The 56897-nt window shown below is 38.3% G+C and carries 60 protein-coding genes, 1 tRNA gene and 3 pseudogenes (1 of these 64 only partly in view); 44 read left to right on the forward strand and 20 right to left on the reverse strand.

What is annotated here, in order from left to right:
* Positions 1 to 958 precede the first annotated feature (958 nt).
* The 4 genes from ACQKMR_RS02595 to ACQKMR_RS02610 form a co-directional block, all read right to left on the reverse strand.
* Complete coding sequence (locus ACQKMR_RS02595; RefSeq protein WP_427695891.1) at positions 959 to 1846, reverse strand: ClpXP adapter SpxH family protein; 888 nt, start codon at positions 1844 to 1846, stop codon at positions 959 to 961.
* A complete protein-coding gene (locus tag ACQKMR_RS02600) occupies positions 1843 to 2247 on the reverse strand; it encodes a globin (RefSeq protein WP_427695892.1) in 405 nt (134 codons plus the stop codon). Before ACQKMR_RS02600 ends, ACQKMR_RS02595 begins: the two co-directional genes overlap by 4 nt.
* Positions 2248 to 2481: 234 nt before the next feature.
* Positions 2482 to 3141, reverse strand: coding sequence for a lytic transglycosylase domain-containing protein (locus tag ACQKMR_RS02605; protein WP_427695893.1), 660 nt, complete (start codon positions 3139 to 3141; stop codon positions 2482 to 2484).
* 24 nt (positions 3142 to 3165) lie between these two features.
* Positions 3166 to 3744 carry a CYTH domain-containing protein gene (locus tag ACQKMR_RS02610; RefSeq protein ID WP_427695894.1) on the reverse strand — a complete coding sequence of 193 codons (579 nt, stop codon included), beginning with the start codon at positions 3742 to 3744 and terminating at the stop codon, positions 3166 to 3168.
* Positions 3745 to 4069: 325 nt separating this feature from the next.
* Here ACQKMR_RS02610 and ACQKMR_RS02615 point away from each other — a divergent pair, with 325 nt between their 5' ends.
* From ACQKMR_RS02615 to ACQKMR_RS02625, 3 genes are read left to right on the forward strand one after another with little or no spacing between them, the layout of a single operon-like run.
* Positions 4070 to 4690 carry a GTP pyrophosphokinase gene (locus ACQKMR_RS02615; protein WP_427695895.1) on the forward strand — a complete coding sequence of 207 codons (621 nt, stop codon included), beginning with the start codon at positions 4070 to 4072 and terminating at the stop codon, positions 4688 to 4690.
* A gap of 51 nt (positions 4691 to 4741) precedes the next feature.
* A complete protein-coding gene (locus ACQKMR_RS02620) occupies positions 4742 to 5536 on the forward strand; it encodes an NAD kinase (protein ID WP_053345008.1) in 795 nt (264 codons plus the stop codon).
* Between the two features lie 17 nt (positions 5537 to 5553).
* Positions 5554 to 6453 (forward strand): RluA family pseudouridine synthase, encoded by a 900-nt coding sequence (locus ACQKMR_RS02625; RefSeq protein WP_427695896.1) that lies wholly within the window; start codon positions 5554 to 5556, stop codon positions 6451 to 6453.
* A gap of 104 nt (positions 6454 to 6557) precedes the next feature.
* Here the strand turns inward: ACQKMR_RS02625 and prpE are convergent, their stop codons facing one another.
* Positions 6558 to 7301: a bis(5'-nucleosyl)-tetraphosphatase PrpE gene (gene prpE / locus ACQKMR_RS02630; protein WP_427695897.1), complete on the reverse strand. Its 744-nt coding sequence runs from the start codon at positions 7299 to 7301 to the stop codon at positions 6558 to 6560.
* Positions 7302 to 7448: 147 nt separating this feature from the next.
* Between prpE and mgtE the strand changes: the two genes are divergently transcribed.
* Both mgtE and fabI read left to right on the forward strand, forming a co-directional pair.
* Positions 7449 to 8789 (forward strand): magnesium transporter, encoded by a 1341-nt coding sequence (gene mgtE, locus ACQKMR_RS02635; protein WP_427696083.1) that lies wholly within the window; start codon positions 7449 to 7451, stop codon positions 8787 to 8789.
* Between the two features lie 148 nt (positions 8790 to 8937).
* On the forward strand, positions 8938 to 9711 hold the full coding sequence (fabI, locus tag ACQKMR_RS02640; protein ID WP_427695898.1) for an enoyl-ACP reductase FabI: 774 nt from the start codon (positions 8938 to 8940) through the stop codon (positions 9709 to 9711).
* 28 nt (positions 9712 to 9739) lie between these two features.
* Here the strand turns inward: fabI and ACQKMR_RS02645 are convergent, their stop codons facing one another.
* Genes ACQKMR_RS02645 through ACQKMR_RS02655 form a run of 3 tightly spaced genes read right to left on the reverse strand, consistent with a single transcriptional unit; the run spans position 9740 to position 13540 of the window.
* Positions 9740 to 10927, reverse strand: coding sequence for a Ger(x)C family spore germination protein (locus ACQKMR_RS02645; protein ID WP_427695899.1), 1188 nt, complete (start codon positions 10925 to 10927; stop codon positions 9740 to 9742).
* Positions 10924 to 12447: a spore germination protein gene (locus ACQKMR_RS02650; RefSeq protein ID WP_427695900.1), complete on the reverse strand. Its 1524-nt coding sequence runs from the start codon at positions 12445 to 12447 to the stop codon at positions 10924 to 10926. Before ACQKMR_RS02650 ends, ACQKMR_RS02645 begins: the two co-directional genes overlap by 4 nt.
* Complete coding sequence (locus ACQKMR_RS02655; RefSeq protein ID WP_427695901.1) at positions 12407 to 13540, reverse strand: GerAB/ArcD/ProY family transporter; 1134 nt, start codon at positions 13538 to 13540, stop codon at positions 12407 to 12409. The genes ACQKMR_RS02650 and ACQKMR_RS02655 overlap by 41 nt, the downstream gene beginning before the upstream one ends.
* Positions 13541 to 13769: 229 nt before the next feature.
* On the opposite strand from ACQKMR_RS02655, the gene ACQKMR_RS02660 reads away from it, so the two are divergent.
* The 9 genes from ACQKMR_RS02660 (at position 13770) to ACQKMR_RS02700 (ending at position 18372) form a co-directional block, all read left to right on the forward strand.
* Entirely contained in the window at positions 13770 to 14084 is a 315-nt protein-coding gene (locus ACQKMR_RS02660) for a hypothetical protein (protein WP_427695902.1), read from the forward strand.
* 11 nt (positions 14085 to 14095) lie between these two features.
* A complete protein-coding gene (locus tag ACQKMR_RS02665) occupies positions 14096 to 14677 on the forward strand; it encodes a hypothetical protein (RefSeq protein ID WP_427695903.1) in 582 nt (193 codons plus the stop codon).
* A gap of 14 nt (positions 14678 to 14691) precedes the next feature.
* Positions 14692 to 15057, forward strand: coding sequence for a DUF1360 domain-containing protein (locus tag ACQKMR_RS02670; protein WP_427695904.1), 366 nt, complete (start codon positions 14692 to 14694; stop codon positions 15055 to 15057).
* Between the two features lie 295 nt (positions 15058 to 15352).
* Positions 15353 to 15850, forward strand: coding sequence for a YhcN/YlaJ family sporulation lipoprotein (locus tag ACQKMR_RS02675; RefSeq protein ID WP_427695905.1), 498 nt, complete (start codon positions 15353 to 15355; stop codon positions 15848 to 15850).
* A gap of 18 nt (positions 15851 to 15868) precedes the next feature.
* Positions 15869 to 16339: a stage V sporulation protein AC gene (gene spoVAC, locus ACQKMR_RS02680; protein WP_427695906.1), complete on the forward strand. Its 471-nt coding sequence runs from the start codon at positions 15869 to 15871 to the stop codon at positions 16337 to 16339.
* A gap of 3 nt (positions 16340 to 16342) precedes the next feature.
* A complete protein-coding gene (spoVAD, locus tag ACQKMR_RS02685; RefSeq protein ID WP_427695907.1) occupies positions 16343 to 17368 on the forward strand; it encodes a stage V sporulation protein AD in 1026 nt (341 codons plus the stop codon).
* Between the two features lie 16 nt (positions 17369 to 17384).
* Entirely contained in the window at positions 17385 to 17741 is a 357-nt protein-coding gene (gene spoVAE / locus ACQKMR_RS02690) for a stage V sporulation protein AE (RefSeq protein WP_427695908.1), read from the forward strand.
* Positions 17742 to 17846: 105 nt separating this feature from the next.
* Complete coding sequence (locus ACQKMR_RS02695) at positions 17847 to 17999, forward strand: YjcZ family sporulation protein (RefSeq protein ID WP_201221655.1); 153 nt, start codon at positions 17847 to 17849, stop codon at positions 17997 to 17999.
* 118 nt (positions 18000 to 18117) lie between these two features.
* The gene (locus tag ACQKMR_RS02700; protein ID WP_427695909.1) at positions 18118 to 18372 is read left to right on the forward strand and encodes a stage VI sporulation protein F; all 255 of its coding nucleotides are present in this window, start codon (positions 18118 to 18120) and stop codon (positions 18370 to 18372) included.
* Between the two features lie 77 nt (positions 18373 to 18449).
* Here ACQKMR_RS02700 and ACQKMR_RS02705 read toward each other — a convergent pair whose 3' ends face one another.
* A complete protein-coding gene (locus ACQKMR_RS02705) occupies positions 18450 to 20723 on the reverse strand; it encodes an ATP-dependent helicase (protein ID WP_427695910.1) in 2274 nt (757 codons plus the stop codon).
* A gap of 142 nt (positions 20724 to 20865) precedes the next feature.
* Here ACQKMR_RS02705 and ACQKMR_RS02710 point away from each other — a divergent pair, with 142 nt between their 5' ends.
* Positions 20866 to 21162 (forward strand): hypothetical protein, encoded by a 297-nt coding sequence (locus ACQKMR_RS02710; RefSeq protein ID WP_427695911.1) that lies wholly within the window; start codon positions 20866 to 20868, stop codon positions 21160 to 21162.
* Positions 21163 to 21212: 50 nt separating this feature from the next.
* Here the strand turns inward: ACQKMR_RS02710 and ACQKMR_RS02715 are convergent, their stop codons facing one another.
* The 5 genes from ACQKMR_RS02715 to ACQKMR_RS02735 form a co-directional block, all read right to left on the reverse strand.
* A complete protein-coding gene (locus ACQKMR_RS02715; RefSeq protein WP_427695912.1) occupies positions 21213 to 21698 on the reverse strand; it encodes a spore coat protein in 486 nt (161 codons plus the stop codon).
* 234 nt (positions 21699 to 21932) lie between these two features.
* A complete protein-coding gene (locus ACQKMR_RS02720) occupies positions 21933 to 22196 on the reverse strand; it encodes a hypothetical protein (protein WP_427695913.1) in 264 nt (87 codons plus the stop codon).
* Between the two features lie 159 nt (positions 22197 to 22355).
* Complete coding sequence (locus ACQKMR_RS02725; RefSeq protein WP_427695914.1) at positions 22356 to 22784, reverse strand: GNAT family N-acetyltransferase; 429 nt, start codon at positions 22782 to 22784, stop codon at positions 22356 to 22358.
* A gap of 4 nt (positions 22785 to 22788) precedes the next feature.
* Entirely contained in the window at positions 22789 to 23304 is a 516-nt protein-coding gene (locus ACQKMR_RS02730; RefSeq protein WP_427695915.1) for a YjcG family protein, read from the reverse strand.
* A gap of 91 nt (positions 23305 to 23395) precedes the next feature.
* Complete coding sequence (locus ACQKMR_RS02735) at positions 23396 to 24118, reverse strand: alpha/beta hydrolase (protein WP_053345028.1); 723 nt, start codon at positions 24116 to 24118, stop codon at positions 23396 to 23398.
* A gap of 188 nt (positions 24119 to 24306) precedes the next feature.
* Here ACQKMR_RS02735 and ACQKMR_RS02740 point away from each other — a divergent pair, with 188 nt between their 5' ends.
* Complete coding sequence (locus ACQKMR_RS02740) at positions 24307 to 24864, forward strand: phosphatidylglycerophosphatase A family protein (protein WP_201181790.1); 558 nt, start codon at positions 24307 to 24309, stop codon at positions 24862 to 24864.
* Between the two features lie 26 nt (positions 24865 to 24890).
* Here ACQKMR_RS02740 and ACQKMR_RS02745 read toward each other — a convergent pair whose 3' ends face one another.
* Positions 24891 to 25112 carry a hypothetical protein gene (locus ACQKMR_RS02745; protein ID WP_427695916.1) on the reverse strand — a complete coding sequence of 74 codons (222 nt, stop codon included), beginning with the start codon at positions 25110 to 25112 and terminating at the stop codon, positions 24891 to 24893.
* A 206-nt stretch (positions 25113 to 25318) separates the two neighbouring features.
* Between ACQKMR_RS02745 and ACQKMR_RS02750 the strand changes: the two genes are divergently transcribed.
* The 6 genes from ACQKMR_RS02750 (at position 25319) to ACQKMR_RS02775 (ending at position 32088) form a co-directional block, all read left to right on the forward strand.
* Positions 25319 to 25390, forward strand: a tRNA-Val gene (locus tag ACQKMR_RS02750).
* A gap of 430 nt (positions 25391 to 25820) precedes the next feature.
* Positions 25821 to 26345, forward strand: coding sequence for a type 1 glutamine amidotransferase domain-containing protein (locus ACQKMR_RS02755; protein ID WP_427695917.1), 525 nt, complete (start codon positions 25821 to 25823; stop codon positions 26343 to 26345).
* A gap of 421 nt (positions 26346 to 26766) precedes the next feature.
* Positions 26767 to 28869, forward strand: coding sequence for a YhgE/Pip family protein (locus tag ACQKMR_RS02760; RefSeq protein ID WP_427695918.1), 2103 nt, complete (start codon positions 26767 to 26769; stop codon positions 28867 to 28869).
* A 636-nt stretch (positions 28870 to 29505) separates the two neighbouring features.
* Positions 29506 to 30348: an ABC transporter ATP-binding protein gene (locus ACQKMR_RS02765; RefSeq protein WP_427695919.1), complete on the forward strand. Its 843-nt coding sequence runs from the start codon at positions 29506 to 29508 to the stop codon at positions 30346 to 30348.
* Positions 30281 to 31039 carry an ABC transporter permease gene (locus ACQKMR_RS02770; protein WP_427695920.1) on the forward strand — a complete coding sequence of 253 codons (759 nt, stop codon included), beginning with the start codon at positions 30281 to 30283 and terminating at the stop codon, positions 31037 to 31039. Before ACQKMR_RS02765 ends, ACQKMR_RS02770 begins: the two co-directional genes overlap by 68 nt.
* Before the next feature lie 35 nt (positions 31040 to 31074).
* Complete coding sequence (locus ACQKMR_RS02775) at positions 31075 to 32088, forward strand: aliphatic sulfonate ABC transporter substrate-binding protein (protein WP_427695921.1); 1014 nt, start codon at positions 31075 to 31077, stop codon at positions 32086 to 32088.
* Between the two features lie 217 nt (positions 32089 to 32305).
* Here the strand turns inward: ACQKMR_RS02775 and ACQKMR_RS02780 are convergent, their stop codons facing one another.
* On the reverse strand, positions 32306 to 33244 hold the full coding sequence (locus ACQKMR_RS02780) for a DHH family phosphoesterase (RefSeq protein WP_427695922.1): 939 nt from the start codon (positions 33242 to 33244) through the stop codon (positions 32306 to 32308).
* A 518-nt stretch (positions 33245 to 33762) separates the two neighbouring features.
* Between ACQKMR_RS02780 and ACQKMR_RS02785 the strand changes: the two genes are divergently transcribed.
* From ACQKMR_RS02785 to ACQKMR_RS02805, 5 genes are all read left to right on the forward strand, one after another.
* Positions 33763 to 34950: a CaiB/BaiF CoA transferase family protein gene (locus tag ACQKMR_RS02785; protein WP_427695923.1), complete on the forward strand. Its 1188-nt coding sequence runs from the start codon at positions 33763 to 33765 to the stop codon at positions 34948 to 34950.
* Positions 34951 to 34964: 14 nt separating this feature from the next.
* Complete coding sequence (locus ACQKMR_RS02790) at positions 34965 to 36170, forward strand: acyl-CoA dehydrogenase family protein (RefSeq protein ID WP_427696084.1); 1206 nt, start codon at positions 34965 to 34967, stop codon at positions 36168 to 36170.
* 23 nt (positions 36171 to 36193) lie between these two features.
* Entirely contained in the window at positions 36194 to 36505 is a 312-nt protein-coding gene (locus ACQKMR_RS02795; RefSeq protein WP_053345038.1) for a DUF3870 domain-containing protein, read from the forward strand.
* 340 nt (positions 36506 to 36845) lie between these two features.
* Positions 36846 to 37007: a hypothetical protein gene (locus ACQKMR_RS02800; protein WP_427696093.1), complete on the forward strand. Its 162-nt coding sequence runs from the start codon at positions 36846 to 36848 to the stop codon at positions 37005 to 37007.
* A 42-nt stretch (positions 37008 to 37049) separates the two neighbouring features.
* Positions 37050 to 37211 carry a hypothetical protein gene (locus ACQKMR_RS02805; RefSeq protein WP_427696094.1) on the forward strand — a complete coding sequence of 54 codons (162 nt, stop codon included), beginning with the start codon at positions 37050 to 37052 and terminating at the stop codon, positions 37209 to 37211.
* A gap of 63 nt (positions 37212 to 37274) precedes the next feature.
* Here ACQKMR_RS02805 and ACQKMR_RS02810 read toward each other — a convergent pair.
* Positions 37275 to 37373 (reverse strand): annotated as a pseudogene (locus ACQKMR_RS02810) (CotG/ExsB N-terminal domain-containing protein); the annotation flags it as partial.
* 129 nt (positions 37374 to 37502) lie between these two features.
* Here ACQKMR_RS02810 and ACQKMR_RS02815 point away from each other — a divergent pair.
* A complete protein-coding gene (locus ACQKMR_RS02815; protein ID WP_427695924.1) occupies positions 37503 to 38594 on the forward strand; it encodes a CotH kinase family protein in 1092 nt (363 codons plus the stop codon).
* Positions 38595 to 38826: 232 nt separating this feature from the next.
* Positions 38827 to 39780 carry a TRM11 family SAM-dependent methyltransferase gene (locus ACQKMR_RS02820; RefSeq protein WP_427695925.1) on the forward strand — a complete coding sequence of 318 codons (954 nt, stop codon included), beginning with the start codon at positions 38827 to 38829 and terminating at the stop codon, positions 39778 to 39780.
* A gap of 56 nt (positions 39781 to 39836) precedes the next feature.
* On the opposite strand, the gene ACQKMR_RS02825 is transcribed toward ACQKMR_RS02820, so the two are convergent.
* A complete protein-coding gene (locus ACQKMR_RS02825) occupies positions 39837 to 40802 on the reverse strand; it encodes an MBL fold metallo-hydrolase (RefSeq protein WP_427695926.1) in 966 nt (321 codons plus the stop codon).
* A gap of 325 nt (positions 40803 to 41127) precedes the next feature.
* On the opposite strand from ACQKMR_RS02825, the gene ACQKMR_RS02830 reads away from it, so the two are divergent.
* Positions 41128 to 42093 carry a 2-hydroxyacid dehydrogenase gene (locus ACQKMR_RS02830; RefSeq protein WP_427695927.1) on the forward strand — a complete coding sequence of 322 codons (966 nt, stop codon included), beginning with the start codon at positions 41128 to 41130 and terminating at the stop codon, positions 42091 to 42093.
* A gap of 78 nt (positions 42094 to 42171) precedes the next feature.
* On the opposite strand, the gene ACQKMR_RS02835 is transcribed toward ACQKMR_RS02830, so the two are convergent.
* The gene (locus tag ACQKMR_RS02835; protein ID WP_427695928.1) at positions 42172 to 42588 is read right to left on the reverse strand and encodes a hypothetical protein; all 417 of its coding nucleotides are present in this window, start codon (positions 42586 to 42588) and stop codon (positions 42172 to 42174) included.
* Between the two features lie 512 nt (positions 42589 to 43100).
* On the opposite strand from ACQKMR_RS02835, the gene ACQKMR_RS02840 reads away from it, so the two are divergent.
* Positions 43101 to 44333, forward strand: a complete 1233-nt coding sequence (locus ACQKMR_RS02840) for a multidrug effflux MFS transporter (RefSeq protein ID WP_427695929.1) — start codon at positions 43101 to 43103, stop codon at positions 44331 to 44333.
* Between the two features lie 92 nt (positions 44334 to 44425).
* On the opposite strand, the gene ACQKMR_RS02845 is transcribed toward ACQKMR_RS02840, so the two are convergent.
* Positions 44426 to 45211 carry an SDR family oxidoreductase gene (locus ACQKMR_RS02845; protein WP_427695930.1) on the reverse strand — a complete coding sequence of 262 codons (786 nt, stop codon included), beginning with the start codon at positions 45209 to 45211 and terminating at the stop codon, positions 44426 to 44428.
* A gap of 205 nt (positions 45212 to 45416) precedes the next feature.
* Here ACQKMR_RS02845 and ACQKMR_RS02850 point away from each other — a divergent pair, with 205 nt between their 5' ends.
* The 13 genes and pseudogenes from ACQKMR_RS02850 to cysT form a co-directional block, all read left to right on the forward strand.
* Positions 45417 to 46403 carry a Gfo/Idh/MocA family protein gene (locus ACQKMR_RS02850; protein WP_427695931.1) on the forward strand — a complete coding sequence of 329 codons (987 nt, stop codon included), beginning with the start codon at positions 45417 to 45419 and terminating at the stop codon, positions 46401 to 46403.
* A gap of 110 nt (positions 46404 to 46513) precedes the next feature.
* Positions 46514 to 46822 carry an iron-sulfur cluster assembly accessory protein gene (locus ACQKMR_RS02855; protein WP_427695932.1) on the forward strand — a complete coding sequence of 103 codons (309 nt, stop codon included), beginning with the start codon at positions 46514 to 46516 and terminating at the stop codon, positions 46820 to 46822.
* A gap of 20 nt (positions 46823 to 46842) precedes the next feature.
* Entirely contained in the window at positions 46843 to 47964 is a 1122-nt protein-coding gene (locus ACQKMR_RS02860; RefSeq protein ID WP_427695933.1) for an NADH-dependent flavin oxidoreductase, read from the forward strand.
* A gap of 308 nt (positions 47965 to 48272) precedes the next feature.
* Positions 48273 to 48419: a MerR family transcriptional regulator gene (locus ACQKMR_RS02865; protein WP_427696085.1), complete on the forward strand. Its 147-nt coding sequence runs from the start codon at positions 48273 to 48275 to the stop codon at positions 48417 to 48419.
* A pseudogene (locus ACQKMR_RS02870) lies at positions 48386 to 48583 on the forward strand (MerR family transcriptional regulator); the annotation flags it as partial. The gene ACQKMR_RS02865 and the pseudogene ACQKMR_RS02870, both read left to right, overlap by 34 nt.
* Positions 48584 to 48953: 370 nt before the next feature.
* A complete protein-coding gene (locus ACQKMR_RS02875) occupies positions 48954 to 50468 on the forward strand; it encodes a carboxylesterase/lipase family protein (protein ID WP_427695934.1) in 1515 nt (504 codons plus the stop codon).
* A gap of 32 nt (positions 50469 to 50500) precedes the next feature.
* Entirely contained in the window at positions 50501 to 51787 is a 1287-nt protein-coding gene (kynU, locus tag ACQKMR_RS02880) for a kynureninase (protein ID WP_427695935.1), read from the forward strand.
* Positions 51788 to 51801: 14 nt separating this feature from the next.
* Positions 51802 to 53151: an amino acid permease gene (locus ACQKMR_RS02885; RefSeq protein ID WP_427695936.1), complete on the forward strand. Its 1350-nt coding sequence runs from the start codon at positions 51802 to 51804 to the stop codon at positions 53149 to 53151.
* 13 nt (positions 53152 to 53164) lie between these two features.
* Positions 53165 to 54010: a tryptophan 2,3-dioxygenase gene (gene kynA / locus ACQKMR_RS02890; protein WP_427695937.1), complete on the forward strand. Its 846-nt coding sequence runs from the start codon at positions 53165 to 53167 to the stop codon at positions 54008 to 54010.
* A 22-nt stretch (positions 54011 to 54032) separates the two neighbouring features.
* A pseudogene (locus ACQKMR_RS02895) lies at positions 54033 to 54656 on the forward strand (cyclase family protein).
* 17 nt (positions 54657 to 54673) lie between these two features.
* Positions 54674 to 55327, forward strand: a complete 654-nt coding sequence (nadD, locus tag ACQKMR_RS02900; RefSeq protein WP_427695938.1) for a nicotinate (nicotinamide) nucleotide adenylyltransferase — start codon at positions 54674 to 54676, stop codon at positions 55325 to 55327.
* A 320-nt stretch (positions 55328 to 55647) separates the two neighbouring features.
* Positions 55648 to 56679 carry a sulfate ABC transporter substrate-binding protein gene (locus ACQKMR_RS02905; RefSeq protein WP_427695939.1) on the forward strand — a complete coding sequence of 344 codons (1032 nt, stop codon included), beginning with the start codon at positions 55648 to 55650 and terminating at the stop codon, positions 56677 to 56679.
* 71 nt (positions 56680 to 56750) lie between these two features.
* Positions 56751 to 56897 carry the 5' end (the start) of a sulfate ABC transporter permease subunit CysT gene (gene cysT, locus ACQKMR_RS02910; RefSeq protein WP_427695940.1) on the forward strand. 693 nt of this gene lie beyond the right edge of the window, so the window shows 147 of its 840 coding nt (coding positions 1–147); its start codon is at positions 56751 to 56753; its stop codon lies off the right edge, out of view.

Raw genomic sequence — 56897 nt, forward strand, 5'->3', positions numbered from 1 at the left:
GAAGAATAATGAAAAAAACAAAAAATAAAATAGGGGAGGTGAAATACAAAGGAATGAGATTCATTATACCGAGTAGCTGGACGAACAGCGACCCTATTAAGAGAATAAGTAAAATAGTGCCTTTCAATTTGGTCACCTCCAACCTAATAGAAATAGAAAATTGAACCCTCCTTATAAAATTTTATGTTTTAGAATTGGCAGTATTCTAAGAATATGACAATAATGTGAAATGACGCACAAAGTGCTTGCGTTAGATAAGTATTATCTGATATAGTACAGATATAGAAGTTATCACATCCAAACATATACCCCTTTGTTTGATCGTCGTGAAATTTCTCCCATCCCCTTTGTTCGTATAAATAGATGAAAACCCCTGTGAATTTCACGATTTGTAGGGGTTTTTTCATTAGAAAATATGCAATCTATACTTTTAAGTGATAGATATAGTGAAAAATGCATGTATTAAAGGGGATTAACTTCGGTTAATTGATTTTGAGCTCTATGAATACGTTTGCAAAAAATATTAGGTTTTATTGATAAAAAAATGTACAAATAAATAAAAAGTATGAAGATGGTTGGTGAAAATACATTGTGAAATTAATCACAATGTATTTTCACCATCATTAATCATTAAATATATATTCATCTCGTATTTTGATAAAAGCTTTAAATCAAAAGCTTTCAAGAATTTATCGATTATAATAATAACGAACTGAACATATAGAAAAAATATTTTGTGAACAAATTGTGAAGAGATGCACAATGTAGTTGAAATATAGATGGGTTATCTGTTATATTATTTATTGTGAAGTGAATCACAAACAAACTTATACCCCTTTGTTTGATCGTGAAAAGTTTCTCCCATCCCCTTATTTCTTATATAAAAAACCATGCAAACGATTGATTTGCATGGTTTTTCCCTTTTTTATAATCAAAAAAGAAGCAGTCATTCTTATGACTACTTCTCTGTATATCTCCAAAATGTTCCGTACTTTGCTGGAATTTTTTCAGCAACTTGTTTTAACACAAGTTTCTTCATTTCTAACTCGACGTTATTTTTATTCATATTGTAAACCGTTTCGATTTCTTTAGTGGCAACTAGTTTAAAACAACTTAAAAACTCTTCTAGCGATGGAGGTTCAGCAGGGGTAGGAAGACCATTCAGCATGTCTTCCAAGATATGAACATATACCTCGTAAGAATAGACACCCGAAACTTTTATTCCTTCTTCTTCAATATTTTGATTAAAGAATACAAGCGATGGTATTTCTGTTACTTCCATTTCGCTTGTGATTTTTAAGTCACATTGAAAGCCCTTAGCTGCACTGGAAGAATTTATATCATGGAGAAATTCCTCAACATCTAATCCTACGGTTTTGGCGCAATCGGTCAGGACTTTTATATTAGAAATATCCCTTTTACCAATGAATACATACTCTTGAAGCTGTCTTAAAAAGCGAATCGCTAGTTTTCTGCCCTGTAATTCGGCTGCTTTGATGGCAATGGAAGCTGAATATGGAGAAAAGATTGGGTTTTCTAACCAAAGGCTTCCGTCACAGGACATTCCTGAGCGGCTGGCAGTCTTTTCCCAAACTTGAGCAAGGTTTTCGTAATTTTTATTTTTCCCCATATTAAGAGAATCGATTTTACCGCTTAAAACATGGCGTAAGCTGAATAATTGGCCATATTCTATCTGTAATTTTCTTATAATTGGTTCTAAGCCCCAGCACTCGGGACAAAGTGGATCAACAAAAACATAAATTTCAATTGGCTTTTTTCCTATATCATAACAATGCTGTGTCTTTATCCAATCGGAAATATTGAAAACTGGTTTATGTGCGCTCAACTGTCTTCTCCTTTCCCGTCCGTACCGGATGTATTGATCATATGTTGTGCCGTCAAATAGAGGCGGTGATAGAAAAACTCCCGTATTTCACCCTCAAGGCCTACTTCGTCCATAGCTTGATACATGCAGGAAAGCCATGCTTTCGCACGTTCTGGTGTTATTTCAAAAGGTATATGTCGAGCCCGCAACATAGGATGACCGTGTTCTTCAGTATATAAAGAGGGACCACCTAAATATTGAGTCATAAATTGTTTTTGTTTACGGACCGTTTCTGTTAAATCGTCAGGGAAAATCGGAAGCAAATCCGGGTGTTGACTAACGTTGGAGTAAAACACATCAATTAACTTGTGTAATTGCCCCTCTCCAATTAATTCATATGGTGTAGGGTTCCCTTGCATCATGCTGATTACTCCTTTTAAAAGAAAAATGGTTGATATTTATTCATATTTTAACAATGACGTACTCATAAAACAATTATATAGCTTGAGGAAAGTTTTACATCTGTATTATGACAAGGGAAAATAAATAAAAAAACCGCTTTTATTGGCGGTTTTTTAAATCTGTGTGAGATGTAAATATAGCTATATCTTTACACTAAAAAAGCTGACCCAACTTAAATTAAGGGCCAACTTTAATTAGCAGGAAAATGTGGTGAAAACTTTTTGAACATAGTTTTGTGTTTCTTTAAAAGGTGGGATGCCGTTATATTTATCGACATTACCTGGTCCGGCATTATAAGCAGCAAGGGCAACTTGGATGTCTCCGTTATAACGAGCTAGCATTTGGCTCAAATATTTACTCCCTCCCAAAATGTTTTGCTCTGGATCTGTGATATCATCCACACCTAGGCTTCTGGCAGTTGCGGGCATTAACTGCATAAGGCCTGCCGCACCAGCATAGCTAGTAGCTTTAGGATTAAAGTTCGATTCTTGTTTAATAACTGATTTAATTAGTTTTTCTGGGAGATTATATAAAGTGGCCGCCTTGCTGATGATGTCATCATAAATTGTAACAGTTTCGCTAGTTTTATGGCTAGTATTGGCTGTTGTTAACGAATTCATAGATGCTAGGTTGGTGGATTGAAGAAATGATTTTGCTTCATTTTCCACATTAGACAGCAAGGATCCCAAGGACTGCGATGTACCTTCTAAAGTATCACTCGAAACCAGTTCCGACAGCATGTCCTGGAAGTTGGATTGAGATGTATTAGTATTTATGATGTCGCCAGTTGTGAATTTCTGGATGGACAGCAGTTCAATAAAGGTTTTGAAATCTTGGATTTTCAAACGCTCCACCTCCGAATTTGGGTTTGGTCAGGATTAGTTCTGGAATTTGGCCAGATAAAACCTCTTAACTTTATTTTCGGTTTTTCTTACTGGAATTTGAAGGGTTTCTAGGAGAGAAAGGAAAATTTTTTTTCCGGTTTCAGCATCTGTTACTTCGTATTCAAGCTCAAAGTCTTCCTGGTTTACATACGAACTGTGGTCTAAAACAAGGATCCCTCCTTGGTATGGAAATTCAAAACGGTCCGTCTGTAGGGTCCCAAAGCAAGTAAACTCATTAGGATTGAGCCCGCCTTCGAGAATAAGATGCTTGATTGGTCCTTCAGGAAAAGTATTATGGTTTAGAAATAAATAAGCGGTCTCCTTAGTTATATCTTGATTCGTTTCTAATAGTCCTTCTGTTGCAGGTTGTTTTAAAGTTAGTTCGTATCGCTCATTTTTTTCCCTGATTCGAAGTGCAGAGTTTTGATTTTTTAAATTAAATTTCATTGTATCAAAATAATGATTTTGCTGAGATTTAAAGTTCGAAGTGTTGATTTGAAAATAATCAATTAATTGAGTAAACTCCTGTTCATTTAAAAGGTTTTTAAATTCAATTTCAATATGCTGGTTCATGTGTTTCCTTCCTTTCTGCCTGTTATCTTAGATTAATCATATAAGAACCATTCCTGCTGTCAAATTGAATACAATAATTTTTAGTTATTGTACTTGAATATTTAGGAATCAATTGCCGGATATGATAAAATATAAACGTTGAGCATGATGAAGTGAATTACAGTATATAGGGGAATTATACATATTTTAATTTCTGGACGATTTTAAAAGATCCATGTGTAAGACAGTTAGCTATAGAGCTGTCGGATTAGAGAGAAGAATCGAAGCGTCCTGCCCATACCAGAGTTGAACAGGCGCTTTTTCGATAGATATAGGTGGTGTGGCAATGGAGATTTGGGACGATTTCTTGGCGCCTTATAAACAGGCTGTTGAAGAATTAAAGGTTAAGTTAAAGGGATTAAGGAAACAGTTTGAAAGAGAGAATATTCACTCGCCTATCGAATTTGTAACAGGCAGAGTAAAGCCGATCGTTAGCATTTTGGATAAGGCGAGTCAGAAGGATATTCCAATTGATAAATTAGGCACTGAAATACAAGATATCGCAGGCCTTAGGATGATGTGTCAGTTCGTGGATGATATTGAACAGGTTGTAGAGCTTTTACGCGGTCGCAATGACTTCGAAATAGTCGAAGAGAGAAATTATATTTCTCATAAAAAAGCAAGTGGCTACCGTTCTTATCATGTTGTCATACGCTACCCGGTTCAGACAATTCATGGCGAGAAAAATATTCTTGCTGAAATTCAGATTAGGACCTTAGCGATGAATTTTTGGGCGACGATTGAACACTCGTTAAATTATAAATATAAAGGTATTTTTCCCGAAGATATTCAAATACGGTTGAAACGAGCTGCAGAAGCAGCATTTCTGCTGGATGCAGAAATGTCGCAAATACGTACGGAAATTCAAGAAGCACAGCGTCTTTTTTCAAGAAAAAAAGATTCTTAAAAACAATAATCGTTTAATAAGAAGAAATCTAAAATAGTAAGGTGGGATTACATGAAATTTGCGATAACGTCAAAAGGAGATGCGAAATCAAATACTTTAATGCAAAGGATGAGAACGTATCTTCAGGACTTTCATTTGGAATATGACGAAGATCAACCGGATATTGTAATATCGGTTGGTGGTGATGGGACATTGTTATATGCTTTTCATCGTTATAAGAACCGCTTAGACAAGACAGCCTTTGTTGGTGTACATACAGGTCATCTTGGGTTTTATGCAGATTGGACCCCGGATGAAATTGAAAAATTGGTGATAGCATTAGCAAAAACACCATTTCAAATTGTTGAATATCCGCTGCTTGAAACAATTGTCCGATATCAGCATGGAGGACGTGAAGCAAGATTTTTGGCATTAAATGAATCTACAGTCAAAAGTGTTGAAGGTACCCTTGTAATGGATGTGGAAATACGTGGCCAGCACTTTGAAACGTTCCGTGGGGATGGTTTGTGCATTGCGACACCGTCAGGAAGCACAGCTTATAATAAAGCACTTGGAGGAGCGATTGTCCATCCTTCGATTGATGCAATCCAGATTACCGAATTGGCATCCATTAATAACCGGGTGTTTAGGACGGTCGGATCGCCACTTTTGCTGCCGGCTCATCATACATGTATGTTCCGGCCCGTCAATGCAGTCAATTTTCAAATCACGATTGATCATTTAACCCTGCTTCAGGAAGATGTAAAATCGATTCAATGCCGTGTTGCTGATGAAAAAATTCGTTTCGCTAGATTCCGTCCATTTCCATTCTGGAAAAGAGTTCATGATTCATTTATTGCTAACTAAGGAGCTCAGATCACTTCATGTCAAATCAAAACTTTTCTTTAACTTGGTCGGTTTCTGAAGAGGATTCTGGCTCTTTACTGCGGGAATTTCTCAGCAAATACGATATTTCAAAACGAGCATTAACGGATATTAAGTTTAAAGGTGGTTTAATCAAGGTGAATGGCTTAGAAGTGACTGTGAGGGAGCGGATTAAAACTGGCGACAGCGTCACAGTCATATTTCCTCCGGAACAGGCAAGTGAAGGCCTTCTTCCAGAACCCTTCCCACTTCTTGTCAGGTACGAAGATGAATTTGTATTGGTAGTTGTCAAGCCTCCTTCTATGAACACCATTCCATCTCGTGAGCATCCCAATGGCAGTCTTGCGAATGGTTTAGCAGGGTATTATAAGAAGATGGGAATCAATGCAACGATTCATATTGTTACAAGACTTGACCGTGATACATCGGGTTTGGTTTTAATTGCCAAACATCGACATATCCATCACCTTTTATGTGAGCAACAAAAATCTGGACATGTTAAACGGCGATACCAAGCCATTGCTGAAGGACTTGTTAACGGACCAAAAGGAAAGATAGAGGCGCCAATCGGACGGAAATCGACCAGCATTATTGAAAGGGAAGTTCGGGAAGATGGTCGCTATGCCTGTACTCTTTTTGAGGTATTAGCCCAAACTGAAACCTATACATTTCTTAATTTGGAGCTCCTAACTGGGAGGACACACCAAATCCGGGTTCATATGGCTCATATTGGACACCCGCTTGCTGGGGATGATTTATATGGAGGACAAAAGGAAATAATCGCCCGTCAGGCCCTGCATTGTTTCGAATTAAAATTTCTCCATCCTTTTACCAAGAAAGTGATGTTGTTTCAAGAAAAACTACCTCATGATATGATACATTTACTTGATGGGAATTAGTGGGTAGATCATTGCGTTTGTTATGAAAGTATAACGTTGAAAATAAGCATATATTTTAAATCTGTCGTCACAAAAGAACTCACCAAAATGGCGAGTTTTTTTTGTTAATCAAAAGAAGTCCTGAACTTCTCTGCTATATAAGGCATTGTTGAAGGCACATCTTGAAGATCCATTTCCGGATAACGGACAGCAGTTAGTTTTCCACCGAAGACGCAGCCGGTATCAATGTTGTATGTATGGTTGACTTGTCTTGCCTCCGGAACCGGTGTATGTCCATACACAATCCAGGCTTTCCCTTTGTAGGACTGAGCCCAGTCCTTTCTGACCGGCGAGCCGTCTGGATGCTTGGAGCCATTGATATCTCCGTAAAGGACAAAAGTTTTTACTTTACTTCCATATTGACCGATATAATCGGCGCGAATACCAGCATGAGCAATAATTAAACGGTCTTCATCGATGAGTTGATAGAGTGGTGATCTTTCATACAATTCCATGAATTTTTTCCGGATTTTCTTCTGCTCCCGAACGTTTAAGGATTGATATTCAGCTACTGTAGTCTCTAAACCATGAGATACTTGCACTTTATTGCCTGAAAAATAACGATACAGTTTATTGCAATGATTACCTGGAGCATATAGCGCAATATTTTGGTTAATGACTAATTCATAGACCACTTCAATTACACGGAGAGAATTTGGGCCGCGATCGGTTAAATCTCCTACAAAGCCAAGGATTCTTCCTGAGGGATGGACAGGTATGCCGCTTTCCCAAGTATATCCCATTTTTTCTGTCAGTTGCCTAAATTCTGTGAAACATCCATGGATGTCCCCAATGATATCGATATTCATTTGTCACACCCTTTGTTTGTTTTGTATATGTTTATGGTATTAGTATAGTATTATTTAAAAAAATAAAATATAAACGAGGAAAATAAAAAATAAGTTTGTTGGAGGTGTTTAGTTATGGAAGAGTTGAGGGAACTGGAAAGTAAACAAATGAATAATGCGCTATTGCTTGACGCACTTAAAACAGAAAACCTAGATCAGTTCCGCACGGAGTTCCTAGAAATGCACCCATACGATCAGGCTCAATTTTATACAAGCTTATCGGATGAATTTAGGTCAGTTATGTACAAATATTTATCTCCGGAAGAAATGGCAGGTCTATTTGAAAACATTGAAATAGATGAAGATGATTACGAAAGCCTCCTCGCTGAAATGAATCCTTCTTACGTAGCTGATATGCTATCCCATATGTATGCGGATGATGCTGCCGACGTGTTAAATGAAATAAATGAGGAGCAGGCTGTCAGCTACTTGACGATCATGGATGATGAAGCAGCTAGTGAAATCCAAGAGCTTCTGAACTACGAGGAATCTACAGCAGGAAGCATAATGACGACAGAGTTCATTGCTATTGAGGCGAACGAAACGGCTCGCTCAGCGATGCAGATTTTGAAACGGGAAGCACCGCAAGCAGAAACGATTTACTATGTATTTGTTACAGACCAAGATAAGAAACTGCTTGGTGTGTTATCGCTCCGGACCTTGATTATCGCTGATGAAGAGGCTCTAATTAGTGACTTAATGGATGACCGGGTAGTATCTGTTCCTGTATCGGAGGACCAAGAAGAGGTGGCCCGTAAAATAAGGGATTATAATTTCCTTGCTTTACCGGTCGTCGATTTTCAAAACCATTTGTTAGGGATCATTACAGTTGATGATATCATCGATGTCATGGACGAAGAAGCATCCGATGATTATTCTAAATTAGCGGGTATATCAGATCTTGACCACGTCGATAAGAGTCCATTTTCAGCTGCAAAAAAACGGCTGCCATGGCTGGTCATTCTCTTGTTTTTAGGCTTGTTGACTGCGAGTCTGATTGGTCGATTTGAAGAGACACTGAGCCAAAAAGCCATTCTTGCTGTTTTTATTCCATTGATTGGTGGCATGGCTGGAAATACAGGAACACAGGCACTGGCAGTAGCGGTCAGAGGAATCGCAACTGGGGAATTAGAACAGGAAAGCAAGTGGAAACTGGTTCTTCGAGAGGCTGGAACGGGCCTTATTATCGGCCTAACATGCGGAATTGCCATCATTTTTATCGTCTTTTTTTGGCAAGATGATTTTATGCTTGGATTATTAGTCGGTATTTCGATTTTCATTACTCTAATCGTTGCCACACTTGCAGGTTCACTTGTCCCGCTCCTCATGCATAAAATGAAGATTGACCCAGCGGTTGCTTCCGGTCCTTTCATTACAACCATCAACGACCTTATCAGTATACTGATTTATTTCGGATTAGCAACATTATTCATGGGATATTTACTGTAAGCGAAAAAGGTTAACCACTCGCTAACAGGATTTCCGAATGTTTAATGCAAGCAGTGAGTAGAAAACGGTGTTTTTCTCATCATAAATTTGATATACTGTCATTAGTAGCAGGTACTAATAACTTGTATCAAAATAGGAGGTCACTACGATGACTTTTTCATTAGAGGGAAAAACGTTTGTCATAATGGGTGTTGCCAATAAAAGAAGTATTGCTTGGGGAGTGGCCCGTTCCTTACACAAAGCAGGGGCCAAGTTGATATTTACTTATGGAAAAGAACGTACAGAAAAGAGCGTCAGGGAGCTATCTTCCACTTTGGAAGGCGAATCTGCAATCATATTACAATGTGATGTAACAAAGGACGAAAGCATTGAAAAATGTTTTGCGGCGATCAAGGAAGAAGCAGGTGTCATTCATGGTGTGGCACACTGTATCGCATTCGCAAATAAAGAAGAGCTGGACGGTGATTTTGTTAATACGAGCCGTGAAGGATTCTTGCTTGCTCATAATATTAGTTCGTTCTCTTTAACCGCTGTAGCTAAAGCAGCGAAAGAAATTATGACTGAAGGCGGCAGTATTGTCACAATGAGTTACCTTGGCGGTGAACGAGTTATGCCAAACTATAATGTAATGGGAGTGGCTAAGGCGTCACTTGAAGCCAACGTACGGTACCTGTCGAGTGACCTTGGTAAGGATAATATTCGTGTGAATGCAATATCTGCTGGTCCAATACGTACATTATCTGCTAAAGGAGTCCGTGATTTTAATACAATCTTGAAGAAGATTGAAGAAGAAGCACCGCTCCGTCGTACGACAACGCCTGAAGAAGTCGGAGATACGGCTGTGTTTTTATTCAGTGACATGTCCCGCGGGATTACTGGTGAAAATATTCATGTGGATTCCGGTTATCATATAATCGGATGATAAAAGGGGACTCTTTAAGGTCCCCTTTTTAATTTTTTGAACTTTTATCATTCTGTCCCTCAAAGATTGGTGTTAATGTTTGTTTTCCGGTATCTTGAAGATTTATTTCAATCTTAATAGACTTAATTGAATCTTCATCTAAAGGGATTCTCCCTCCTGTTTCAATCCTCTTCCAAGTTTTAATATCCTCTCGATAAAGTGTTTTCGATAACCTGAACAAGTCCAGCCCTCTTTTTTGTGTATATTGATATGTGTATTTTATTTCTTTCTTGATAGAGCGCATTAATTCTTTTTCATATTCCTTGCGTGTTATATCTCTTTTCATCATGTCAACACTTGCTTTAATCTTCATTTTTACATGAAATCGAACTTTTCCGTTTTTTTCTACGATGGGTGTTATCTTAGTCTTCTTATCGTACACAACAACTGACGTATTCCTTTTCGTTCCAGGGAAAAGGGTAACCTCATCACGAACAAATTGTTTGTTAACTAATCTTGCACCTCTCATCACCTTTTTAGGTAGAATGGCTTTTATTTTATTTTCTGAAATGACAGCAATGTTTTCCATTAATAAATCCTTCTTCTTTTTTTCTTTCTGCCCTGTCCATTGCTCCGTAATTTTTAGTTGGGGAATTGAAACGTAATAAGCAGGTTCATTCAACTCAATGAGAATCTCTCTTAAATTTATCGGTGGGATAAAAGAGCTTTGATTATAGTTACCCTTTGGATCACTTAATTTTGAAAAAGCCATGGAAATGTTATCGATAGGGGAAATGAGCATGGCGTCTTTTACCGAATTCTTAGTCATGTAAAAGTAAATTCGGTAGCGTGTTTCGCGATAACGGTCCAATAAATCAACCGTATATTTGAAGTTGCCAGCTTTAATGGCTTCTTCCGAAAAAATAACAAAAGAAAGATGTCCCCAATAAATACGTCGATCTGACGTGTGATATAAGTTAAACAAGGCTTCGTCGATAGAATTTCCAGTAGCACTTCCGATATCAGCAGCATTTAGGGAACTGGGATCTCCACCTGATTCGGATTTTGCGAGCCCTTTCATATTAATGATTTGAAGGTGAATGACGACCTTTCCGTCTTTATAATCGATCCCTAATCCATTTGCAAAAACAAGTCGTTCAGGTTCATTTGAATCCCAGCAACCAGAGAGTACGGAAAAACATAATAGTATTAGAATGAATCTGTATCTGTATCTCATTTTTTTCCATCATCGCCTTTCTTCGTGGGGTCTTTAGAAGAAAAGATAGAAGGGCGTTTTATATCCATAGATGGAGGAATCCGAAAAAGGGTTTTTACAACATTGGACCAACTTAAATTAGCAGATACTTCCATATAAGGGACGCCTAATATTCGTATATTACTCACATACGCACAGAGAAATAGCGCTAAAAGCATGAATGCGAAAAGGCCTAAAAATGAGGCGGAAATAATAGCAACCAGCCTAATTAAGCTAATGGCCCCAATGATTGATTGATTGACGAGTGTAAAAGTAGCTACAGCTGAGCCTGCAATCACAACAAGCATGGCAGGACTTGTTAAACCGGAACGGATCGCAGCATCCCCAATAATTAAAGCGCCCAATACACTTAATGTTGGACCAATCGATGTAGGTAATCGCATCCCGGCTTCTTTGAATATTTCAAAGACGGTGACCATCGTAATGGCTTCAATTGCGGTAGGAAGTGGCAATCCTCTTCTGGACTCGACAACGGTAGCCAACAAGATCAACGGAAGCTGATCTTGATGAAAGGTGGTTAAAGCTACCCAAAAACCTGGTAAAAGAGCAGCGATGAAAATGCCAAAAATTCGAAGAGCCCTTTCAAAGGAAGCATAGACAGACGTGAATTCATTGTCTTCCGATGTTTTTAACACAATAAAAAGGTTGATTGGGGTGATCATCGTATAGGCAACCCCGTCAATTAAAATTAAGATCCTGCCTTTTAATAGGCATTGGACAGCAAACTCAGGCTTACCTGAATAGTCATGCCTTGGGAAGAGCGAGGAGGGCTGTTCTTCAATTAACACCATAAACTGATTTCCTCCAAATATTCCATCTATATCAATTGCTTCAATCTGTTTAGAGATTTGCTGAACCATATCTGGATCAGTGATATCATCCATATATAAAACAGCGACTTTAGTCAAAGTTCGCCTGCCCACTTCGAAATATTTTACACTTAAAGAATTTGTACGCATTCTCTTCCTAATTAAAGCCACATTGATGGATAAATCTTCAATAAAATTATCTCTCGGTCCTTTTATCGTTACTTCTGTCGTTGTTTCCTCTGGATTACGTTGCGGGCGCTTTGCTATGTTTGCAGAAACCAAATAGTCGTATCCTTCAAAGTAAATCAATAATTTCCCAGAATAGATATCTGCGAACAACTCTTCCTTGGTGTTTATATCAGTAAGTTGAGGAAGATAAAGAGAGTCCTTTATGTCATTAATAGTTAATATTCCTTTTGGATATTTACGGAAAAATAATGTTAGCCTTTCAAATACAAGATTATTTAATAATTCAGTATCGACAAGCCCTTCACATCCAATTAATGTGACTTTTATCGGGGACTCATCACGATATAAACTGCTTTGGAAAAATACATCTTCTGAACGATGAAAAATTTCTTTTAAATCGGATTCGTTTTTTATTATTAACTTCTCTGACTTTTCAGCTTTACTATTCGGTTTTGACGGTTGCTTTTTCATTTTTTTGAACATTGGATGAGGACCTCCTTTTTCTACGATTACTGAAGAAAACAAAAATACTTAAAAGTATGGAAACCGCTAAAAAGAACCAAAATGTAATCGGCATAACGAATGTTTTAATAATGAAATATAAAATAACATCGCTGAAGTTAAATGAATTAGAAATGATAAGGAAAATAGAATAGGTTATGAGCAATATGGTTTTGTTCCGCTTTTTTTTAATGGATAGCACTTCAAGTGATAAAAATAGGAAAAAGGAAACGCGAATAAAAGCTCCTGTTAACCATTGATAAATCGACAAGAAATCAAGATGTTCAATGAATCTTCCTAAGGTGACTAATCCCCATTGCTCAAAGGCAGGGTATTTTTGTCTTGAAGCTTCGATTGGACCGAATTCAGTAATGGAGCCAATAAGCGGCCCAAGGATAAGCCATGTAAGGATAAAGGTATTTATAACAAATACTTTAAGTTTTAACTTCCCATGAACTTTTTCCTGCAAACAGAGAAACACGATCAATTCAATAAGCCCAGACAAAGGATAAATAATACCTGCAAAAACAGGAGACCAGCCATGTTCAAGAATTGGTTGCAAAAGTGAATAATTTTTAAATTGAATATTTGTGATTGCCACAAAAAAACCAAACAAGATTACGGCCGTTAATACGAACGTATTGACAATAGCAATCGTTTGTATGTTTGTTGAGGCAAGGAAGTAGCATAAACCTGTAAATAGGATTATTTCAAAAATCGGTGGAGTTATGGGCAAGTAGGATAACTTTGTCCATACAACCATCTCTTTCAATGAAACCGCAGCTAATGAAGTGAAAAAGAGGCTCATTGTAATGGATAAAATCCTGCCTGTTACCTTCCCAATATTTTTTTCCACCCAGACAAATATATTTGTCTGGCCTGTGGCTTTATGGATATAGAATAAAAGAAAACACCAAATCAAAATTAGGCCAAAAGCAAGTAGAACAGAAATCCACGCATCCCTTTTGGCAGCTTGTAACAAATGAGGAAGAATCGTTACATGGTTTTTCAGTCCGATAGCAGTCATTACGATTAAAGATAGTTGCACGGTTGAAATTTTACCATTTTTAACCATATATAATATACTCCTTTAACAGCCATTATTTTTTTAGGTTACTCCATTAACCCCCAGCTTATCCAAGTTTTAATGAGTGTCCCTTTTTTAGGTGGAGGGCACAACACCAGCATAAAAAAGAGTGAATTTCATATAGTTGATACATAGAGCAGGTATTCATAGTTAGGGGAGAATCAGCAGAATCCTGTTTTCTACCTTATTGGGTCGATGAGAAAAGGAGGAGGACATCATGGACGTGAAAAAGGATCGTCTGCCTTGTACTGTTGGAAAGCAAACAGTACATAATACTCTGATGAGCCAAATAAATTTGAATAGAGAAAACTTCACCACTTCGTTTAGTACTGAAGAAATGGTGGAGTTATTGTCCCGACTTCCAGCCTTTGCACCTAAACCTGTTTGTAAGTTCATCATCAATGGTCGTACAATGTTTGGTAAGTTGGAACATAAAAAAGAATCCAGTCTTTTTATTAGGCATAAATTTGGTAAAAAGGTTGTTCAATACCATATAGAGCAGCTGCAGTCTGTGGATATTCTGAAATATTAAGGAGGATTTGCATGTCAGAGAATAAAAGCGATAAGGACTCCAAACCCCTTTTATATGTCAATCAGGCTAAGATATCGGATCAACGAGGGAATATGCAAACTGATTACCGAACGAAAAAAGGTACACATCAAGAAACCGTAGAGCATGAACCTGTGGAAACGGAGGATAAAGAAGAGAAAATAGAAAAAATCAAACGGGAATTTGGAGTATTAGATGCTATGAAAGAAATTGAATCAGAAATTAGGGCTATTAAAAAAATTACTGATGAATATGTTCCAGAGCAAGAGCAGTCTTCAGTTGAGCAAACGGAACTTCCTGTACAAGAAGAAAAGGAAAAGGAAGCAGCAAAGGTTGTAAAGAAGAAAAAGAAAAAGGTGGAGAAAAAGGAATCCTCAAGCGAAATTATAACCCGACTATCCAAACATCAAGGTTATCCAAAGCCGTTATGTGAGGCGGTTATTAAGGGAGAAACGCTCAAATTTCAGGTGCTGGGAATGAGGGGGGAATCAGTGAAAATTAAAAGAGGAAATCATATTCGCGTTGTCGGTCTCTCGGATATTATTGATGCCAAAATTATTGAAGAATCCAAGTGAAGGAGCAGAATGGAATGTTTCTCTCACAGCATGAGTTCACCTTAGTACTTCTATTAGGTTTAGCTTCATTTAGGCTGACACGCTTAATTGTTTTCGATAAAATTATTGAACCTTTGCGCCGTCCTTTTTTTAAAGAGATAGAAGAAAAGAATGAAAAGGGTGATGTGGAGATTTATTTAATTCCTAAGGAAAAGGGCTTGCTTGGCTGGTTTGGACAATTGCTAAGCTGCTTTTGGTGTGTGGGTATCTGGGTCAGTCTATTTCTGGTCTTGCTTTATCTACAACAGTTGTTTATAGGCGAAGTTCTGATTTTAATCCTCGCAGTTGCTGCAGTAGGGTCAATCTTAGAGGTTATAATCAGCAGAATTTTGGACATTTGATTGGAAACAACTTGTCTCTTCAATCATATAGTATGGTATAGAGAGCAAAGGGGGGGGTCACAATTGAATAACAAACAAAGTCCATGGACGTATGCAAAACCGATGAAAAAGGAACAAAACGTCAAAATAAAAAAAGACTGTGGCTGCAATAATAAAAATAATAAAAATAAGGGCAATTGAATGAAAAAAAACCTTTCCGAAATGGGAAGGTTTTTTTATTTCCTAATCCTACCATTCATAAAAAAACCGTTAAACAAGAAAATAATAATAGAACAATAAATTAGGATGTGATTCTATGTTCAGACGAGGTAGATATTTATATGTTATCTGGATGGTTTTTGCAGTTGTTGTGTGTTTGCTGACAGCCTGTAGCAGTAAAGGAGACGGAAAAACAGAAAACCTAGCGTTAATTAAGCGCACGAATCCTGAACCGATGGATATCATTAATGGAATGGATGAAGAGGATGAAAAAGGACTCATTTCAAAGGTCAAGGAGACAGTAGCCAACGAAGACACCATCTATGATGTAATCGTGGTGAAAAATGGAAAAAAGATTATCGTCGCTTATAAAGTCAAGCACTTGCAACGTTTTCATATGAAAAAAATTGAAAAGGATGTGACTGGAAAATTGGAAGAAAAGTTTCCAAAGTACGATTTTATCGTTTCGAGCGATTATAAAATCTTTCTAGAATCTTTAAGATTGAATGAGTTTCTTAAGGAAAAAGAGGTTCCTGAGAAAAAGGCAATAAAGAAGTTTAAGGAAATTGAAGCACTTCAAAAAGAATTAATTTAGAAAGAGAGGTTTCTCAATATGAGCAGCAAGGAGAACACAACGTCCCAGCAGGAGGCTTATAAACAGCTTCAAGGGAAGCATGAAATAAAAAGACCGATCCTGAAGAATTGTTTAAAAGCTTTTTTAGTAGGCGGTATTTTCTGTTTAGTAGGACAAGCCATTTCTTACTTTTATATTTACTTTTTCAACTTTACGGAACAGACATCCGGGAGCCCAACGACCGCGACCATGGTGTTTCTTGCACTTTTAATGACTGGCTTCGGATTTTACGACCGCATCGGGCAGTTTGGGGGAGCAGGGAGTGCCGTCCCCGTAACTGGCTTCGGTAACGCAGTTATTTCAGCAGCAATCGAACACCGGACGGAAGGATTTGTTCTTGGTGTTGGTTCCAATATGTTTAAATTGGCCGGATCGGTGATTCTATTTGGTGTATTTTCAGCTTTTGTCGTGGCGTTGATTAAAACAATTTATCAAATGATTGGGGGCTAAGCGGTGTTAAAGGGAAAACAAACATGGACGTTCGCCAATAAACCGGTCATTTTGGAAACAGGGGTAACCGGTGGGCCTTTTGAGGCAAATGGAGAAATCGCCGGAGATTTCGATATCCTGTACAGTGATTTATGGATAGAGCAGGATTCGTATGAGAAGGCTCATCGTCATTTGATGGAGAAAGCGGTGGAGCTCGCATTGGAGAAAGGTAAGATTAACAAGGAACAGGTGCAATTTTTCTTGGCGGGGGATTTAATCAATCAGATTACACCCACAAGTTTTGCGGCAAGAACAAATGGCATTCCATACTTCGGTCTGTTTGGCGCCTGCTCTACTTCAATGGAGGGGCTTGCACTATCGGCCTTCATAACCAATTATGGAGGGGCGAACTATGTGTTAACGGGGGCTTCAAGCCATAATGCAGCTGTTGAAAGGCAATTCCGCTATCCGACTGAGTATGGAGGGCAAAAACCACCCACAGCTCAGTGGACGATAACAGGGGCAGGGGTAGCGCTGGTTGCTCCAAATGGAAGCAAACAAGGGGTATTTCCCCATATTGTTTCAGCCACTATCGGTAAGGTCATTGACATGGGATTGAAAGATCCTTTCAATATGGGAGGAGCAATGGCCCCAGCGGCTGTCGATACGATTTTAGCACATTTCAACGATACGGGTCTGACCCCAGATGATTATGATTTGATCTTTACAGGTGATTTAGGACAAATAGGCAGGGAAACGGCGATAGATCTATTAAAGCAGAAAGGCTGCAAGATCAATCAGGAAAAATTCAAAGATTGCGGTTTGATGATTTTTAAAAAGGACCAGCCTGTTATGGCAGGCGGTAGTGGCGCAGGCTGTTCAGCAGTGGTTTTGTATGGCCATATACTTAATGAAATGATTCAGGGTAAATATAAAAAAATCCTGCTTGTTGCTACAGGAGCATTATTATCACCGCTATCTGTTCAGCAAAAAGATTCAATTCCATGTATTGCCCATGCGGTGGCCATTGAGTATGGGATGAATTCATGAAAAAGGAGAGATTTGGATGTTAGCAATGTTTTTTTGGGCCTTTGTCATCGGGGGCTTGATTTGTGTAGTCGGCCAGCTTCTTTTCGATGTGGCTAAGCTGACACCAGCACATACGTTAAGCTTGTTTGTTGTAATAGGAGCTGTACTTGGGGGATTTGAATTATATGAACCGCTTGTTGATTTTGCGGGGGCAGGAGCTACCATACCAATCGTTTCGTTTGGGAACTCGCTTGTAGGCGGTGCCTTGCAAGAAGCGGATAAACATGGGCTCGTTGGCGTACTTACCGGTATGTTTGAAATCACGAGTTCCGGTATCTCAGCAGCCATCATCTTTGGATTTATAGGTGCCTTAGTCTTTAGACCTAAAGGATAAAGTTTCAGTTTGAAATAGGCAGCCTGGACTAGGACATGGCCTATACCTATTTGTCCTGACCTACATATGTTATCAGTAAGCTAAGCGAGAGCGAGGTGAATGAGTATGTTTGGTTTCGGTGGCTACGGCGGCGGATACGGCGGATGTTGTGGCGGTGGCGGTTATGGATATGGCGGCGGTTTCAGCGGTGGATCTACCTTTGTTGTAATCGTTGTTTTGTTTATCCTATTAATCATTGTAGGGGCTTCTTTCTGCTAAAAGAAATGGAATAGGCAGAAGAAGCCTATTCCATTTCTTTTTATTTATATTTACATAATCCTTGCACCATTTTTCTGATACTTCCATAGGATAGGTACAGAAAAGGAGGGGCTTAGGCATGGATAATAACTTGTTTAAAAACATAGAAGGTAAAACGGGCGTAAATATGAAAGATGTATTAGAGTTGGCAAACTCATTACAAGGTGCCAATTTTAAAGATGAATCAACTGTAAGGAGCGTTATTAAACGTGTTTCGAAAATAGCTAATAAACCTGTAACTAAGGAAATGGAGGATAAAATTGTTCACTCCATCATAGCTGAAGGGAATAAACTGGATTTCGGGACGATTTCTAATATGATAAATAAAAAATAATCAAAAACAGGGGACTGCGTAAATGCAGCCCCCCGTTTTAATATCTAGTTACAGGTGATCTATGATTTTACTTTGGGTCAAAACTTTAAGAATCGTGAAGGGTGGGCAGTTCGTCCACGTCTAGTTTGCAGGACGGAAAGGTAAAGATCCTTTCTCGCCCGGGTTGCTGCTACATAGAGCAATCGTCTTTCCTCTTCAAGAGGGGCAAGTTCCCCTTTCCGGTATGATTCAAGCGCAAAGTCATGGGGAATGCTGCCATCGACAGCAGCAAGAACGTAAACTGATTGATATTCAAGCCCTTTGGAACGGTGTATGGTCGTTAGCTGTATGGCATCTTTAAAATGTTTTGACAGCTGTTTAACCTCTTGGACCATGGCTGTCATATGGTCGACATGGTCCAGGAAGGAAGCGACGGTAGGAAAACGGTTTGCAGCCACTTTTAGGTCGCGGATATCATCCGAGCCTTTTTCAAGATTGGCTTCATTTCCGCGTTTTTTTACATATTCTTGATACCCTAAATCTTTCTCTATGATTTCTAATGCTACGAGCGGTGACATACTTTTTATAGAACGTATTTGTGCCGGAATCGTCTTTAATTTCCGTTCCTGAAAAGCATGTCCCGTTTTAACAAAAGCAAATGCATCAATAAAATCACAATCCTGCAGTATCGTCTGTGCTTTTAATTCTTGAAGTATACTTTGCTTTAAAAATAATGAAGAAAGGACATCCGATGCTGCCTTACTATCCTGAGGAAACAGACTCAAACGCATGAAGGCAAGCATACCTCGAATTACTCGGCGCTGATAAAACGAATCCGCATCTTTTTCAATTACAAAGGGCAGGTTGGAAGTTGCTAGTCTTTCAAAAATGGCCCGCGACATTGTATGTGTTCTGTACAAAACCGCAAAATCACCAGGATTTGCTCCTTTGGCGATTTTTTCCTGGATATCGGATACAATCATCGTGGCCTCTAATTCCTCATCATGAGGATAAAATAACACAGGAGGATTGCCATGATTATGCTGTGCACGCATCTTTTTTTCCATTCTGTGCTGATTTCGCTTAATCATCCGGTTGGCTGTAGCGACAATTTCATGGGAAGACCGGTAATTTTCGGTTAGTTTTACAACTTGAGAACCAGGGAAATCGTAATTGAAATTTAGAATATATTTCGGATCACTCCCACGGAATGAATAGATGGCTTGATCGTCATCTCCGACTACACAAACATTTTTTGATTCAGCCGAAAGGAGTTTTATCAGTTCATATTGAACTTTATTTATATCCTGAAACTCATCAACTAAAAAATAGTGAAACCTTTGCTGATACTTTTTTAAAAATTCTGGGTGATTTTTAAAAAATATATAACAGCCTACAAGCATGTCATCAAAATCGTATTTTCCTGTTTGCTCTTTATATTCTTCGTAATTCCTATATAAAAATAGACAGGATTTCTCCCATTCGTCTTTCGGTTTGATATCGTCTGGAAAAACTAATGAGTTTTTCCAAAGACCAATTTGCTGAAGAGCTTGATCATATGCAAATTCCTTATCATCGAGTTCCAATTCCCGACCAGCCTGTTTCAATATTTTTTCTTTCTCCCAATCCCACTTTAATAGTAAATCCCGTTGCCATTTGGTTGGCTCATGGAAAATCAGTATTTTATAAAAGATACTATGGAAGGTACCACTAACGATTTGAGAAACAAGGGAAGGAGTCATATAAGGGTAGCTGAGCAGGCGCTGTTGCATTTCCTTAGCGGATTTCGCTGTAAAGGTTACTAGCATGATACTTTTTGGATCGATCTTTTTTACCGTTAGCATATAAGCAGTCCGAACAGTTAATACCCGAGTTTTTCCGCTGCCTGCTCCCGATAGGACAAGAAGTGGTCCATCAATCGTCATTGCTGCTTTTAATTGCTCCGAATCGAGTACTACTCCTCGTGCGGATAATTCTTGAAAGTAAGGGTCTTCTAATTGTTCCAGGATAGAAGGTTTATCTGTATAAGACGGGTTACCTGTAATAGTCCGGCTTTTTAGGTAAGGTTCAGTAATTATTTTCGTTTCAGTAATGGTCCGTGATTTAGGAATATTAAACCCATTCTGTTCCATATATTCTAATGGTTTATCTTCGTTTATTGGTTCCAAATTGGGCACTTCACAGTCTGTAAGTGAAGGGTCTCTATGATAAAAATAGGGTGTCTCATGGATCCCGATAAATAATTTCACTGGTTTATGACAAATGATACAAGAAAGCTGATCACGTTTTCCTTTTTCAAAAAGTGTCTGCAGCTCACCAGCTGAAACAGTATGTAGATGTACGATTTCATTGCCAGATTTTGCTTGATTCATATAAATGGATACCTCTAATCTATTAAAAATATCGACAATATTCATCATACCAGAAGATTAGTAAAATAAGAATGTGAAAATGATGTTTCGATATCATCCCAGCGGGGTACGTAAATAACATCATTTCTTAGGAGGGATAACATTGGGATACATAGCACCTGTAACACAATTTGATTATATTCAATACGCCAACCGGACAGTCAGGGCTGCAGAGAATGTAAGAATTGTTAAAGGAACAGCACCCATTCAACCTATCCGTCTTAATCAAGTTTTGGAAGAAGAAACGGGACGTTTTGAAAGAAATCACCAAGATCATTACCGAAACAAGGAAAGAACAAATGGAGCAGAAACTTATAAGATTCAAATCGGGATGAGGAAGAAAGAAGAACTAACGGCTGAAATAACAGGAATAGGGGGGGATTTTAACGAAGTAGTGTAAATCTTGAATAAAAACAAAAGAGGACACGTAAGTGTCCTTTTTGTTCTTTCTTAAAGAATGTCTATTTCTACAATTAAAGCTAATAACAATTGCAGTAAAAGTTGGATGTTAATAGCGATATCTGCATCAGTTGTTGTAATATCGATATCACGGCTGTTTTCAACAATCGTTTTTTGGCGTGTAATTTGTCTTACACTAGAAGATTGAATTAACTCTTGGGTAATTCGATCAGCATGTTCAGAATCTGCAATGGAAATACTTACGATGACCGCAATTGCTGCTTGTAGAGCCGTTTGTAATGAAAGTGCCGCTTTAACATCTGTAGAAGTAACATTTACATTACAAGAATCTTTAATGTAAATTAGTTCTTCAGTAAGTTGAAGTTGAGAATTCTCCTGTCTTGCCTCTTGTTCAATCTCGGTTTCTTCGTTGCAGAATCCTGTTAAGGGGTGGCGTGAAGCGGAATCTAGAGCCGACCATGATCTTTCAGAGTCTTCATGAGTGTTACAGTTGCTGCGATATACATTTTGGTTCATGTCGTTTTTTCCTCCTTAGGTTTTATTCCCTATTAAAATATGCTTGGATGGTTAATCTGGTTGGACGAATAAATCAATTCATTCGTCTATTTTTTAATATTTAAGCAAAGTATTAGTAAGGCGGGGATGAAATAATAATGAAGCTGGAACTTTAGGAATGAAATGTATGTGCTGCTAGGTCTAGTTTTACTTAATTCTCGCCAACAAGTAAGGTTTGATTAGGTGATATGGTGATCATTTATCTTTGGAATCCGTCAATTTGTTGTGAATAGAATTTGTAATTGGATTAACATCTTTTTCCGTGATGTTCTTTTCTTGGTTTATGATTTTTTGCGATTGCTCTTGTAAATAACGAACGGTTTCTCTTAAGTTGCTTTTCTCTTTTTCAGACAAGTCAACTTTTTCCTTTTTAAAACCATGTTTTCTCATAGTCCGTGAAACGAGCAGTTCCATTAGTCTTTTTTGAGACTCCTCCAGGTTAAAATCATTGTTACTCATAAAATTTTCCCTCCTTCGTACTTTCTATATATAGTCTATGTATTTTTGCGGAGATTGCCATTGAACAGAAATGGTTTTTTTATAAAACGATAATTTAAGATCATGAACGAACAAAAAAACGCTGTCCAATCAGAAAACTGAAAGGACAGCGTTTTTATATCATAAAATGTTTTTCTTCATCGTTTTATGGGGTATGCCAGCGTCCATAAATTCGTCGGAAACAATCTGATAACCTAGTTTCGAATAAAAAGGAATCGCGTGTAGCTGAGCATCAAGCTTTAATTGAGGAATTTTATTTTGTTTGGCAAATTCCTCAATAGCACTCATAATCATAGCACCAGCCCCATTTTTTCGCGCTGTTGAAAGTACACATATGCGCTGGACCTTACCAACACCGTCAATGCCCCTGAATCTCCCGGCCCCAATCGGCTGTTCTTGTTCATTATATAAAACGAAGTGAGTGGAGTCTTCTTCATATTGATCAATCTCTTCCTCAATTGGGACATTTTGTTCATCGACAAATACTTTTTTTCTAATCATATAAGCATATTCACGCTCTTGGGTGTTTTCGGCAATTTTTACAAACACGTAATTATTCAGCTCCTAATCTAAATGTTTCATATACGGTCCATGCCCCATCTTCAAGCTGGTACAATAAGTGGATTCGCTTTACTTCTTCTTCATGGCTAACATCTAGCATACTAAGTTGGCCTAAAACATCAGAGTGCTCATTATCGGATAAATCCTGAGCAATCGTAATGTGCGGAACAAAGGCATATTCACTTTCACTTTTGCAAAATTTCTCATCGTGAAGGGCTACATGCAGCTCTTGAAGTTCCTCGGATAATTCGACTTTAAAATAAATTGTATTGCTCACGGGTTGGAAAGACTTCGCTTTCGTTACATTTAACTTAAAAGGCTGGTATTTTTTTGCAATGTCTTTTAATTGTTCTGCAACTGTAGAAATTTCCATATCTGTAGCTTCAAACGTTTGTTTAAGCGTAATATGTGGTGGAATGAAAGCGTACTTCGTATCATAACGTTTTCGATAGGAGTTAGCTAAATCTTGAAGTTTTTTTGAAGGGAAAATTGCAACACCATATTTCATAATTGTAACCTCCTGAAATTTTTAATAGTTGTAATATTGTATTTGGAAATGCTTTATTGAACCTTTCTTAAAAGAAGGGTTTCTAGTTTTGTTAGAACATTTCCAATAGTGCTCTTTTTAAATCTGCCTGCCAATACTTCCAGGTATGATTACCTTCAAATTCTTCATAGAAGCAAGGAAATCCTTTTTGATTTAACAATTTATGCAATTCCCGGTTAGGTTCTATAAAGTTTGCCCGATTTCCATCTGTCGTGGGAACATCGGTTTCCTCGGTCCCAATTACATGATAAAGCTCTAGGAGATGCGGATTCTCAAAATTACGGACAGCATCCAAAACTGCTTCATTGGCAAGCGGAGACTGCATGATGCACTTCCCAAATGTATGAGGATATTGCAGAGCAGCTAATAAAGAAACAGTGCCACCAAGAGAGTCACCGATTAAAGCACGACCATGTCCCATTTGATAGGTTGGAAATTCATCATCTAAAAATGGAACAAGTTCATGGGCGAGAAAACGTATGTATTCAACGTGCTGTTCCCCATCTGGATGATATTTACGCCTGCGGTCAAATCGATCTTTATAAGGAATACCAACAACGATGATATTCTCAATTTCATCGTTCCCTAATAGTTCATCCGCTACGCGACCAATCCGTCCCATCTGAAAGTAATCACGGCCATCCTGAGCAATAACAAGCGAATATTTATATAGTGGAGAAAAATTAGCAGGCAAGTAAACAAGTAGCTCCAATTCTTCTGCTAAAGCTTCACTTTTAAACATGTACTCTTTTATCGTGCCTTTGCGTAAACTCATTCTTCCGCACCTCTATAATTAATAATGAAAAACTACTTACTTGGCTATTTTATCACAGCTTCGTATCTTTTTCTCGTGACTTGAATTTCAAATAGAAAAATTTCATTATATTTTCTAAAAATTTAAAATATAAAATGCTATAATGTAAGGATATAGAAAAATATTACAAAAAAAGAGGTGGCAGAGAAATGACAGATGTACACGTACACAGCAGGGAAGTAACAAGAGCGGCTAAGCAAACATTAATAGAACGTGGTGTCAGTGTGGAAGCCATTGCAGAAATTGTTTATGAATTGCAGTTCCCTTACAAAGCTGATTTGAAATTGGAGGAATGCATTCGCAGCGTAGAGCGAGTTCTTTTAAAAAGGGAAATTCAACATGCTATTTTAGTAGGTGTGGAACTTGATAAGCTTGCTGAGCAAAAGAAGTTATCAGAACCACTGCAATCAATTGTTGAATCGGATGAAGGCTTGTTCGGAGTGGATGAAACAATTGCCTTTGGTGCAGTACTAGGCTACGGAAGCATTGCTGTAACAACCTTTGGACATTTAGATAAAAATAAAATAGGTGTCATTCACGAACTGGATAAGAAGCAAGAAGGAGTAGTGCATACTTTCCTGGATGATATCGTTGCCAGTATTGCTGCGAGTGCCGCTTCAAGATTAGCCCATCGTCTAAGAGATGAAGAAGAATCATTAACTGAAAAGGAAAAGGACATTCAGGAAGAGGAAGAATTAATCGGTTAAATTTTTATGAAATAATACCATATTTTTCATCCTGATCTATCATACCTAGGTTTAATAAGGCGGGCAGAAAGAATATTGTTCATTTTAAATGTTCGTTTTGTCTGCCTTAGAAAACAATAGGCACGAATATGTCCTGGATTTATTTCAAGCACCTGAATTTTCCGCTGGGTAATCTTCCCTTGTTCGGAGAGATAAATAATCTCTAAGGGAATATTTCCCTCCATATGTTTACGAAGAATATATTTCATTTTTTATCACTCCTTAGCTTATTTTATTATATACGAACGTATGTTTTTTATGCAAATAAAAAAGAACACTAGTTCGTATTTCTTAGCAGAGAAAGTTCTTACAAGATAAACATAAAATTTTTTTGAAATAATTCGTTGACTTTTTATTAAAAAAACTTATAATAAATTATGTACTTAAGTAATAGAACAAGCTAATTAATACATATGACTTGTTAGCTCAGTGGGAGAGCACTTCCTTGACAGGGAAGGGGTCGTGGGTTCGAATCCCTCACAGGTCATCCGAACGGCGGAAGCATTGTTAAACAATGTTTTTGCCGTTTTTTATTTTATCATTTTACTATTCAAAGTAGATAGTAACGTAGATACCTTGCCCTCGAATATCTTGTTCGGGGGTTTTCTATGTCCATAGAATAGAATGAAGCAGTATCCTCGTTGTTTCGATAATAGATATTACATAGATGGAAATGTAAATTTTTGTAAGTAGAAAATGCTAGTTTCGCGGAAAAAATCATGAGAAACTAAAAATTCAATTACATGATATTAAAAAAGGTAGCTAAATGGTTAAATACCTGTGGGAACAGAGTAGCAAAAATGGATTCATACACTGTTATATTAAAAGATTAGCTGGCAGCAGGAAAGGGCAATATATATGGAAGAATAGTAAAGTGAAGGAGAACCATGTATTTTAATAAAGAAGGAGAGATTTACATGCGATTAGTAGGAAAGAAAATAATCAGTCTTGTGCACCATGATTTTGAAGATTTAGAGCTCTGGTATCCAATCTTACGTTTAAAAGAAGAGGGAGCGATTGTTCACCTCGCTGGAGAAAAGGCAAATGAAACATATATTGGAAAATATGGTGTGCCTGCAGTATCAGATTTTGCATATGGTAGTATTAAAGCGGAAGAATATGATGCCATCCTTGTTCCCGGAGGTTGGGCCCCTGATAAAATTCGCCGTTTTCCTGAAGTGATTACACTTATCCAGAGTATGGAAGAAAGTAAAAAGCCTATCGGACAAATCTGTCATGCAGGATGGGTCTTAATCTCTGCTAAAATTTTGCAGGGGAAGAATGTAACGAGTACACCTGGAATTAAAGATGATATGGAGAATGCTGGGGCAACATGGATAGATAAGGCTGTTGTAGTAGACGGACATCTTGTATCCAGCAGGCGTCCTCCGGATCTTCCAGATTATTTAAGAGAATTGATTAAAGTAATTGAAAAACGTTAAAACATAATATGACAAAAAAAGTGGTTTTTCCTCCCGGGAAAATCACTTTTTTATCAATGAATTTGTGATAAAAAATATTTTCGGAAAATGATGATAATGAACGAACGAACCCGGAATGTTGGTAAATAGGATTTCGAAGGCGTAATCCCTCATACAGAAAAATTCAGGATACAGTAAACAAGGGCCTCGGGCATTGGTTTGGTTTGGAAGGGCTATCGAGATGTTTGAAGGTAAGGTGAAAATTAGAGGAGGGTAAAAAGTATTCTTTAGAAGAAATAAGCCAAAACTCCAAGAAGCGGGTGTCGTTATCGACACCTGCTTTTTTTCAATATGGGGAAAGAGTATGGATATGTTTACTTGTATTGATCGAGGCTATTTTTCGAATAATAGTAACAAAATACTTTTTGGGCGGGGATAAGGTTTGAAAAATATTCGAGAAATTTTCATTGATGATATAAAAAGTATATATAAGAATGTTTTTGTTTGTATTGTTATTATTTTTCTAATGTTTATCCCGTCAATTTATGCTTGGTTTAACATTGTTGCTTCTTGGGATCCTTATGCGAATACGGAAGGAATCCTTGTTGGTGTTTCCAATAATGATAAAGGTACAGAGTTAAATGGTGAAGCCGTGAATATTGGCAATGAAGTTATAGATGGGCTAAAGGGGAATTCAGATTTAGGCTGGAGATTCACAACAGAAAAAGATGCCATTGCAAAGGTGGAAAAGGGAGATTATTATGCATCTATCATCATTCCAACGAATTTTTCAGAGCATATTGCGACCATCATGACAGATGACCCTATAAAAGCAGAGATTGATTACTATGTTAATGAAAAAATCAATTCCATTGCTCCTAAAATGACTGCAGCAGGGGCTAATAGTATTGTGGAAAATGTGAGCAAAAGCTTTGTTAAAACAGCTAGCGGAAGTATCCTTTCAATCTTTAATGAACTGGGAATCACGTTGCAAAATGAGCTACCGACCATTCAAAAAATGAAGAATATGGTGTTTTTTTTAGAGGAGAAACTACCTGAGCTTGAGCAAAATATCAAAACGGTCCAAACACATGTGAAAAGGGCTGAAGACATCATTAAGATGGTTAATGATGGTCTTGATTCAATAGAAGGAATAACGTCACAAAAAGACAAATTAGTGTCAGACGTTTCAAGTTATGTAGATTCAACAAGGCAGGCATTCGAAGGAATCAATCCACTATTAGAAAATGATCTTGCATTTGTAAGAAGCGATAATGAATCTATCTTAGTGCTGGCGAACCGGTTAACTAATCAGGAATTGCAGAGCAATGAGATGGATCAGCTAGTTGGACAAGGGATAACGAGGATGAAAAAAGAGCTGTACCTGTTGGACAGTATGTATAATTTATTGGTGAGGGTCAATCAATTTAGTGAAAGAAACTTGCTTCAATCAGAAATAACGCTAATGGATGATATGCGTGATAATGCTTCTAATCAACTTCAAGCGCTGAATAACCGTTCCTTTGGCTCACTTATAGAACTTGGTGAGAATAATGATAAAATCTTGGCAAGCTTTCAGGATAACTATTCAAAGGAAACAGGACCAAAGTTCAATGAAATTTGGAATGAAACGGATTCAATATTGAAGAAAGTTCAGCTCACAATGGAAGAGGGCAGCCAGGTTCTTCCCGAAGTAGGGACACTTTTAAATGAGACCAATCGAACGTTGGAAACCCGCACAGGAGAAATCGCTAAGTTACAGACTAAGTTTCCAGAAATCGAAACGAAAATAAAGGCTCTAGCTGCTAAAATGAGAGAAATCGATAAGTCTTATAACATGGAAGAAGTGATAGCTTTCTTAAAAAATGACATTGAACAAGAAAGTGACTTTTTTTCAGAGCCGGTACTACTCAATAAACACAGTTTATTTCCGATTCCAAACTATGGATCAGCCATGTCCCCATTCTTCACCGCACTTTCCCTTTGGGTTGGTGGAACAATATTAATTTCCATGCTAAGCATGGATGTTTCACATAAAGTTTACAGCCCGTATCAAATATATATTGGGCGGTACCTAATATTTTTCATCATTGGGTTAATGCAGGCACTCAGTGTTTCTATAGGAAATATTATCTTAATTAATGTTTATGTAGCGGATAAATTTGAGTACATCGCGTTTTCTGTCTTGATTAGTACAGTATTTACACTCATTGTCTACACCTTTGTTTCAGTTCTTGGAAATGTTGGAAAGGGAATAAGTGTTGTCTTAATGGTCCTCCAAATATCAAGTTCAGGCGGGACCTTCCCTATTCAAGTGACACCACCATTTTTTCAACATATCAATCCCTTCTTGCCATTCACCTATGCCGTTGGTTTACTTCGTGAATCGGTTGGGGGAATAACCTGGAGTGTTGCTGGCAAGGATATTTTTGTCTTATTTCTTTTTTTAATAATCACTCTCATCTTAGGTATCGTTCTGAAGAAACCATTGCATGCCAGAACGCAAAAAATGAAGGATAAACTATATGGAAGCAGAATTTTTTAAAAGTAGAAACGAGATCCTCTGATTTGCCGTCACTCAACTGAATCAGGTGTCCCTGAGTGAGTTTTTTATTAAAAGGTGAGGTAGAGAAACTAAAAGTGGAAGAAATTGTTCCACAATAGAACTCTTTTGATCTCCACTTTTGTTATGATGTACATTTTTTAACTTAGGGACCTTTCTTAGTTATTAATGTGAAACGTATGGAAATGGGAAGAATTTTTAGTTGTATGATAATACCCTTTACGATGACTATCAGTTATCAGGTTATTCTGAAAGATAATTAAGCTTTTTCACTTTGTCTTTGGAGTCTTCAAGTATGTTTGCTCTAGCTATTGGTCCAATTACTTTTCTTAAATGTGAAAGGTTTGCGCGATTATAAAAATATTCATTACATAATAGTCGGAATCCTTATTTTAATTAGGGTTTCAGGCTATTTTTCTTTTTATGGGTTTGAACTAGTATAATGATCTTTACGAAATTATGTAGAGTTGTTTTATTTACCCAATAAATAAGAGGTGATAGAAAGATACCGATAAATTAGAATTTTTGCATTTTTATAGTTGACAAAAACCATTGGATTAATCATTATTAAGAAATAATGTATAGTAAATCAATGTGATTTAAAAGTGGGGTGACTTTATGTATTTAGCAATAGATGGAATTGAAAAAAGTTTTATGAATGAAAAGAAAGAAAGCATAAAGGTGCTCGATGAGATTAACATAGAAGTCGAGAAAGGAAGCTTCGTTTCGATTGTTGGGCCTTCAGGCTGCGGTAAATCGACACTCCTTTATCTAATTGCTGGTCTGGATAAGGCTGATAAAGGCCAAATCCGTGTAGCTGGAAAAAAGGTGATGAAGCCAGGACCGGAACGAGTCGTAGTGTTTCAAGAGGCAGGGTTATTTCCTTGGTTAACGGTACTTGAAAATGTTACATACGGATTGAAGTTAAAGAAAATGCCCAAAGAAGAGGCGAAATCGAAGGCATTAGACATTTTAAAAATGGTTCACCTGAGCCGCTATGTGGATTCCTATCCACATCAACTCTCAGGGGGCATGAAACAGAGGGTAGCCATTGCAAGAGCGCTGGTTATGGAACCGGATATTCTGTTGATGGATGAGCCATTTTCTGCGCTTGATGAGCAAACGAGAATGGTCTTGCATAAAGAGCTGCTCGAAATCTGGAGAAAAACAAAAGTGACAATCTTTTTTGTTACCCATAATATTCGTGAGGCTGTTCAGCTTTCTGAAAAAATTATCGTCTTTGCAACCCGTCCCGGGAAAATTAAAGAGACAATTTCCGTCCCATCCATGAAAGATGGAGTTATGCCAGATAGTGTAACTTTGAACACTGAACAAAGGGTTCTATCGATCTTGCAGGAGGAAATTGAAAAAGTGTTGAAGGAGGAAATGGGGAATGATTACAGCTTTAAGACGAATCATATTCATCGCGATGATAGCGGGGATATGGGAAGTCACATCTAGGCTTTCCAGTCTTCCAGATTTCATGTTTCCCAGCCTGACTCAAGTGTTGGAAACTCTGTTTAATGGACTAGTAAGCGGACAAATAACCGAAGCTATCGGAAAAAGCCTTGGACGTATCCTGATCGGCTTCACGATTGCCATTATAATAGGTCTAATATTAGGATATTTCATTTGGCGGTTTAAACTGGTTGAGGATACGCTTGGATTCGTAGTGACGGCTTTACAGTCTATACCGAGTATCGTTTGGTTCCCTTTGGCAATAATTTGGTTTGGATTGAATGATTTTTCAATTCTCTTTATCGTCACTATTGGCGCAACTTGGACGATGACAGTTAATGCAACCAGTGGATTCCGGAATGTGCCCCAGCTGTATCAACGGGTTGCCAAAACATATGGATCGACCGGGTTTCATTTTCTACGTACCGTGATTTTACCAGCATCTGTTCCACAAATAATATCCGGGCTGCGAATAGCATGGGCATTTTCTTGGCGTGCATTGATGGCAGGTGAATTACTTGGGGGAGGCGGCGGTCTTGGACAATTACTGGAAATGGGCAGATCACTTGGACAAATGGATTTGGTCATCTCCGTAATGATCATTATCGCAATCATTGGAACAATCGTGGATAATGTTGTCTTCTCACGCCTAGAACGTAGTGTTCAACTGAAATGGGGAGTAAATCAACGATAGATTAATAAGATTATAGTTTAAAAGGAGAGGGAAATATGCTGAAAAAATCATTTTTTGCCCTTATTATGTCTGTATTGTTAATCGGAATAGTAAGCGGATGCACACAATCCACAAGTAAAGAAGAGGGAAAAGGCTCTGGTAAACAAACTGTGAAAATTGGATATTTTCCCAACTTAACTCACAGTGCAACGATCATTGCACTTGAAAAAGGCTTTTTTGAAGAAGAGTTTGGTGAAGATGTTAAGATTGAAACCAAAACAGTGGCTAATGGTGGGCTATTTATGGAAGCAATGGCTACAAACGCTATTGACGTCGGAACAGTTGGGCCTGGTCCATTACTTAACTTTTACGTTAAAAACCCGGAATACCACCTGATCTCTGGAGCTGTTAATGGAGGGGCCGTTCTTGTGGCCAGTGAGGGCAGCAAGGTTAAGGATTTAAAAGATTTAGACGGTAAAAAAGTAGCGATTCCTGTTATTGGAAGTACACAGGATGTCATGCTTAGAAAAGCGCTTCAAGATGTTGACTTAAAACCTACTACAAACGGTGGCACAGTTGAATTATATGCGTCAGCACCTGCTGACACAACTGCTCTTTTTGTCCAAAAATCAGTCGATGCAGCAGCTACTCAGGAACCATGGGGATACGTATTGGAAAACCAAGCAAAGGGAAAGTTAGTGCTTGACTGGGATCAGTTTGCATGGGGAAAAGATTCACCAAACACCGTAGTGGCTGCGAGCCAGAAATTTTTGGATAAAAAAGGTCTCTCCGCTTCTTATTTGAGAGCTCACAAAAAAGCAGTGGATTTTATCCAAAACAATCCTGAAGAAAGCCAAGAACTAGTTATTAAGCATTTGAAAGAACTGACTGGAAAAGAATTAAGCAAAGAAGAAGTTACCTCTGCGTTTTCACGCTTAGAAGTAACAACGGAAGTTAATGAACAAGTTATTCAGGAAATGGCTGATATAAGCAAAGAAGCGGGTTATGTTCCTAGCAGTGATATTAAGGGTATGGTTGATTTATCTATTCTTAAAGAAGTATCCAAGTAAAGTAAATAAAAAAGCGCCTCAGCCATTTTGGCGTGGGCGTTTTTTTGTGGACCTTTTTAAATGAATGGGGGAATAAGCCACTTGAGAAAAAAGAATTTTAATATTGATTTATATGTAATATGAAAATAGGTGTAGTATGTGTGTTCCTTATTTAACCTTAAGAGGGTTTGAGGCTTTATTATAGGTTTTACTTTGAACCCTATTTTCATCTAGCTGACTATGGACAAACTTGGTTTAAGGCCTTAATAACTTGATCAACTTCTTCCCACGAATGGATTGTTGCACCGGCAGCTAATGAATGTCCTCCTCCATTGAATTGCCGGGCAATTGAAGAAATTGGAATGTTTCTTGAACGAATTCTGACACGGATTTCCGCAGGATATTCGATAAAGAACGCCCAGATTTTATTTCCTTTAATTGAAGAAAGGGTGTTAATTAAGTTTGAAGCTTCAATTCGATCTACACCATACCTATTTAACAGTTCCTTGGTTATAATAAAGTAAGCTACCCCATTATCGGTTACTTTGAAGCTCATAAGAATATCTTTTTGAAGCCTTGAAGAATTTTTAGTCTTTTTATTAAGGAGGTTATGGATTCTTTCTGGCTGAAAATCATAAGTTCGTAAGAATGAAACAGTTTTTAAGGTCCTTGGAGAAGTATTTCCATTCAAGTAACGCCCTGTATCACTAATTATTCCTGCATAAAATGCTTTAGCTGCTTCTTTGTTCATAATAAAATCCTCTGGGAAATTCAAAAATAAATCAACAAGCATTTCACTTGCAGAGCTATAAGAAGGGTCAACCCAAGAAAGGTCACCGAATTGTTCATATTCAGGATGGTGGTCAATCTTAATCAACATGCCCCCATGCAGATATCGGGAATCACTAATGCGTGAAGTGTTAGAAGTATCACAGACGATCACCAATGCACCCTTATAAGTTTTATCAGAAATAACTTCCATTTTACTAATAAACAACAGGCTATCCACTTCTTCTCCTACCACATAAACTTCCTTGGAAGGGTAGGAATGTTTAATTAGTTGTTGTAGCCCTACTTGTGATCCTAATGCATCCGGGTCCGGATTAATATGACGGTGGATGATAATAGTGGAATATTTCTTGATGGCTTCGACTATTTTGATTTTTATATTTTCCATTTTGCCATCCCCCTTTGAATCTTTAATTACCTCGCCGATCAATATTAAATTTTAAAAAATTTAATATAAGAAAAGAAAGCACGTACTCTTGAATCATACTTACATATAGAAATAGGTACTCTAATCATCCCATGTCACAAGTGTAAAGGCAATTCCAAGCAACATAAATATGAGCTTTGAGAGATTACAGAGTGTGTTATGAATATCAATCTTTCAAATTCATTGTTTACCGAGGGGTAGGTACAATTAAGTTAGCTAGTACTAATTAACAAACAAAATTATTGCAAAATTCAGTTAATAGATTTATACTTAATTTACCAAACCGATGACGGCAAGTTACCTTGCTGCAAGGCCGGCTTGTTTTAAACTTAGAATTAATAAAATTGACTTTATTCACTTGAACTTCCTTTGCCGGAAGACAAGCCGTGGATAAGAGTCAGTGAAACGTTCAATGTAATAACATTGTTGGTTTTGCTGGCTCTTTTCGTGTATCCCGACAATTAGAAAGGGGTGATAAAATGAATGGAGCTTTGGATGGAGTCCTGATTATCGATGTATCCCGTGTTTTGGCGGGACCGTTTTGTTCAATGATTCTCGGTGATTTGGGAGCGGATGTAATTAAAATTGAGCATCATGAATCAGGTGACGAAACGAGAGGATGGGGTCCACCGTTTGCCCAAGGAGAAAGCGCTTACTATTTATGCGCAAATCGAAATAAGCAAAGCATGACTTTGAATTTAAAGTCTGAAAAAGGGAGAGAAATTTTCCGTAAGTTGGTGTCTTCGGGGGATATAGTGGTTCAAAACTTTAAGACAGGTACCTTGGAAAAAATGGGGATAGGTTATGAGGAATTAAAGGAATTCAACCCCCAATTGATTATGGCCTCGATTACAGGATTTGGATTAACAGGTCCTTATAAAGATTTACCTGGCTATGATTATATCATTCAAGCGATGAGTGGTTTGATGAGCATCACCGGAGAAACGGATGGGAGACCCATGAAAGTTGGCGTTGCCATTGCTGACATATTGACTGGCTTATATACATGCATAGGCATTTTATCAGCTTTACATCATAGGGAAAAAACGGGGGAAGGACAGGAAATTGATATTTCGTTAATGGATTGTCAGGTTTCTTCGTTAGTTAATGTTGCCAGCAATTATCTATTCAATGGAATAACTCCTGAGCGAATGGGAAATCAACATCCTAATATTGTGCCTTATCAAACTTTTCATGCAAGCGATGGAGAGTTAGTCGTGGCTGTAGGAAATGATGAGCAGTTCAGGCGATTCACATATGTTTTAGAAAGACCGGATTTAGCGGAGCAGGAAAAGTTTAAGCGTAACGAAAATCGTTTGCTTAACAAGGAAGAATTAATACCGATAGTTGAAGATTTGTTAAAAAGAAAGACCAAAAAAGAGTGGAAAATTCTGCTTGATGATGCGGGGATTCCAAATGGCCCAATTAATACAATCGCAGAGATGTTCGAAGATCCCCAAATAAAAGCGAGAGACATGTTGGTGAATATGGAGCACCCTACTGTTGAAAATCTCAGAGTAACAGGGTCTCCCTTAAAACTTTCGAAAACACCTGTCACGATGAGAAAGCATCCACCGATGTATGGAGAGCATACCGATTCGATTTTGGCTGGAATTGGATATAAGCCAGACGAAATAATCAAATTTAAACAAAATAAAATTATTTAGGAGGAATTTAGATGATGAATTTCGAATTAACAGAAGAGCAGCAAAGTGTGAAAAAAGTGGTAAGAAAATTTGTGGATAAGGAAATTATCCCATACGTTCAAGAGTGGGATCGACAAGGACAGTTTCAACCTCATATTCTAAAGAGGTTGGCAGAATTGCAGTTAATGGGTGTTTGTATCCCTGAAGAGTATGGTGGAGTCGGAATGGATTATAATACCCTCGCGATCGTTTGTGAAGAGTTAGAGCGTGGTGATACGGCTTACCGCACTGCAGTTTCTGTACATACAGGGTTGAATAGCATGACTTTATTGCAATGGGGAACTGAAGAACAAAAACAAAAATATTTAGTACCGCAAGCAAAAGGAACTAAGATTGGCGCTTTTGGACTGACTGAACCGAATGCAGGATCTGACGTAGCAGCAATGAAATCAACGGCTAAACGTGATGGGGATTATTACATTTTGAATGGATCAAAAACTTGGATTTCTCTCTGCGATTTTGCGGATCATTTCCTCATTTTTGCTAAGACGGATCATGATCTCGGCTCCAAAGGGATTACTGCTTTTATAGTAGAACGTACTTTTGAGGGAGTGGAATCCAAAGCCATTAAAGGAAAATTAGGCATCCGTGCAGGAAATACAGGCGAAGTCTTTTTAACGGATGTAAAGGTTCCAGTTGCGAATAGACTTGGTGAAGAGGGAGAGGGCTTCAAAATTTCCATGTCAGCATTGGACAGCGGTCGTTTTACAGTAGCTGCAGGTGCTGTAGGGTTAATCGAAGCAAGTCTAGAAGCAAGCTTAAAGTATTGCCATGAGCGCAGTACATTTGGAAAAGAGATTGGTAGGCATCAGCTTGTTCAACAGATGATTGCTAAGATGAGTGCGAATCTAGAGATTTCCAGATTGCTGGTCTTTAAAGCTGGAACATTAAAAAACCAAGGCAAACGTAATACCAAGGAAACATCACTTGCTAAGTGGGTTTCATGTAATGCAGCGAACGAAGCAGCGAATGATGCGGTTCAAATCCATGGTGCGTATGGCTACTCGGATGAATATCCAGTGGAACGTTTCCTACGGAATTCAAAAGCTCCGGTCATTTACGAAGGAACGCGTGAAATTCATACTGTAATGCAGGGTGAATACGCTCTAGGCTACAGACAAGATAAAGAACTACGTAAGCAATTGCCTGCATGGCCCTTCGAGCAAGTTTCCGTACATTAATTACAGACAGAGGAGATCAGATGATGAACACATATTTTATTGCAGGACATGCAAAACTTCCACAAGGTATGGCAGCGAGGAATGTATATGATTCTATCACAATCACTGTAGAATTGGACTTTAAATATGGTGTTATTGTTGATGCATCCTGTACCCTTGCTACAGAACATGGCAGGGAATACATTCGTCAACTTCTTCGCGGTTATTGTCTTAAAGATGGTATCGAAGAATTGATTGATCGTGTGCAAATGTATTATCGTGGTAAGGCAGGTCAAGCGATTCAAGCAGGGCTGAAGGATGTATATGCACAGTTCGAATTGGTCTCCGTTAAATAAGAATTAAAATGGATCGTGCCGGTCTTAAAGTCGGTAGGATCCTTTTTTTTTGACAACATTGTAAGGTATGTACTTTCATCGTGCGTAGTAATTCTGATCTTCATTGGGTGATAGCTCATTAAATCAGAAAGATTCTTTAGTAGTAAAAAAAGCTAGTTATATTTTTTCTTAATCCATTAATCGATACATAAAAGAACAATAGAGGTGATAAAAAAATTTCACCTCTTTAAAAATATTTTCAACGTTCTAAAGTTGCCTCTTCTAAAGATTTCTCCTCAAAACATTCATACAATTAAAAGTTCCATCTACAATTATTTCGGAAGCAAATGGAGGGCCTTCTATGGCATCGCCGATTGTTGGAAGACCGCCGATTTCTGCTGGTACACCGATTTCTGCTGGTACACCGATTTCTGCTGGTACGCCGATTTCTGCTGGTGCACCGATTTCTGCTAGTACGTCGTTCAGTCCTGCAGGTAGATCTCCTTCTCCAGCAAGAGCGTAGTTGAGTATTGCAAGTACATCTCCTTCTCCAGCATGAGCGACGATGAGACCTGCAAGTAGAACGGTTCCTGCTGGTGCTTCGTTGAGTGCTACAAGTAGAACGGTTCCTGCTGGTACGTCGTTGAATGCTACACGTGGCCCGATTTCTGCTAGTTCGCCGTTGAATGCTACATGTGGCCCGATTTCTGCTGGTGCGCCGTGGTGAACGACGAGTACTCCGCCTTTTTCTATTCTTTTTCCTCGTAGAACGGGCTCTTGAACGAGGGTCCTGATACATGAAGTCGCTTAACCCAAAAGAATTAGCCCTATCCACCGCATTTTGTATATCACGAGAAATATTTGACATATATTTATCCTCCTTTTCCATAATAAACTATGTTGCTTGTACGTAATGTGCTATTGATTATCACAAAACCTTTTAAAAAAAATTAGTTATTTTTGTGGCATCCTTCGCTTTTTTTCATAAATTAAAATGAAAATGAAAGGGAAGGGTTATATGAATGCTGACAAGGAAATACCTATATATCAGCTTTTTATTCCACCTGTAAATTTAATGGAACTTCGTAGAGACATTTGGTGCAATGATCCGGTATGTGCAAAGTTAACAATAAACAGAAAAAAACTCGATATTGATATCGTTTACCGTGGCTCCCATATCCGAGGTTTTCGGAAGAAGTCCTATAATGTAATCTTTTACATGCCAAATACTTATCGAAATGCCAAAGAAGTGCATTTAAACGCTGAATATAAGGATAAATCTTTACTAAGAAATAAATTATCATTAGATTTTTTTGCAGATATAGGAACTTTATCACCAAGATCCCAATTTGTTTTCCTGAATTTGAATGGGAAGGACGAGGGGATATACCTAGAATTAGAATCAGTAGATGAACATTATTTGAAGAATAGAAACTTGCCTAAAGGATCTATTTTTTATGCAGTTGATGGAGATGCTAATTTCTCGTTAATGAGTGATTTAGATAAAGGAATTAAACAATCCTTAGAATTGGGCTATCAAAAAAAATGTGGGACAGCTCAGGATGAATTATATTTACAAGAATTAATCATCAATATTAATACAATTCCAAGAGTGGATTTTGAAAAGGAAATTGTAAAATATGTAGATGTAGAAAAGTATCTGCGCTGGCTGGCTGGTGTCATTTTTACACAAAACTTTGATGGATTTGTTCATAATTATGCTTTGTACCGAAATGGAGACACTGGACTATTTGAAATCATCCCGTGGGATTATGATGCGACATGGGGCAGAGATGTAAATGGAAAGATGATGGAAGAGGACTATGTTGGTATTAAAGGCTTTAATACATTGACTGCAAGAATTCTGGATATAGATACATTTCGTCGACGCTATCAACATCTTTTAAAAGAGATTATGAACAATCAGTTTAACGTCAGATATATGGATCCTATCATTCAAGAAATGTATAACCAAATCAGACCGTATGTTCCGAAAGATCCATATATTAGGGATAATATTGAAATTTTTGATAAAGAACCTGATTTCATCCTCAATTTCATAGAGTCACGGGCAAATTATATAAATAGTCAATTGCATACATTAGATTAATTACTTGTTTAACATTCACTTGTTTTTCCAATCAAAGTTGTAAGATATTGCGTATATTTTCTAGCTTTAGATGGAGGAAGGTAAATGGTTAAATTTTATTAAAAACGGCAGGTACGCTGAAAGAACAGCGTTCCTGCTGTTTTTCGTCATGATTCTATTTGCATTTCTAATCTTTTAAAGCTATGTTTGATAGAAAGATATAATCTAAAGTATTATGAAGGATGGGAATACATTGAATAATCATAGCCGTTTGCCGGCATATATATATACCTTTACTTGCAGCCCGGATGAACGCTCTTTATGTAATATGGAGATGCGCTCGTTCTTCGGTTTAGAAACATCAGTTAATATTTTGAAAAGTAATATTGAAATTGAACCGAGCAGGAGTCCGTTTATAAAAGGGCGGGTCGAGATAATGTACGAAGGGAAAAGTATATCCGAAATTGCTGAGCAGGTAAAAAATATTCACTTACCACATTCAACATTTAAAGTGTTATTTGTTAAAATTAATGATTTGGATAAAGAAGCAAAAATAAATTATGATGGACAACGTGAAATTGAACGGGAAATTGGCTGGCACATTCAGGGAAATGCCGATGTACGTAATCCTGATCAGGTCTTTGGTATTGTACCACTTGGTGGCCGTTGGTATTTCGGGAAATATGTTAAACCGGAAGCTGTTTGGTTACATCATATGAAAAAGCCTCGTGAGTATTCAACAGCACTTAGCACAAGAGTCGCCAGAGCCATTGCTAACATTGCGGTTCCACATCCAGATGGAGTGAGAGCCATAGATCCATGCTGTGGAATTGGGACAGTGCTAGTGGAAGCCCTATCAATGGGTATAGATATTGATGGTCGTGATATCAATCCTCTTGTAACTGATGGATCGAGAGAGAATATTGCTTATTTCGGACTCGAAGGTGATGTAACAACCGGGCCAATCTCAGATGTTACGAAAAACTATGATGTAGCAATTATTGATATGCCTTACAATCTATATACACATGCGACTCCGGAAGATCAACTCTCAATCCTTAAACATGCCAGACGCTTTGCTGACAGGGTGGTTGTCGTAACCATTGATACGATGGATCACATGATTGAAGAAGCCGGATTTAGAATTGCGGATCGATGTGTGGCCAGGAAAGGCATTTTTTCCAGACAGATTGTTTTGTGTGTATAAGCTTAATTTGGAAGATAACAAGGCTGAAATCTTTGTGGATTTCAGCCTTTTTGATTTTACTTAACGTTATAATGAACCACATTTTTGATAATTTGCTTCTTGATTTTTCCCTGATATTCTAAGTAATCTAAATGGCCAATAATTTCTGACATGACAAGTGGGAACTCTTTTACATATTTTTCTTTGTAAAAGGTTTTTGCCAGTTCATTACCTGTTGAAACCCCTGATTCTATTAAGGCCAAGGTTTTTTGTGATTTTGACTCAATACTGTTGAGTCTTTTTTCAATTAAAGAAACGGGGTGTTCTATGATATTGCCATGTCCAGGTAAAATGAGATTAACCTGTAACGATAAACACCGATTTAATGAATCGACATGATCCACAAGCGTCAGCATTCTATTGCCGTTTTCATCAGGTTCAATCAAGGCGTTACTTGAGATATGTTCAATCAATAAATCACCAGCAAACAGCCGTTGCTCTTTTTGGTCAAGGAAGGCAATTTGATCCGGGGCATGCCCGGGAAATTCGATCACTTCAAAATTCAGCCATTGTTTTTCCGTGATCTCAATGATGTCACAATTCAGTCTTTGATCTTTATTATTATCAACCGCGTTGAATAAATAGGCGACTTGTTTATCACCTAGTTCACCACAGCCCATTTGAAGGTAAAGCTGACTATAAAATTCAATTCTCATACTTAAGAAGTCTGGATCCCGTTTTAAACGAGGAACGGATTTAGAATGGGCATAAACAGGAATCGGGTGGAGTGCAGTAATCCGGTTGACCAAACCTACATGGTCTCCATGGTGATGGGTTAACAAAATTTCTGTAATATCCTTAATGGTAAAACCATTTTCCTTTAATGTGTTCTGTAATGCATTCCAGCAAACATCGTCATTCATACCAGCATCTATTAATGTTAAAGAATTATCCTGTTTTACTAAGTAAAAGTTTATGCTTTTCAATGATAAAGCACTTGGAGCTATAATTGGATAAATTTCAAGTAATGTATTGGTTTTCATGAACGTCCCCTATCCTCCCAAAATGAGATTAACTAAATAGTGATATAAGTTATTAATCTATGATGAGATGAATGAAATGAAACTGTCAAGCAGAAACTTCCAAATGAAAAAGATTTTAATAGTGAAAATAACTGGTAATGGATGGATTGTTTATCTTGTTTATTTTAAAATTGAATAAGCATACTAATAATTGAGCCAATATTCTTGTAATTGATTTTACATTTGAGGGTTTCATATGTAAGGATTTTTTAATGAAACTGTAGGTGTAATGTATGATGAGAGAAAGCGTTCTATAGAAAATTGAGAGTGTATAGGAGGGCCTAGTTTGAAACCTAAGATCTATATTACAAGGAAATTGCCGGAACAAATAGTTAATAGGCTAGAAAAGAATTATCATGTCACTATGTGGGATCAAGAGGATATAGCGGTCCCTAGAGAAGTCCTAGAAAAAGAAATAAAAGAAGTCGATGGGCTGCTTTGTTTGCTGACGGAACAAATAGATGAGGAGCTGATTGAAAAGGCGGTTAATCTAAAAATCATTGCCAATATGGCGGTTGGTTATAACAATATTGATATACATTGTGCTATAAAAAGAGGCATCATGGTAACGAACACGCCGGGGGTTTTAACGGAAACGACAGCAGATTTAACCTTTGGCTTGCTGCTTGCAACGGCAAGAAGGCTGATAGAAGCAGAAGATTATTTAAAAAGTGGACAATGGGCAACGTGGTCACCTATGCAGTTGACCGGGCAGGATGTACACGGTGCAACGATGGGAATCATCGGGTTAGGGAGGATTGGTGAGGCCCTGGCTAGAAGAGCAAAGGGCTTTGATATGAATCTAGTTTATTTTAATCGAAGCCGTAAATATGAACAGGAAAAAGAATTAGGAATTGAATATAAACCCCTTGAAACCCTACTTCAAATTTCGGACTTTGTCTGCGTCATGTTGCCGCTTACTCCGGAAACCACTTATATGATTGGCGCAGATCAGCTGGATTTAATGAAAGAGACGGCTGTGCTCATTAATACGGCAAGAGGCGGGATTGTTGATGAAAAGGCGTTATATCAGGCGTTGAAAAACCGAGTAATTTGGGCGGCAGGATTAGATGTATTTGAAGAAGAACCAGTTTCATTGGATCATCCGCTGCTAACATTGCCAAATGTAGTTAGGTTACCGCATATCGGGAGTGCCAGCATCGCGACAAGATTGAAAATGGCAAGCCTTGCTGCACAAAACTTGATGGATGGCTTAGCAGGTGATACTCCTCGTAATTTAGTACTATTATGAAAATGACATGTGAAAAAAGGACTCCAAAAAAATGGGGTCCTTTTTTGAGAGTGATTATCAACCATAATGCCTTTTTTATTAAAGTCCTCCCGTTTCTAAACCTTCAATTTCTATCCCTCTACTAAAATCACGTGTGATTTTTAATTCATTATTTGTGGTGGATAATGTTAGTTCTCCTTCTTTCTCATAAACTTTAGATGACTTCTCGTCATACACCTTAATTTTGATTGTGTATATGTAATCTATTGTTCCATCCTCATTTTTACTTTGCTCTTCAAGTCTCACATCTTGTATTTCAATACTTTTATTAAGTTCCATGGCTATTAGTGATGGTAATGAATAGTAACGGTTAGCGATTTGAGCATTATATTCATCTTCTGATAGATATTTTTTAATGTTTTTTGCAATTTCATCTGAAGTTGGAGGATTGGAGGGGTCTTTAATGGTATATCGTTCTGTATAGTAACCTTTTAAAAAAAATTCTGCATCATCCACTTTGACCACATCCTCGCTATTACAAGCAACTACATTTATAAAGGTCACAAATAAAAATAGTATACTAAGAAATTTAGTAATTATAATCACCTCATTGCCTTTATGTATATTTCCTGAAATATGGTTTATTCTTTATGACGAAAGGCAAAAGTCAATAAGCATATGCGGTTTACCACGTTCTACACTAGCTAAAATAGACAGCAAGATTTTCTTGCAGCATTAACTCTTGATTTTCAATCATTAAGGATTAATGAAGACTATATAATCGTATTAAGTGAAGATAGTAAGATGATAGTTGCCTTTCTTGATTATTCTTTTTTGACTGCTGTTTACAAGAATGGTGCAAAGCCATTTGAACCACCTCTTTTGTCATTCATTAAAGTGTGCAGCATGAAATAATCTTTAACTTAAGGAAAGCATACTTATCGTAAATTGGCTGGATTTTTTGTAAAATAAAGAAGATCACGTATTTTTTAGAAAAAACAACTTGTTAAAAAGGGATAGGGGTAGTAATGATTGAATTGAAAGAAACAATTTCATCAGGCAACGAAATGACTAAATCCAAAAGGCTGTTGATGGCTCTTATGCTGGGCTCCTTTGCAGCGATTGGACCATTGTCACTTGATATGTATTTACCAGGTCTGCCTACGCTTGCTGAAGATTTAAAAAGCAGTACGTCTTTAGCCCAGCTTAGTTTAACTGCTTGTTTATTAGGATTGGCGTTAGGGCAGATTTATCTAGGACCACTAAGTGATGCAAAAGGAAGACGGGTACCGTTAATCATTTCATTATCCATTTATTGCGTTTCATCTCTGTTATGTGCGTTTGCTCCATCCATTGAATTGCTTTTATTATTACGTTTTATCCAAGGTATCGCAGGAGCTGGAGGAATTGTCATTTCCAGGGCCATTGTTCGTGACCTTTTTTCAGGAACGGATTTGACCAAATTCTTCTCCATGCTAATGCTGGTAAATGGAGCTGCGCCGATTTTGGCTCCAGTTTTTGGAGGTCAGCTGTTACAGTTCACATCTTGGCGGGGAGTTTTCATAGTCATTTGTGTATTAAGTGTGCTTATGGTTGCGGCCGCATTTTTCGGTGTAAAGGAAACGTTATCACCTAATCATAGAAGTGCGGGAGGGGTAACCAATACACTCCGAACTTTTGGGAATTTATTGAAAGACCGTGTGTTTATGGGTTATGCTCTTTCACAAGGATTCGTAAGTGCCGCAATGTTTGCTTACATTTCCGGTTCGCCCTTTGTTCTCCAAAATATCTTCGGGGTCTCCCCCCAAACATTCAGTCTGATTTTTGCAACAAACGGAATTGGGATCATTATTGCTTCTCAAGTGACTGGAAGGCTGGCAGGTAAGGTAAAAGAGGAAAAACTCCTTCAATTAGGATTATGTCTTGCATTGTTGGGAGGAGCCCTTCTTCTTTCATCTATCCTTCTCGAGATTGGGTTAGCAGGAATCTTGATAGCTTTATTCTTCTCCGTTTCTAGCGTTGGAATTGTCGGTACTACTAGTTTTTCTTTATCGATGCAGAATCAGAAAAAAACAGCAGGCAGTGCCTCGGCCTTAATTGGACTGCTTCCTTTTATATTAGGGTCACTAATGGCTCCCCTAGTGGGTCTGGGTTCAGGTGATTCACCCCTTCCGATGGGTATTGTGATGGTAAGTTGTCATGTCATCGCCATGTTGGCTTATCAAGTTCTTGCCCGCCGTGGGTTAAAGCGATTAGCATAAAAGTAAAAAGCTGAAGCCCTTTTATAGGGTTTCAGCTTTTTACCTTGTTGAGAAAGTACTCTTGAAAAAATCAGGGCTGCTTTTTTCTATTCTTATAACAGTGATTCTGCCCCGTCAATATAAACTTCTGTCCCTGTTACATGGGAGGACATGTCTGAAGCTAGGAACAAGACAAGGTCCCCTGTTTGCTCGGTAGTGCCGGCCTTTTTTGCAAGGGGCTGTGAACCTTGCGGGTATTCAATTGGGATTCTGATTTTTTTTAAGTTTTCATCTTCAGGGAAAGTGTTGTCGTGAATGTTCGTATCGATGGAGCCGGGACAAATGATGTTGACTCGGATTTTATATTTTGCCAATTCGAGTGCCGCCATTTTACCGAAAGCGACTTGACCAGCTTTTGAAGAGCTGTAGGCGGAAAAACCAAAATTCTTGAAAAATCGGTTTCCGTTAATGGAGCTGTTGATGACGATGCTGCCACCTGTTTCCCTCATAAATGGAATGGCGTATTTGACAGTGAGGAAGGTTCCCTTTAGGTTGATGGTATGTGTCTGATCCCAGTCTTCTGGCTTTATGTCTTCGATGGGAGCTATTACACCGTTGATGCCTGCATTGGCGAATACGAAATCAATTTTCCCGAAATGATTGAAGGCTACCTGGTAGGCCTTTTCAACTTGATCGGCATTGGAAACATCGGTTTTGACGATTAAAGCCTCTCTACCAAGGTATTCTACCTCTTCCTTCACCTTTTCGGCATTTTCAACTGTCCGGTCAAAAAAGACAATATTTGCACCGTTTTCAGCTAGCTTTAGTGCAGCGCCACGGCCAATTCCTGATCCGCCACCCGTAATAATTGCGACTTTATTTTTCATTAAATCTGTCATAAACTTCACACGCTCCTTTTTAGTTTTCTTTCCCGAATAGGTAGTATGTAGAAACATCATGGTAGTGGTAATATAGAAAGATTATAAAGGAATATTACCTAAAAAATCCAATTTGAACAGTCGTTGGTCGTCATTTTACTTTGTTCTTTAGTGAATTGTCTGTATATTGAGGACATAATAAGTTAGCTTGAAAGGGGATATGATGTTGATACGCTTAGGAGTAATAGGAACAAACTGGATTACAGAGCGATTTTTAGAGGCAACAAATCATGTGGAGGATTTTTCTTTAACCGCTGTTTATTCACGTACAGAAGAGAAGGCTAAGGAATTTGCCGGAAAATATGGAGTTCATACGATATTTACAAACTTAGAGGAAATGGCCGAAAGCGATGTGATTGATGCTGTATATATTGCCAGCCCTAACTCTCATCACAGTAGGCAGGCAGTGTTATTTTTAAATAATAAAAAGCATGTGTTATGTGAAAAACCATTAGCTTCGAATGCAGCGGAAGTTGAGGCGATGATTGACGCTGCCCATCAAAATGAGGTTCTATTAATGAAAGCAATGAAATCAACCGTATTGCCGAACTTTGAGAGTATTGAGAAAAATATTAGTAAAATAGGTACCATACGGCGATTTTCAGGAAGCTATTGTCAATATTCATCACGCTATGACGCGTATAAAAAAGGCACAGTTTTGAATGCGTTCAATCCGGAATTTTCAAGCGGAGCATTAATGGATTTAGGGATTTACGTCATTTATCCACTTGTTGTACTGTTTGGTAAACCAAATAAGATTCGGGCAACAGGAACATTACTTGAATCAGGAGCAAATGGACAGGGCACCATATTACTTTCCTATGACGAAATGGAAGCGGTTGTGATGTATTCGAAAATTACCGAATCCAACCAGCCATCAGAAATTCAAGGCGAACATGGCAGCATTCTCATCAATAAGATTTCCGGACCTACAGCAGTGGATATCCATTATCGGGATGGATCTAGGGAAAGTATTTCGGTTAAGCAGGACATGCCTTCCATGTATTATGAGGTTAAAGAGTTTGTTGAATTAATTCATCAGGGTAAAATAGAATCTGATAAAAATTCATTTGCGAATTCGCTATTGACTATAGAAATCATGGATGAAGCAAGAAAGCAAATTGGCATCGTTTTTCCTGCTGACAGCAGATAAGCATTTAACTAGACACGGTCAAGGAAGAAGAGTAAAAATGGATGTTACAGATATCCTTTAATTGGGTAGAACTTTATTACATAGATAATCTTTATGTTGGAGGAATGGATATGAAATGCAAAATTAACCGTAATGCAGCAAAAGTTTTACAAAATATGTTGAACAATGAAGAAGCCGAAGGCAAAATGATTCGAGTATATATCACGCATATGCATGGTGATCATGCTCACTATGAGATGAAACTAGATACACCGTCAGAACATGACGAAATTGTTAAAACAGATAAAGATATAGATATTTTGCTTGATTCACGTGAGGAATTTCTGGATGGTGTATGGATTAAATATTTTTACGTTCCGGAAGAAGGTTTTGAAATTACGAATCCTACGAAAGAACCTCACGGGCATCACCACCATTAAGAAAAAAAGGGGAGAATCGCATGAATCAAAAATACGAAAAAATCTTTCAACCATATAAATTTTCTTCAGGGGTAGAAGTGAAAAATCGTATAATGATGGCGCCGATGACTACTTATTCTTCGGATGATCAAGGCTTTATAACCGAAGATGAACTGGCTTATTATGCGGAACGCTCCGCAGGTGTTGGTGCGGTAATTACGGCTTGTGCTTATGTTCTAGCTGGCGGAAAAGGGTTTCCAGGTCAATTTAGTGTGGATGACGATTCATTTATCCCTTCATTGAGAAAATTGGCTGAGACGATTCAAGCTAAAGGGTCAAAAGCAATTTTACAAATATATCATGGTGGTCGGCAAAGTCCACCCGAATTATTACCTGATAACCAACCTGTTTCCGCGAGTGCGATTGCTTCCAAACAGGATGCACCGGTACCACGGGAAATGTCGGAAAACGAAATTCAGGATGTTATTATGGCATTTGGTGAAGCAACTAGAAGAGCCATCGAAGCAGGGTTTGATGGCGTAGAAATTCATGGGGCCAATACGTATTTGCTTCAACAATTCTTTTCGCCACACTCGAACCGTCGGACAGATAAATGGGGAGGAACTCTAGGGAAACGATTGATTTTTCCGCTTACCCTTGTAAACGAAGTGGAAAAAACAGTGGCTGAGCATGCGAAAAAGTCATTTATTATCGGATACCGCATTTCTCCTGAAGAAGGCAGCAATCCTGGAATCACTTTGGATGATACGCTCCAGTTCGTCGATAGACTAGCGAATCAAAACTTAGATTATCTACATATATCGGTAGGTCATTTCTGGAATGGTTCATTCCGTGAGAGTGATAGGACAAAATCCCGAATCGTTAAAATTCATGAAAAGGTTGGTAATCGTATCCCGATAGTCGGTGTAGGCTCCCTGCACACACCGGAGGAAGTAGCAGAAGCTATGGAAACCGGCGTGCCATTTATCGCCCTCGGTCGAGAACTGCTTATGGAACCGCATTGGATTGAAAAAATCAGGGCTGGGAAAGAAATTGAAATACGTACGACTCTTTCCAAGAAAGATCAGGATGAACTTGTCATACCAGATCCACTTTGGGAGAAGTTGATTAATATAAAAGGTTGGCTTCCGGTAGTAGAGTAAGTGTAAAAAGCAGTAGAAATATATATAATACCTTAAAACCCGTCCTCTCTTTATTGAGGACGGGTTTTTGTATGGGCAACTTATGCTTAAATGGTCTCAATGGATTGGAAGTTCAGGTTCCTTTTCCTAGGAAAAATCATTCTGATAAAATATATGATGAGGAAGGGAATAAAATAATCTGTCTGTCATTCGTATATCGGCTATATTTGAAACTGCTGAACCAAATGAAACGGGCATCAGTAGCTCATTTTGTGAAGTAGCCCAACACGTTAACAGTAGATTTTAAAAGAAGGTGACTATCTGGGTGAATATATCGGGTTGGCCAGCTTGCTGAACTTGCGAATGTTTCGAAGAGAACGATCGACTATTACACACAATTAGGAATGCTGAACTATGAAAAAAATGGTCAAGATATCGATATTATACTGAAGATGCTCTTAATCGTCTTCAAATGATTAATCGGTACAAAGAACAAAATATGCCCTTGACTGAAATTAAGGAACGGTTACATGTCTGGTCAGAAATCACTGTGGATTCTGGGCAGGTGCTCGTGAAAGAGGACAAGATATCATCAGACCTCAAAGAACTGGAAAAAGAACTGCTTGAATTAAAACCGTAATTGGATCAGCTCGATGATCAGCAATTAAAATTTGCAGCAAAACAGCTTTCCGTTCGAGGAAGGTCTTTATTAAGCATCATTGCCATCCTCACCTAAATATTTTGCCTTGTTCAACAAAAAGGACCTGAATTGGTCTTTTTTTGTTTTGATTTAATACATTTCTCATCAGGGGAATTACCATTTTGAAGAGATTTGTCCATTTTCATCTGTCGTAATGTGGAACTTGGGAATATGAAGTTGCAACAAGTAGAACATTTATTTGAATTATTTTTGGTTGAAATAACCTAATAAATCTTTTTTGATAAAGATGAAGGATATAAGGGAATGGAAAAAGAAGAACTTAAGTAACTATAAGAAGAGGTGAGAGCAAATGATTGGATCAATCGTAACGACGACAAAAGGACATCTTCAAGGTACTATGGAAAACGATGTATGCGTTTGGCGTGGAGTCAGGTATGCAAAAGCGCCAATTGATGCTTTGCGTTTTAGCTCGCCGGAGCCAGTTGAAAAATGGAGCGGTGTCTTGGATGCAGTGGATTTTGGTGCCGTTCCGCCACAGCCGATGGATCGGGCTGTAAGAACAGGAATGACGGGCAATGAAAAAATGGATGAGGATTGCTTGTTCCTGAATATTTGGTCACCGAGAGCTGATGATAAGAAGCGCCCGGTCATGGTATGGATTCCTGGTGGAGCATATGTAACGGGAGCTGGATCTATTGATATGTACAATGGACATTTGTTGGCTAAGAATGGAGACGTAGTCGTGGTAAGCATCAACTATAGGTTAGGTGCATTGGGATATTTGGATTTTACTGAGTTGACAGATGATGAAGAAACATTTGAAACCAACTTAGGTTTACGTGACCAAGTGGCATCTTTGAAATGGGTAAAAGAGAATATTGAAGCCTTTGGCGGCGATCCTGAGAATGTTACGATATTTGGCGAATCAGCTGGAGGAAATGCAGTAACGACCTTACTTACTGTACCTTCAGCGAGCGGTCTTTTTAAACAGGCTATTGCAGAAAGTTCTGCTCCGACATCTGTATACGGAAAAGCATTTGCACGACAATTCAGTGAAAAATTCCTTGATATCTTAGGAATTGGCAAGAATGAAATCCATCGATTAAAAACACTTCCAGTTCAAGAAATTGTCGCGGCCTCTTACCAACTCTTACAGGAAAACTCACAAGCTAAGCCTGGTTCCCTATCTTTTGGACCTGTCGTCGATGGTGAATTCCTGCCTGATTATCCTCTTGATTCGATTCGGTCCGGAAAAGCCAAGGGGATACCCTTGCTTATAGGAACAAATAGGGACGAAGCGACATTATTTGACCAAATGGATCCACCTTTAATCCCAACTAATGAAGAGATGATTCATAAAATGTTCGAAAATACTGATCCAGAGGCGAAAGAGCGAATCACGAATGCTTATATGAACTTTCCTAAAAAGCAAGCGGCGCTTGGAATTGGTCGTGATGCGACTTTCCATATTCCTTCCGTTTGGTATGCGGAGGCGTACAGTCGTTTTGAAAAAACGTGGATGTATCGTTTCGATTATAAAACACCGGCACTGCGTCTAAGCAAATTAGGGGCGATGCATGGAATGGAAATTCTATTTGCCTTCCAGACATTCGACTCGGCATTGGGCAAACGGATTACTTCTTATGGATCCAGGCCAGCAGCGCTTAAGGTTTCCCAAAGGATTCAAGGTTATTGGGTTAACTTTGCGAAATATGGAAACCCCAATCCCTCAGAAGGGGAAATCTGGCCGAAATATGATGAAAACAACCACTACACAATGATTTTTGATAAAAAGGATTATATTGAAAAAGATCCTAACAGAATGATACGGTTGGCATGGGAGGGAGTAGGGATTTACAAGTGAAATATAGGGGATGGGAAGAAAGGGAGGACAATATGGATATAAAAAATTTTATGTCTACGAAAGAGTATGCGAGAACTTTGGATCAGCAAGATGCCTTAGTTTCTTACAGAGAGGAGTTCTATTTGAATCCTGGAATGATTTATTTGGATGGGAACTCATTAGGACTTTTATCGAAGCGGGCGGAAAAAAGCTTAATGGGGTCATTGGAAGACTGGAAAAGTTTTGGGATAAATGGGTGGACGGAGGGCGCTGAGCCTTGGTTTTACTTTTCTGAGAGATTAGGAGAATTGAGTGCCCAATTGGTAGGGGCTGCAAGGGATGAAGTAATAATGAGCGGGTCAACGACAGCTAATTTGCATCAGCTTGCGGCAACTTTTTTTGAACCTAAAGCAGGTCGTAACAAAATCATGGCGGATGAGCTAACGTTTCCCAGTGATATTTATGCGCTCCAAAGCCAGCTCCTATTACATGGCCTTGATCCTGCGACACATTTAGTTCAGGTGAAAAGCCGTGATGGGAAATTCCTTGAGGAAGATGACATCATTGCGGCGATGAACGAGGAAATAGCCTTGATTGTACTGCCGACGGTCTTGTATCGGAGCGGTCAGATCCTTGATATTGAAAGGTTAACCAAGGAAGCCCATGCGCGTGGGATCATAATTGGGTTCGATGGCTGTCATTCTATTGGTGCTGTTCCTCATTGGTTTGATAAGTGGGAAGTGGATTTTGCGTTTTGGTGTAATTATAAGCATTTGAATGGTGGGCCAGGTTGTGTAGCTGGGTTGTATGTGAACCGTAAGCATTTTGACAGGAAGCCGGGATTGGCAGGTTGGTTTGGATCGAGGAAGGATAAGCAATTCGATATGGAGCATTCCTTTACCCAGGCAAATTCTGCCGGTGCTTTTCAGATTGGAACTCCCCATATATTAAGCATGGCCCCCCTTTTAGGCTCACTTGAAATGTTTGCAGAAGTGGGAATAGAACAGGTTCGGTCAAAATCTTTGAGGCTGACGAAATATCTTATGGATTTAATTGAATCGGACCTTACTGATTACGGATTTAAAATTGGTAGTCCAAGGGATGAATCAAAAAGGGGCGGTCATATCATCCTTGAACATCAAGAAGCTGCAAGAATATGTAAAGCATTGAAGCAAGAGGCTATCATACCTGATTACCGTGAACCTAATATGATCCGACTAGCACCTGTTGCTCTTTATACCTCTTTTCTGGAAGTCTTTGAAACGGTACAGGTCCTTAAAAAAATCATGGACGGAAGGTTATATGAAAACTATGAAAATAAACGGGGAATCATTGCCTAGGATGGGAGCACCGTATGGAGAAAAATAAGTTGCATCGTAAGTTATCATCAAATCAAATCACAATGATTGCCATGGGTTGTGCAATTGGTACCGGTTTATTTTTGGGAAGCGGCCTTGCGATTTCGACCGCAGGCCCAAGTGTATTAATCAGCTATGCAGCAGGTGCATTCATTGTCCTCCTGTTGATGGGCTGTTTGGCAGAAATGACTGTAGCCTATCCAACATCAGGATCCTTTGGAACGATTGCTGAAAAATATATCAGTCCATTTGCAGGTTTTGTTGTGCGATATTCTTATTGGATAGCGAATGTCCTTGCTATTGGAGTCGAAGTGAGTGCAATCGCAGTGTACATGAAATATTGGTTCCCTGATGTTGCTGGAAGTGTGTGGATTTTTCTTTTTGCTGCACTGCTTATCTATGTAAATGCAACGAGTGTCAATACATTCGGAAATTTTGAATATGCATTTTCAATGATTAAAATTAGCGCCATTGTTATTTTTATTTTACTTGGAGCATACGTGGTGATTGGCGCCGAACCCTCAAGCGGTATTGGGGTAGAGAATTATGTCAATGACGGAGGGTTTATGCCATTCGGATTTTGGGGGCTTTGGGTCGCAATATTTATTTCTCTCTTTAGCTTTTTAGGGACGGAATTAATTGCGGTGACAGCAGGAGAAGCAAAAGACCCCGATATTGCCGTGCCCAAAGCATTAAAAGCAACTGTTTTCAGACTTGCTACTTTTTATGTACTGACAATCGGGCTTATGTTGATGATTGTACCATGGCAGTCCGCTGGAATCGACAAAAGCCCATTTGTAAAGGTAATGGAAATTTTGAATATTCCAGGGGCATCAGGAATAATGAATTTTATTATTCTAACAGCAGCTCTATCTGCGATGAATAGCCAGTTATATGCTTCCACAAGAATGATATTTTCATTATCCGAGCAAAAGCAGGCTCCTGCATTATTTCAAAAGTTGAGCCGAAAAGGAGTTCCATTACGTGCCCTACTCATCTCTACACTGGGCATTTTTCTGGCTGCTGGTGTGAAAGTTCTGCTTCCGGATACTTCCTATGCGTTCATGATGGGGATTTCTATGTTCGGAGCTATTTTTACCTGGTTTATGGTGTTTATCTCACATTTGTATTTCAGAATAAATTGGGAAAAATCTGGAGGGCGGAAGTTGCCGGTGAAAATGTATGGCTTTCCCTATTTAACGATACTAGGTGCATTTCTGCTGTTTGCTTTGACGGTATCGACTTGGTTCACTGGTCCTTTTAAAATCGTTCTCCAGTTCGGTGTTCCTTGGCTGATCTTTCTTTGCATCGCTTATTTGTTAATGATGAAAATAAAAAGAACGTAAAGGGAGAGAGAGTATGGATAAGGGACCGATTGATAAAAATCGCTTAGAAGAAGGAATGGTTACTGATTTTGAAAAGGATATGTCCTATGGGGACTATCTGCATTTAAATCAAATACTATCGAGTCAGCATCTGCTTTCCGGTCATCATGATGAGATGTTGTTTATAGTCATTCATCAAACCAGTGAATTATGGATGAAACTGATTCTTCATGAATTAACAGCAGCAACAGACAATATCGTGGCAGGACGTTTGGAGCCTTCCTTTAAGATGCTATCCAGAGTAGCAAGGATTCAACAACAACTTGTTCAATCGTGGAATGTTCTCTCGACCTTGACGCCATCGGATTATATGGAATTCCGTGAGAAACTCGGAAACTCTTCTGGCTTTCAATCATTTCAAAACAGGTTGATTGAATTTGCAATGGGCCAAAAGAATTCGCAAATATTGACCGTTTTTCGACATCAGCCTGAACTTTATGAAACGATGATGGCTAATTTGAATAAACCTAGTATTTATGATGCGGCGATTGGGGCCTTGGCTGCGAGAGGTCTTCCCGTTGATGAATCCGTTTTGAAAAGGGATTGGTCTGAAACATATCGAATAAATGCCAGTGTGGAGCGTGCCTGGCTGACAGTATACCGTGATGTTCATAAATATTGGGACTTATATGAGTTGGCCGAAAAGCTTGTTGATATTGGTAGTCAGCAACAATTTTGGAGATTCAATCATATGAGTACGGTAGAACGAATCATCGGACAAAGAATGGGAACGGGTGGTTCGTCGGGAGTGAGCTACCTAAAGAAAGTGGTCGACCAGCCATTTTTCCCTGAACTTTGGACACTCCGAACAAAGCTGTAAGCTATACTTGAGGGGAAAATAGATGAATCAATGGAGAGATATTTCTCAGCGAATGAATGAAAATGCACATATATTGGCCAGGAGATACACCGTATTCATATCGCCTGAATTCTTCAATAGCGAAAGGATCATCAGTAAATGTTTGGGAAATTCGGATGAGTACACATTTAGGAACACATATAGATGCTCCTTTTCATTTTGATGAAAACGGAAAAAAATCATTGAGCTCGATTTGGATTTATATATTGGCCCAGCACTTTTAGTAAAGATAGGTGCAGCTAAAAGTATTGGAGTTAAGGCTTTAAAAACAGGTATCGACTTTACAGGCATCGAACGGTTATTGCTGGCAACAGGGAAGTGGAAGGACCTCGGCCATTTTCCTGAATGGATTCCTACAATTGATCCTGAATTAGCACCTTATCTTGCAGATAAAGGAGTGAGGTTGCTTGGAATTGATTTGCCTTCCGTTGACTATCTATAGAGCAAAGAATGGCCTGCCCACCATGCTCTGTCAGGTTGTGGTATTCATATCTTGGAAGTCCTAGAATACGTGAAGCCGGGACTGTATGATTTGGCAGCACTGCCGCTTGCGTTAGAAGAGGGAGACGGCAGTCCGGTCAGGGCTGTGCTGAAAAGGAAGCGCTAAACGAGGGGGAATAAGTGATGGGGAAAATTGGGGTTTATGGATCTTCCTTCGATCCAGTCACGAATGTCCATTTATGGACAGCGTCTACCATTGCACATCGGGCTAAATTGGATAAAGTTATTTTTTTACCTTGCGCTGATAATCGGATTGATAAACAGATGAAAACGAGTAATGAACATCGCTGGGATATGCTTGGGCTAGCTATAGAGGACAATCCGCTGTTCGAAGTTAGTGATTATGAAATTAATGAACGGGCTGGGACGAGTAAACAGTATACTTGGTATACGATGGAATACTTTAAACAACAGTACCCGAAGGATGATATTTATTTCATTATGGGTGCCGATCTTCTTGAAGATATTGATAATCAGGAGTTACCGGTACACTTACGCTGGAAATTCAGGGAAAAGTTGATTGCCAATCATAAATTTATCGTCATGGCCCGGGATGGAATAGATATGCTGAAAATTATTTCCAAAAGTCCGTTGCTGAGAAATTATGATGATGGAAATACTTTTCACCTTATCGATAAAGGTCTCTCCATGGAGATTAGTTCGACATATATAAGAGATGAGTTCGCGATGGGTGGAGAACCGAGATATTTACTGCCTGGTCAATGTTATCAGTATATTGTGGACAATAAGTTATATCAGAAAGAATCAAAATCTTGAGTTTTTAAGTAAATAAAGCGAGAATAAAGAATGCAAAAGAGCTCAATCTCATGTGATTGAGCTCTTTTGCATTGGTTATATAAGTCCACTATTCTAGATTGTTTATGACAATAATAGTGCCCAGAGAAAGATAAAGAGACATGTTAAGCATTAATTAAAAAACATAGTTGACAACTTGGTATACTTTGCTTTATGGTAGTGATACATAAAAAACAGAATATTTGCTGATCAGAAAACTGAAGGCATACTATCTCCTTATATATTAATGAAGGAAATAGTATGTCTTTTTTGTTGGAAAAAGTGAAAAGCGGGGGAAGTTTATGAAAAAGTTGATGGTATTTTCAAGTTTGATTTTAGCCTTTGGAGTACTAGCAGGATGTAATTCAGAAAAAACAGAAGGAGAAGGGAATTCTAAGTCTTTGGAGCTATTGAATGTGTCATATGATCCGACGCGTGAACTGTACCAAGAATTTAATGATGCGTTTGTGAAACATTGGAAAGAAGAGTCAGGTCAGGATGTAACGATTCAGCAATCTCATGGCGGTTCTGGTAAACAAGGAAGAGCGGTTATTGACGGGTTGGAAGCGGATGTCGTGACACTGGCATTGGCTTATGATATTGATGCCATATATGAAGCTAGTAACCTATTAGCGGAAGATTGGCAAAAACGTTTACCTGAAAACTCGACACCGTACACATCAACCATCGTGTTTTTAGTAAAAAAGGATAACCCAAAAGGTATTAAAGATTGGAATGATTTAATCAAAAAGGATGTTTCCGTAATCACACCAAATCCAAAGACAAGTGGTGGAGCAAGGTGGAATTACCTGGCTGCATGGGCTTATGCAGAAAAGAGTTTTAATAATGATGAAACCAAAGTGAAGGATTTTATGAAAAAGCTTTATCAAAATGTTGAAGTTTTGGATTCAGGAGCACGAGGTGCAACGACCACATTTGTGGAGAGGGAAATTGGTGATGTTCTAATTGCATGGGAGAATGAAGCTTATTTAACACTAGAAGAATTCGGTGATGATAAATATGAAATAGTCAATCCTTCACTCAGTATCTTAGCTGAACCTCCAGTAGCTGTTGTTGATAAAGTGGTTGAGAAAAAAGGAACGAAGGAAGTAGCTGAAGCATATCTGGAATATCTTTACACAGACACCGGTCAAGAAATTGCAGCAAAGAACTTCTATCGTCCGAGGGATGAAAAGATTCTTGCTAAATACGAGGACCAGTTTGCAAATATTGATATGGTGACTGTTGATGAAAAGTTCGGCGGCTGGAAAAAAGCCCAGGAAACTCATTTCAATGACGGTGGTACATTTGACGAAATTTATCAACCACAATAAGCGTTGGAGGAGAAGATGTAAAGTCACATTTTCTCCTTCGCTAATCAATAAGAAAGAGTTGGGGCGAATCGATGAATATAGTGACAGAAGTTAAGCAAAAGAAAAAAAGAACGATACCTGGTTTTGGACTAACGATGGGGTTTACATTGCTGTATTTATCCATCATCGTGTTGATTCCATTATCCATGGTTTTTTTAAACACGTTTACTATGGGGTTT

Origin of the sequence: Peribacillus sp. NPDC096540 (genome assembly GCF_050278525.1) — a bacterium.
In the GTDB taxonomy this organism is placed as follows: domain Bacteria; phylum Bacillota; class Bacilli; order Bacillales; family DSM-1321; genus Peribacillus.

Bases quoted from the DNA above. Each gene is read 5' to 3' on its own strand.
- ACQKMR_RS02600 (WP_427695892.1), bottom strand. From the start codon at position 2,247: ATGATGCAAGGGAACCCTACACCATATGAATTAATTGGAGAGGGGCAA.
- ACQKMR_RS02610 (WP_427695894.1), bottom strand. From the start codon at position 3,744: ATGAACCAGCATATTGAAATTGAATTTAAAAACCTTTTAAATGAACAG.
- ACQKMR_RS02615 (WP_427695895.1), top strand. From the start codon at position 4,070: ATGGAGATTTGGGACGATTTCTTGGCGCCTTATAAACAGGCTGTTGAA.
- ACQKMR_RS02620 (WP_053345008.1), top strand. From the start codon at position 4,742: ATGAAATTTGCGATAACGTCAAAAGGAGATGCGAAATCAAATACTTTA.
- ACQKMR_RS02625 (WP_427695896.1), top strand. From the start codon at position 5,554: ATGTCAAATCAAAACTTTTCTTTAACTTGGTCGGTTTCTGAAGAGGAT.
- prpE (WP_427695897.1), bottom strand. From the start codon at position 7,301: ATGAATATCGATATCATTGGGGACATCCATGGATGTTTCACAGAATTT.
- mgtE (WP_427696083.1), top strand. From the start codon at position 7,449: ATGAATAATGCGCTATTGCTTGACGCACTTAAAACAGAAAACCTAGAT.
- fabI (WP_427695898.1), top strand. From the start codon at position 8,938: ATGACTTTTTCATTAGAGGGAAAAACGTTTGTCATAATGGGTGTTGCC.
- ACQKMR_RS02645 (WP_427695899.1), bottom strand. From the start codon at position 10,927: ATGAGATACAGATACAGATTCATTCTAATACTATTATGTTTTTCCGTA.
- ACQKMR_RS02650 (WP_427695900.1), bottom strand. From the start codon at position 12,447: ATGTTCAAAAAAATGAAAAAGCAACCGTCAAAACCGAATAGTAAAGCT.
- ACQKMR_RS02655 (WP_427695901.1), bottom strand. From the start codon at position 13,540: ATGGTTAAAAATGGTAAAATTTCAACCGTGCAACTATCTTTAATCGTA.
- ACQKMR_RS02660 (WP_427695902.1), top strand. From the start codon at position 13,770: ATGGACGTGAAAAAGGATCGTCTGCCTTGTACTGTTGGAAAGCAAACA.
- ACQKMR_RS02665 (WP_427695903.1), top strand. From the start codon at position 14,096: ATGTCAGAGAATAAAAGCGATAAGGACTCCAAACCCCTTTTATATGTC.
- ACQKMR_RS02670 (WP_427695904.1), top strand. From the start codon at position 14,692: ATGTTTCTCTCACAGCATGAGTTCACCTTAGTACTTCTATTAGGTTTA.
- ACQKMR_RS02675 (WP_427695905.1), top strand. From the start codon at position 15,353: ATGTTCAGACGAGGTAGATATTTATATGTTATCTGGATGGTTTTTGCA.
- spoVAC (WP_427695906.1), top strand. From the start codon at position 15,869: ATGAGCAGCAAGGAGAACACAACGTCCCAGCAGGAGGCTTATAAACAG.
- spoVAE (WP_427695908.1), top strand. From the start codon at position 17,385: ATGTTAGCAATGTTTTTTTGGGCCTTTGTCATCGGGGGCTTGATTTGT.
- ACQKMR_RS02695 (WP_201221655.1), top strand. From the start codon at position 17,847: ATGTTTGGTTTCGGTGGCTACGGCGGCGGATACGGCGGATGTTGTGGC.
- ACQKMR_RS02700 (WP_427695909.1), top strand. From the start codon at position 18,118: ATGGATAATAACTTGTTTAAAAACATAGAAGGTAAAACGGGCGTAAAT.
- ACQKMR_RS02705 (WP_427695910.1), bottom strand. From the start codon at position 20,723: ATGAATCAAGCAAAATCTGGCAATGAAATCGTACATCTACATACTGTT.
- ACQKMR_RS02715 (WP_427695912.1), bottom strand. From the start codon at position 21,698: ATGAACCAAAATGTATATCGCAGCAACTGTAACACTCATGAAGACTCT.
- ACQKMR_RS02720 (WP_427695913.1), bottom strand. From the start codon at position 22,196: ATGAGTAACAATGATTTTAACCTGGAGGAGTCTCAAAAAAGACTAATG.
- ACQKMR_RS02730 (WP_427695915.1), bottom strand. From the start codon at position 23,304: ATGAAATATGGTGTTGCAATTTTCCCTTCAAAAAAACTTCAAGATTTA.
- ACQKMR_RS02735 (WP_053345028.1), bottom strand. From the start codon at position 24,118: ATGAGTTTACGCAAAGGCACGATAAAAGAGTACATGTTTAAAAGTGAA.
- ACQKMR_RS02740 (WP_201181790.1), top strand. From the start codon at position 24,307: ATGACAGATGTACACGTACACAGCAGGGAAGTAACAAGAGCGGCTAAG.
- ACQKMR_RS02745 (WP_427695916.1), bottom strand. From the start codon at position 25,112: ATGAAATATATTCTTCGTAAACATATGGAGGGAAATATTCCCTTAGAG.
- ACQKMR_RS02755 (WP_427695917.1), top strand. From the start codon at position 25,821: ATGCGATTAGTAGGAAAGAAAATAATCAGTCTTGTGCACCATGATTTT.
- ACQKMR_RS02765 (WP_427695919.1), top strand. From the start codon at position 29,506: ATGTATTTAGCAATAGATGGAATTGAAAAAAGTTTTATGAATGAAAAG.
- ACQKMR_RS02770 (WP_427695920.1), top strand. From the start codon at position 30,281: ATGATTACAGCTTTAAGACGAATCATATTCATCGCGATGATAGCGGGG.
- ACQKMR_RS02775 (WP_427695921.1), top strand. From the start codon at position 31,075: ATGCTGAAAAAATCATTTTTTGCCCTTATTATGTCTGTATTGTTAATC.
- ACQKMR_RS02780 (WP_427695922.1), bottom strand. From the start codon at position 33,244: ATGGAAAATATAAAAATCAAAATAGTCGAAGCCATCAAGAAATATTCC.
- ACQKMR_RS02785 (WP_427695923.1), top strand. From the start codon at position 33,763: ATGAATGGAGCTTTGGATGGAGTCCTGATTATCGATGTATCCCGTGTT.
- ACQKMR_RS02790 (WP_427696084.1), top strand. From the start codon at position 34,965: ATGAATTTCGAATTAACAGAAGAGCAGCAAAGTGTGAAAAAAGTGGTA.
- ACQKMR_RS02795 (WP_053345038.1), top strand. From the start codon at position 36,194: ATGAACACATATTTTATTGCAGGACATGCAAAACTTCCACAAGGTATG.
- ACQKMR_RS02800 (WP_427696093.1), top strand. From the start codon at position 36,846: ATGGCATCGCCGATTGTTGGAAGACCGCCGATTTCTGCTGGTACACCG.
- ACQKMR_RS02805 (WP_427696094.1), top strand. From the start codon at position 37,050: ATGAGACCTGCAAGTAGAACGGTTCCTGCTGGTGCTTCGTTGAGTGCT.
- ACQKMR_RS02815 (WP_427695924.1), top strand. From the start codon at position 37,503: ATGAATGCTGACAAGGAAATACCTATATATCAGCTTTTTATTCCACCT.
- ACQKMR_RS02825 (WP_427695926.1), bottom strand. From the start codon at position 40,802: ATGAAAACCAATACATTACTTGAAATTTATCCAATTATAGCTCCAAGT.
- ACQKMR_RS02840 (WP_427695929.1), top strand. From the start codon at position 43,101: ATGATTGAATTGAAAGAAACAATTTCATCAGGCAACGAAATGACTAAA.
- ACQKMR_RS02845 (WP_427695930.1), bottom strand. From the start codon at position 45,211: ATGACAGATTTAATGAAAAATAAAGTCGCAATTATTACGGGTGGCGGA.
- ACQKMR_RS02855 (WP_427695932.1), top strand. From the start codon at position 46,514: ATGAAATGCAAAATTAACCGTAATGCAGCAAAAGTTTTACAAAATATG.
- ACQKMR_RS02860 (WP_427695933.1), top strand. From the start codon at position 46,843: ATGAATCAAAAATACGAAAAAATCTTTCAACCATATAAATTTTCTTCA.
- ACQKMR_RS02875 (WP_427695934.1), top strand. From the start codon at position 48,954: ATGATTGGATCAATCGTAACGACGACAAAAGGACATCTTCAAGGTACT.
- kynU (WP_427695935.1), top strand. From the start codon at position 50,501: ATGGATATAAAAAATTTTATGTCTACGAAAGAGTATGCGAGAACTTTG.
- ACQKMR_RS02885 (WP_427695936.1), top strand. From the start codon at position 51,802: ATGGAGAAAAATAAGTTGCATCGTAAGTTATCATCAAATCAAATCACA.
- kynA (WP_427695937.1), top strand. From the start codon at position 53,165: ATGGATAAGGGACCGATTGATAAAAATCGCTTAGAAGAAGGAATGGTT.
- nadD (WP_427695938.1), top strand. From the start codon at position 54,674: ATGGGGAAAATTGGGGTTTATGGATCTTCCTTCGATCCAGTCACGAAT.
- ACQKMR_RS02905 (WP_427695939.1), top strand. From the start codon at position 55,648: ATGAAAAAGTTGATGGTATTTTCAAGTTTGATTTTAGCCTTTGGAGTA.